The organism is Oculatella sp. LEGE 06141, from assembly GCF_015207605.1.
Lineage (GTDB): Bacteria > Cyanobacteriota > Cyanobacteriia > Elainellales > Elainellaceae > Oculatella.
The window spans coordinates 1-51,542 of the sequence record NZ_JADEWO010000048.1 but is presented as its reverse complement, the minus strand read 5'-3'; the positions used below and the strand labels follow the sequence as shown (position 1 = coordinate 51,542).

Below are 51,542 nucleotides of genomic sequence, written 5' to 3'. Positions count from 1 at the left end.
AGTCTCAGACCAAGACATGGCATCTCTCAATATTCTCAAACGAAGCATCTGTCCTCACTGGAACTACACGATCAAGCCTCGCTCTGGACTCGACTCAAAAGTGTGAACTTATTTTTTAACAAGCCCTAAGCGCACAAGGGCTTCAGCATCTAAGACCAGCATGAGATTATCCTGCTGAAGCAAATATCCCTTCAAACAAGATGCCAGATCGGGTGAAGCAGTATCTTGGGGTGGTTGAATTAAACCGGAGGAAAAATAACGGCTTCCTCTAATTTTTTGAACAACTAACCCCATTAACGTGTGACGATGCGACGTGGCCAGTGGCATTGCTTGCTGGCGAAACAACTGGTTAACTTGAATGACAATGATTTCATAATGAGCGAGGCTAGGAGCAACGGGTTGAGACATCAGTAGGTAAGCCGTATCAATCACCCACATCACTCGACTGCGACGCGATAACAGACCCAGGACACAGGCAGGCATGTTTGGCATGGGTGTAATCTGCTGTGCTGGGATAGTGATAACCTCTTGCACCTGATCCATTGAAAAAAGTGCCTGAGTCTGTTCGCCAAGTTGAAAGCATAAATAAGGGTCGCCCAAATAAGTATCGGCTGACTTGTGTAGCCGATTTGCTGGAGAAACCGTAATTGAGGTATTCATTAATTCATTAATAGATGTAATTCATTGACTAAGGCTGTATTGAACGGCACTAATAAGCTGAGCAGCAGTGAAAGGTTTGGTCACGTAAACATTGATTCCCTGCTTCATTGCCCAAAGGCGATCGATGGGCTGATCTTTGGAGGTGCAGGCAACGATCGGTGTTTTTTGCGTAATGGGATTGTCCTTAAGAATGCGACATAGTTCCAATCCACTCATTCCTGGCATCACTAAATCAGTCACGATCGCGGCCGGTTTATGTTCTACGGCCTTGTTCATTGCCTCTTTAGCACTAGTGGCAGCAATGACAGTGTAGCCACTTTGCCTCAGACATTGACTCATCAATTCAAGCTCAGAGATAGCATCGTCTACAACCAAAATCGTGAGCATTTTTTACTTCCTCAAAACCGCCTATCATTTCAGCACGCCAATCTAAAGCCGCCCACTGTTGATGGAGTTTGGTGATGCACACTCTGTAGTAGTACTGTAGTTACCTTCGTCAAAAAGCAACTTTTTTTACATTTTTTGGAGAAATTTCTGAGTCAATCTGGCTTTAGACTGATTTTTTATACAACCTTGTCAATAACTTTCCGGAGGGTTTCTTTTCCAAACCCAGAATGTTTACAGCCTGGAATGCTTCATTCATATCGGTGCCCTTTTGTCAAATACAATCAATGAGCAATAGGAAGACTTGTACAACAAGGCTTGTAGCTAAATCGCCTGCCAAAAGTGATGTCAAAAATCATCGGCACAAAACTACAGCAGTGTTTGAAAAAGCGCATAAGTGCTTAATATTAGTTCAACAATGACGATCGCAACCGTATTGAATACAGGTTCCAGTTCCAGTAAAGGGTATCGAACGGTGGTACCAGGGACAGAGGTTTTTCGTCATCCGCTTTCTGGCTGAAAAGTTCAGCAACGTTAGCGGATGTAGCCGTTTGCGATCGCGCTACATATCCGAGCAGAAAACGTCTGTAATCGCTCTCTAAATCACCAAAAGCTGGAAGATTGGGGGCAGTCTGAGCGGCAATCAGCAGTTTCCTGTCCTCTTACATCTATCGCTGTGCGCCTCAACAGTTGTCCTACGCTGCACGACGCATCAATTAAATGAAACGGAATGTCTGTGCTGACCGACCATTTTTACATCGTCATGCTCTGGATGAAGGGCGATCGCACCATTGAGCCTGTAGCTGACGTAAAACGGGAATGGCCTGATATTGTTCAGGCCGAATGGTATCCCAATTGAGTCCGGCAGGGGTTGGATAAGAACTGTACGTTTCAATGATGTCATCAGGCGTAACAATCCAGTTCAGCGCCCAATCGTGATCGTGCATCGCTAAGCGTGCCTCGTCCACAATTTGTAATGGGTGAACCGTGGTAACGATGGGTGTTTCGGGTTGGATTAAGTCGAACGATCGCAATATTGCCAATTCCAGGTCGGCAAATCCAGCTCCTTTTCCGGTGCGTCCACCGTTGCGGGTCACAGCCACACAGCCAACGGTCACCAGATCAATGGGCTGCATCTCTTCAAAAGCAACGAGGCGACCGCAAGTTAATGCATTCCGGGCAACAGCGGCATCATCAAATGTAATCTGGCGTTGGCGCAAGTCGTCCGGGTTGAGTTCAATGAAGCAACGGGCATGGGTCAGCCGGGGAACCGCCATGTAAACCCGTTTTCCATCCTGTAATGCACGCGATCGCACCGGAATGTGAGGAGAATCGGGATTACATTTAATCACCGTTGCTTGTTGCCAAACGGGCAAAGTAGCAAGCCGTGCAGCGGCTCGATCGGCTCCAACAAAGGTGGGAATATGCCCAACCGGGTCGCGGAGCGAAACCCGATGCTGCTGTAGCACTGCCCAAACTGCTGCCCTAAGCTCGTCTTTGTCGGGATAGTAGCCGCTCCAATCGGATTGCGCCGAGTTCAACATGAGTTAGCCCTGCACCATAGAATTGACCGTGAGCGGTTCTGTGAGTTTTTGATGGGTACTCGCCATCAGCGTATCCAGATACCGCCGCAAATGATTCCACTGCGTGTAGTTGGGGCGGTAGGTTTGGTTCTCTGCTTTAACAAACAGCGGAGCCGCCATTAGCGTCTGATAATCGGGGTTAAGATTCGACTCAGCCGTACATAATGCAGAGTCCGGTTCGGTGGGAATCAATCCGGGCGGTAGGTGCCCTTCAAGCAGCGCCAAGATTCGAAGCTGACAGGCGTGGGTGTTGATACCACGATGTTCTAACAGTTGCATGACATCTTTGGCCGAAACGGGCTGATCTGGAAAGGCACGCAGCAGTTCTAGCAACAAGAAATAATCGCTGTATTGCTGACGCGGCAGATTCAACACCCGTGAATGCAGTGGCAAGGTGGCTAACCCATAGGCAACTCGACTACACAGCGGCAGGCAATTCTCCTGGGGCGACGGGGCACGAATGCCCGTGTAGCTGTCTTGCACGATCGTAGCATTGGGCAATTTTTGGCGGAGCCAGCGGGCGATCGCACTCAAGGATGCCGTTCCGCCAGTGCAAACCACCTGGTTAACCCCCAGCACCGACAGCCCCGTGTGGGAAAGTAGAGCGTTGAGTTCACGGTTGAGCCGTTGAATATAGGGGAGAAAGACACGGCTGCCTAACTCAGGTCGAGTGACAACCCACTGCCGATCGCCCAATTTAAGGGTAAAGCGATCGCGTCGTTGTAACGTTAGCTTCAAATGCCTTGCCGCTTCTAGCAAACTACGACCCAGGGCTGAACTTTCTAGCCGCTGTTGTAACAGTATCCGATTCACCAGATCAGGTTCACCTGGAAGCGGCAACGTTAATTGATCCAGTCCCAAACTCTCAAGGCCAGACGATTTTGGTTCATTAACAGCAGAGCGGCTGGAGCCTTCAGCCTCCACACTATCCCGATTAGAGTTGTCATCATCAGGCGAGTCCAGGTAACTCGACCAGGCCGGATAAAACAACTGACAAACAATATCTTGATCAATGGCATTACCGCCATAGGGCAGGGTGCGAATCGTGAAGTCGCGGTAATGTAAATCGCTCAATTGTTGCGGCAAATCTACCAGAGCCAGTTCAGTAACGGCAGCACCACCGTTGATTACTAACGTACCACCCTGCCAGTCTGTATTGTGCCACTCTGGCTCCGGCACCGAGTCAAACGGCCACTGAATTTCGCGTCCATCTGCACTGCGTAACCCTGACAAGAGAGTGGCGATCGTATCTTCAACAAACCAAATTTGCTCTGGACGGGCAACCAGCTTAGCCGCCAAAATCGCTTCTCGCACGTTAAAGGTATAGGTATCCGACCAGTTCGCCGGATACCCCACGATTACGCCAGTCATTTGCCGTAAGGCGGTTTGAAAAGCTTTAGCATCCAGCCCCACTGCTGTACAGGTGAGGGATGCCGAGGGAGCCACGGCAAGCTGTTGATAGCTCAACGCCGACAGGAGCGATCGCAATGCCTGGTGTACCCAACTCAACGGCACCTGATGCTGATCAGACCATTGCAGTACGGGTTCCCAGCGCTGGGTTTGGGGCGAGTAGTGGGGAATTCCTGTCTTAAGGTACGGCTTAAGGTTCCGCAACATCAAGCCAGACGAGGTTGCAGTTGAAAGGGGAGCCACAGGGACGATCGCCAATCGTTCAGATGTTAATGGCGCGGTGGTTAAATCTGCCGTTTCGCCATCACCATCCTCGGTAGAAAGGTACACCAGCGTGGGCAGCCGCAAGAGGCCATCCAGGGCAAAGGTATCATTACCGGGAGGCGTAATTGCCCAACTAATAGGATGCAGTTGACGGCTAACTTGATTCAGCAAAACGGCTGAAATGCCGGTTGTGCCAATATCCAATCCCAAATACCAGACTGGGTCTACTGCATCTGCCGCCGGATCAAACGAGGGAGAAGCGGGGGTGGTCGGAGTATCCAGCTCTGGCGATCGCGCCTGTCCTGCGGCTCGGTTAAAGGCATCAACCGCTGCCTGCACCTTCGAAGCAAAGAACTCACCCTGCTGATCGGGTGCGATCGGTGTTTCAACACTCGCTTCAATAGGATCTACAACAGGCGTTTCAGTGCCCACTTCAACCGATGTTTCTACCACGGCCTGAGCCGATGTAGAGAACTGATCATAGGATTCGACCATAGCAAGCGGCTCAAGGTTCGCTGCAATGGAATTAGCCCTCAGATCGTCGCTGGCAGTAGCCTGTTCTGCCGACAGTTCTACCGCCGCTGACAACGCCGGATCGGGTGCGGACGGTGCCTCAGGCTCGGGGGTTATTTTTTTTTTCGAGACTCTCCGAGTCTGAAACGTCTGTGTCTGCAAAGAACGGAGTTTGGGGATTAGCGGGAGGGGTTCCTGCCCCAGCTTCCGGTTCTGCATCCGTGGCCGTAGACATGGCTGGCAGATCGTCAAACAGGTTGTCCAACCCTTCCAGGGTAAACGTACCGGACTCAGAAGTTTTGGCAGCAAAATCAGCCAGGGTTAACTCTGCATCGCTGGCATCGTTTGGAGCAGTGGTGGGAGGAACGGCTGGAAAATCTTCACCAAACAGATCCTCGGCAAACGGCTCCGATGCTGCTGGGGCATCGGTGGGCAGCGTATCTACAAAATCATCTAGCGTTAACGATCGCTCCTGCGGCTCAGGCTCAGAAAGCGGCAGCGGCGATTCTTCTAATTCGGGAATAGAAAACAGATCGTCAACCCACTCTGGCTCGGGTTCCTCTCCCATATCTCGGCCAAAGCCGCTGATCGTAATCTCTGGATCGCTACTTGGGCGATCGGTTTGGTAGGCCGGACTGGCATCAGAATCGAACCAGCCAGCCGCAACATCATCTGAAACCGCTCCTCCCTCTTGCGCCCTGCCGCTGCTCTCGATCGTTGGCTCGGTCACGGGTACGCTCGACTCAAATGCCTCTAGCAGGTCGATATCAATGAATGTTTGCGGCAGATCGGTTGTGGCGATCGCCGCTTCGGTAGCTTCACCCGCGACATCTGGATCGTCTGGGGTTACATCAAACTGATAGGCCGTGCTGATATCAGAATCAAAAAAGCCAGACAGCAGATCACCGTCTTCTGTAGCTTCCATGCCATCTGGTAACGCTGCTTCCATTGCAGATGGTTCAGACCCCGTGGCAAAATCATCGGAAAACAATCCTTCTAGCGTGGCATCATCCAGAACTGACGGCGATTCAATCTCCGTTGGTTCATCTGCTAGCAGCGCTTCCAGGGTAGAGTCGCTGATCGATGCTGGATCTTCAGCGCTGTCATCCATCAGCCCTTCTGCCGTTACTGTTGGTTCGGGGGTAGCTGCCTCCGGCAAAGAACCGAACAGGTCTTCTAATAATGTGTCTGATTGATCCGACTGATCCGATTGATCGAAGGCTACAGACCCGCTTTCGTCAGTTACCTCAACCATTGGCAAGTCTGGCTGCGGAGTTTCTAAACCATCGGGCGAAACGGGCGGCTCTGGCTCTACACTCAACTCGACACCCAACTCGCTGGCATCGTCTATGTCTTCTCCACGAAACAGAGCATCTAAATCAGATATACCCAGTTCTGCCAGCATCGGATCGGGATCGGGCAAGGCCATCTGTAGCTCGTTTGCCACGGCTGGTGCTGCGGGCGTAATAGCATCTGTTTCGGTCGCAGGCTGCGTAATAGCCTGCGAGAAAATCTGTTCTGGATCGGTTTCTGGAGGCGGTTCTGGTAGGGGTTGAGCCGTTTCTGTCCATTGATCAAGCGTCCAGCCCGTTTCCTCTACGCCGCTGGGTGATCCCACTGGATCGTCTATCTCCAACCCCTCCAGGCTAGAAAGGTCTGCGGTTAGTTGCTGTAGTGTATTCGCCGCTAAGCGGAGATCGAGCCGGGATTCTGAAGGGGGTTCTCCTGTCACCAGCAAATCTTCGTCTGGCGCTGCCGGGATATAGGTGTCGTCTACATTAGTGAGTTGCTCGCTGCTGGGTTGGGGTGCTTCCGTTTCGGGGCGGGTTTCTGTGATGTCAATCAGATCGGAGAGAGCCGCGATCGCGACATCATTGGGCGCGTCTGGATAGGCCGTTTCACCCACGCTTGTGAGTGGATCAAGCATATCGGTAGCCGTGGACGCACCCAGCGGTTCGTCCATGCGAAACAGAAAATCTTCAGCCGACTGCGGTGTCTCCATTGTGGCCAGTTGGTCGGCCAATCCCATCTCTGGCGATGTTGATGCGGGCACGTCATCAAACAGATCTTGATCCAGCGGCGACCCACCCTCGGTGGCGGTGCCTGGCAGGTCGTTAATTGGTTCATCGAACAGGTCGTCAGTCGGTTCGCCAAAGGTCGGTGTGTCTGCCTCACTCAACGAATCGTTAAAGGGAGCGGAATCGTCTGATGGGGCGTTGCGATCGCTAAACAGCCAGCTCTCTATGGCTGGATCTAACTCCACCTCCTGATCGCCATCGGAGGCAGTCTCGCTAAGCAATGGCTCATCCACAGGTGTAACTAAGCTCTCTGCATCTAGCTCCTCAGTTGAGGGGGAGTCTGCTGTTATTGTGCCCGACGAGCCAAAAATGCTCTCATACAGCCTGTCCAGGTCTTGATCGTCCGGTGGCAGTGCCAGATCCTCATCGTCATCAGGTGGGGTCGGTGTCAATCCCATCTGCCGTAGCGAACTGCCTTCCAACAATGATGGGTCTTCCTCTACATTGAGCTGATCTAGCAGGTTGAACGCGGACTCTAGCTCACCGATGCCGCTGCCAACGGCACCCAAACCTGGCGATGCCTCTGGCTGCTCGTCTATTTGCAGCATTGTGATGTCATCGTCGTCGTCATCTACCTGAAACAGAGTAACGTCATCGTCGTCGTCCACCTGAAACAGAGTGGTGTCATCGTCGTCATCCACCTGAAACAACGTGATGTCGTCGTCCAGGAACCGTTCATCCGACTGAATTGGAGTAACATCAGAACCACCGGAGCCAAATCCGCCACCGGGGGCTTCTAGATCCAGGTTTTCCAGATCTAAACCAAGCTGATCGAGGGTTCCAGACTCCAGATATGGATTTGGAGCGGCGGTATCGGGGTTATCGGGGGCGATCGCCGTCTCCGGGGTACTTTCTCCACTGGTGAGTTCATCTAATAATTGATCGATTTCCGCATCCGAAATATCTTCTAGCGCAGACGGTTGCAGCGATCGATCTTGCAGCGATGGGTCAAGAGCGCCAACGGCTGCCGGGTCTAGCGACTGCACATAAGAGGAAGCTTCTCGCCCCAACTGTTGAGCGAGTCGGCTTAACAATGCGGCAAATAGAGCTTCTCCCTGCTGCCCCAGGTTGTGCATTTTTTGCAGCTCTTGCTGAAGCGAATCTTGATAGCTGTGTACATCCCGCAGCAATGACTCAAATACCACACGCAGGGTAGAGTCCAGGTTTAGCAGCATCTCGTCGGTCTGCGTTTGCGTACTTTGCAGCCACTCTAGCTGTTGAGCCGAACTCAGGGCAGACTGATTCGCCATCGCCCCGCCCATCTCGTTGTCTCCGGGTAGCGATCGCCCCTGAACGGGTTGGCCTTCCAATCCAGGCTGGAACGACTGAGCCATCTGCCGACTCAGGTTTTCCTGCATCCGGTTAATGGCGTTTTGCAGATAGTCGGCAATGAACTGCCGATCGGCTGACTGTTGAGGCAAAGCGTATTGCTGCCGCTGGGCTTCAAGTTGCCGAATTTCCTGTGTCAACGCCGATTTTTGTTGCTGCAACTGCTCAACTTCCGATCGCAGCGGTTGCATCATGTTACGCCGCAGATAGTTCATTTCCTGCACCACCGCCTGCAACACTTGCTGGGGCGACTCGTTGGGGAAGTTAGCTTGCGTCTGGGGATAGGATTGATACTGCGAATAGCCTGGATCGGAGGCGAAGCCGCCCCGGCCATAGGGTTCGTCTGCGGGTAACGACTGCCGTTGCAGTGCCATCAAGTAAGAGCGAGTTTGCTCTAAAAGCTGACGCTGCTGGGTCATTTCGCCAGACATCACCCACGGCAATCGTGGGCTGGTTTTGTTGAGTACCCGATCAATTTGATTAATCAGTGATTGAATTTGAGGCTGTTGAGAAGTCACAGTATCATCCCTGACGAGAACGGTGCAGGTGGGTTGAGGGGGTTGGCTAGTGCTCTAGCGACCTGTGCCTAAAGGTTAGTGCATCAATACTAGTGCATTGCTCGTCCCTCAATAGTAGTACGTTAGGTTTCCCTAAGAGACTAGCGAACTGGAAGACATTTTTGAGTAGATTTGGGTGATTTTAAACTAAATCGATCGCGCCAGTAATCTGGTTACGATCCCGATTGGAGGCGGCAGAGGCTAAACCTGAATGGGTCATACTGGCTACCGTCCTTAGTCTAGATCTAGCTGCCCTAGTTTGCCTTAAAACTGAGGGAATGCTACCTCATCAACCTGTAATTTTGTCAGTGTCATTACCGACAGGTGCGAAATTAAGTTCGTAGGTTATCAAATTTATTTCGCAGTGAATCGTTTTCTGCTCGATTGACGGCATAAAAACACAAAAGTTGACACAATTTACGGTTCGCTCACGGTTCGCTTACGGTTGCTCAGTGTTGGGCTAACGATGACGTTCAACCTCTGTCTGCGGATGTCTGTGGAGGTGCGATCGCTCTATCTCGCTACAGAGCCACCCTTTGTTGCAGATTCGTTACACTATTGGTAGATAAAGTTACAAATAGAAATATTTCGTTCCATGTTACCGAATCTGCTAGAAGCAACAAAAGACTATTGGCGCAAGCTAGACGAAGTAGAAGCAGCCTATCAACGGGGTGATCTGACCGTTGCCGAGGTGGATGCCAAAGTTCAAGACCTGATGGTGGAATTGGGGCAAGAACGGCGTGCCACCCTGCATTTTGTAGCGGATGGCTGTCGTCGCCTCTGGCACGAGCAGCGAGAGGCGATCGTTGGGGTGACGTTGATCGGTGTGCTGACATACGCCTGGGTGGTCGTTAGCTAAACTCGCCAGGATTACGAACTCAAGGTTACGAACTATAGTCGTGGGTGGTACACAGGGCACAATGGCACAGGCAACGTTTGGAGCAGGCTGTTTTTGGGGAGTAGAAGCAGCGTTTCGCCAACTGGATGGTGTGCAGTCAACCTCGGTTGGCTACATGGGTGGGCACTTCGAAAACCCGTGCTACCTGGATGTTTGCGCCCGCATTACGGGACACGCCGAAGTAGTTCAGGTGCAGTACGATCCGGCTCAGGTGAGCTATGAAACGTTGTTGGATACGTTTTGGGCACTGCATGACCCAACAAGCTACAACCGTCAAGGCCCGGATCGGGGCGAACAGTACCGCTCGGTGATCTTTTACGACACACCAGAGCAGGAAACGGCGGCTGTGCGATCGAAACAACGGCTACAGCAATCGGGTCGCTATACAAAAGAAGTGGTAACGGCGATCGAACCTGCTTCAACTTACTGGTTAGCAGAAGACTACCACCAACAATACTTTGCCAAAAAGGGAAAAGGTCGGCACTAACGACAGGAGCCTCCAGGCTGTGAACGTTGTAGGAGCGTTTTGCACAACGTCTTTACAAACGCTTTTATAGTCGAAATGAAGCGATCGCTTTGGTACCGTCATGTAGTAGTGCCGTAGAGTAGCGATCGGGGTGTAAGGACATGCCAGCGTTTTTAGGACTGAGATCATGCAGCGTTTTGAGTATCTGACGGTTTATGTATCTTCGACTGGACAATACCAGGCGAGCGACGGCTCCTGGCAAAAGCTAGACGAACTGGGGCAACAGGGTTGGGAATTAGTCTCTGTGGTGAACGAGGTCAATAACCTGGTTGCATTCTTCAAACGTCCCTAGCGAATGGCTTCAATCCACTGTTTGCCCTCGAACCGCCTCCTTTTCTGGTTTGCCGCAGACGCTAAACCCTTGAGAACTGACCCAATTTTTTTAGCCTGTCCTCAAACTTTCCTGATAGTTCTGCAATGGCTAGTAGAAAGGGATGGTAGATGCACCCTGATTCATTCCCCAGCCTCGTGCTGGGGATTTTTTATGGAATAGGCAATGGGTTCAACGTCACGGAGTTGCCGAACGCCTCGATACAGCAAATACAGCGCTACCATTTGCACCACATGATACAGATCGACCGATCTAATCATGAATGGCAACGCCAAGCGGCTCCGCAACACAGCAACGGCCACACCAGACACTAGAACTCCGGCGAGTATCCACGGGGCACCAGGTGCCCGATGACGACGGGCAGCTCGCAGTTGCAGCAGCAATACGATAACGAGTGCTGAGAGATAGTCTGCAACAACGTAGGCAAAATTGCTGCGAACGGTTGCTAAACCCAAATAGCCAAATGACTTTAACCCAACGATGGGCAACATCCAGCGATGCCAGCGGTGCGGTACTGAACTGATGACGGTACCTGCCAGCAGAAGGAAACTGGTGAGGCCGAGTAAATACAAGGTTCCTTTCCATAGCAGGATTCTGGTACCCAGTTCCATGTGGGGCACAAAACCATGTAAGGTGCCTCCTAACAATGCGGCGATCGCCACTCCTGCAAAGGCTGCCGCCCAAAGCCGCACCGAGGTTTGCCGACTTTGATTGAGCATTATGGCAAAGATGGTCGCTTCCACGGCGATCGCATAATCGGTCAGCGTAGTCAATGGTTCAGCAATGATCATGGGCTGCTGTCAGTAAACACGACTTGAAAACCGCGAGGTCTTCTCCCTTAGAAACGATAACGCGTTCGTGGAAATCTACACCCCACAGATTCGGTCAGGCAACCCAGATCACCACTTCCACCTGGGAATACTACTACTATCCCTATTCTTCAATATTCTTCAATGGAGGTTCGGTAATGGATAGGTTAGATGAACCCATAACTCGTTTAAACGAGACAATTGCTCAATTAGAGCAAGCGATGCGTCAATCTCAAGCAGAAGTTAAAGCACTTAAATTGGCTCATGAGCAGGAAAGAGTTTATCGTGAACAAATAGAGAGTGATTTGAACTCGTCTCGGCAGCTCTTGCAATTGGTGATGGATACGCTGCCCGAAGCGATTTTCTGGAAGGATCGGGATTCGGTTTTCCTGGGCTGCAATCGCAATTTTGCCGACGATGCAGGGTTGGCTTCTCCCAAAGAGATTGTGGGTAAAACAGACTATGACTTGCCGTGGAAACAGGAAGAAACAGAGTTTTACCGAGAATGCGATCGCCGTGTAATGCTAACAGACAAAGCCGAACTGGGAATTGTTGAACCCCAACTCAACAATGAAGGTAGGCAAACCTGGTTAGAAACCAATAAGGTACCTTTACATGACGGCAACGGTAAAGTCATTGGCATTCTTGCCACTTATCAAGACGTGACAGCGCGTAAGCAAGCAGAAATTGCTCTGCAAGAATTAAATCAGAAACTACAACTTCAGACGTTAGAGCTATCCTCAGCATTGGAACAGTTGCAACAATCCCATTTACAACTGATACAGCGAGAAAAGATGTCGGCTCTGGGTAATCTTGTTGCGGGGGTGGCGCATGAAATCAACAATCCTGTTGGGTTCTTGTTGGGCAACTTGCAGCCTGCACAGGACTACACGAGAGACTTATTGGAGCTGATCGATTTGTATCAGAAGATATATCCTGACCCAGAGCCAGAGCTTAAGGACAAAGTCGAAGCGATCGATTTGAAGTATATACGCGACGATATGCCGAAACTACTTCGTTCCATGCATGAAGGAATCAGGCGTATTCAAAGTATTAGTATCAGTCTCAGGACATTTTCCAGGGCAGATACAGAGTTTAGAGTGCCCTTCAAAATCAATGAAGGTCTTGACAGTACGTTGCTCATTTTGAAGCATCGCTTGAAGGCAAACATGGATCGTCCGGCCATTGAGGTAATTGTGAATTATCAAGAGATGCCTCCTATTCGCTGCTTCCCAGGGCAACTCAACCAGGTTTTCATGAACTTACTGGCCAATGCGATCGATGCACTGGAAGAGGGCAATCAAGGAAAAATGTTCGCAGAAATCCAGTTGCAGCCTAACTGCATCAGTGTAGTAACTGAGCTATCGGCTTGTCAGCAGTGGGTTGTGATTCGGATTCAAGACAACGGTGTAGGTATGACTGAGGACACTCAGCGCAAGATGTTTGAAACCGCATTTACAACCAAAGAGGTGGGTAAAGGCACTGGCTTAGGATTGGCGATCGCTCACCAGATCATTGTTGATAAGCATGGTGGAACCATAGAAGTAAGTTCTACACCAGGACAGGGAACAGAATTTGTATTGAGAATTCCCATCTATGACAGCCTGACGGACGATAAACCTGACTGCACATCCGATTCCCAGCGGGACTGGACACTGGCATTACAGCCATGATGGGTTGCACTATCCTGGTTCTGTTGCAAGTCTTGTACCGAATGGCGATCGCCGCAAAGTCATAACTTGAGATCTGGCTTCATTCCGGTTCAGCTCTGCTGTTTCGTTCCGCTTTCCATTAACGTTCGAATCGTTTGCATTAATACCGCTGGCTCAATCGGTTTCGTGATGTGCTGCTGAAATCCGGCTGCTAATGCCTGTTGCTGATCCACTTCTCCGGCATAAGCCGTGAGGGCGATCGCGGGGATATTGCCACTTTGGTCAGGCGATTGCTCCCTCAGTTGGCGAACTAAGGCGTATCCATCCATGTCGGGCATGCCGATGTCACTAATCAGCAAATCAAATTTCGTTTGATCCAAATGGTTCAGGGCTTCGCTAGCCGACGCAACTTCTGTAACCATCGCTCCATGCTGCTTTAGCAAAAAAGCAATCAACTCTCGCGAATCTCTATCGTCGTCCACAAATAGTACCTGCAATCCATTCAGGCTAAAGTCCAAACAGTGAGGAGACAAAGTATCCAGTTGATTCAGTCTGGAAGCCGCCACAATTGGTAGCCTGACGGTAAAGGTTGCGCCTTGTGCTTCTCCGGGACTATCAACCTCAACGGTGCCTCCATGCAGTTCCACTAAATGACGCACGATCGCTAGCCCCAGCCCCAGCCCGCCAAATCGTCGTGTTGTGGTGCTGTCAGCCTGACGGAAGTAGTCAAAAACGTGGGGCAGGAAGTCCGCAGAGATGCCCTTGCCCGTGTCGCTGACGGTAATCTGAGCGTACGCAATGGAGCCATAGGGTAACGGTGGCGTAGCCTGCTGAGATGAATCAACTTGCTCCAATCGCACCTGAACGTTGCCGCCCTGGGGCGTAAATTTGATGGCGTTAGACAACAAATTCCAGACGACCTGTTGCATCCGGCTTGGGTCACCCAACACTTGCCCAACGTTCGATTCAAATAGGGTCTGAATTTGAATGGATTTAGCTTCAGCCGCAAGCCGCACCGTCTCTAGAGCCGCTTTGACTGTAAATACGAGGCTAATTTGACTGGGATGCAAACTCAGCTTGCCTTGAAGAATTCGAGACACATCGAGCAAATCTTCAATGAGTTGCGCTTGTAATTTGGCGTTACGCTCAATCGTTTCGAGCGCATATTGGGTTTTGGCTTCGTCTTGCCGGGTGGTTTGCAGAAGCTTTGCCCAACCCAGAATGGGATTGAGGGGCGATCGCAACTCATGCGACAACACGGCCAGAAACTCGTCTTTGATCCGGTTGGCTTGCTGGGCTTGTTCGGTTTGTTCTTGCAACGAGAGCATCAACCGATTGAGGCGATCGTTTTGATCGTGCAGTAGAGCTTCTGCTTGCTTACGGGCAGTGATGTCTGTCAGGATACAAACAGCCCCCGTAAACGTTCTCTGCTTATCCAACACTGGGTCAATGGTTTTGGCAAACCACCGTCCATGTGCCTGGAGTTCTAAAACCTGGCGCTGGTGAGTTTCTTTAGCACAACGGAACCAGTTGGCATTGCCTACTCCCAATTCCGCAGCCATTAACTCATAGTGGCGACACCCTAAGATCTCGTGCGAGGGTCTGTTAAACAGCCGCAACGCAGCCTGATTGCAGCGTAAAATTTTACCGTCTCGATCGACCAAACAAACGCTGTCATTGATCGAGTCAAAGGTTGTTTGCCACTCCTGCGCTAACGATAGAGCGGACTCCTCCGCGCGTCGAATTCGTAGCAGCGATCGCACAGTAGCGAGCAGTTCAAGCGGCTCAACGGGTTGCGCCAAATAAGCATCGGCACCGCTGTCCAAGCCTTCAGCTTTATCCTGGCTTTTGACAAAACTAGCCGAGAGGTGCAGCACCGGAATAAACGCAGTTTCAGGATTAGCCTTGATTTGACGACAAACTTCAAAGCCGCTTAAGTCAGGCAGTTTCACATCCAGAATCACCAGCGCTGGCTGGTGTTCAGCAAGCACTTCTAATCCTGCAACTCCGGTTGCCGCTTCCACAACGGTAAACCCTGCGTTTTGCAGAATCCGGGTTACCACATAACGATTGGCTTCGTTGTCATCGACATGCAAGATTGTACTGCGTGACTCTAGCATGGCATTGGCCTCAAGCATCGAGAACAAGTCCGGCTTTGACAAACGCCTCTCGAAGTTGAGAGGTTGCCACTGCTTGAGAGATCGTTTCTTTAGAAAGAATGGCGATGCTCTGTTCCGCTAAACGGCTCTGCAATTCTACATCCAGTTGGGTTGAGGAGTAGATAATGACCGGAATAGACCGAGTGACATCATTGTGGCTAAGCCGATCAAGAACATCCAACCCAGAGATAGTTGGCATCTCCAGGTCAAGCAAAATGGCGGTTGGCTGTTCGCTATGGGCGAACGCTAATCCCTCCTGACCGTTCGCCGCTTCTAAAATTTGCAACGGAGTATCTACCAGCAACTGCTTCACTACATACCGATAGGCGGGATCGTCGTCAATCAGCAGAAGTGTTTGAATTTTACCTTGATTAATTAGTGTATTCAGTTTATGGAGCAGGGGCAATCTCTCTACAGGCTTGATCAAGAACCCATTGGCTCCCAGCACCAATGCCTGTTTTTCGTTATCAATAACAGTAATAACTAATACGGGAATGTCGCGGGTCGCTTCATCTCCTTTAAGTTCTTGCAGCAATGTCCAGCCGTTTTGCCCTTCCAGCAGAATATCCAGAATGATTGCCGCTGGTCGAAATTGTTGTAAGGCTTGTCTGGCCTGAGCCAGAGTGCGGGTTGCAATCAGTTGATACCTGGTCTGCTGTAGGTGTTTCTCGTAGATAAACAGGGTTTCTGTATGGTCTTCAACCACCAGAATAGGCAGGTGAATCGCTTTAAGTGAGGCGATCGGTTGCGGTAGGGTCGGCAGTTCGTCGGCGTGGGGGTAGACGATCGGAATCGCTGCCGAAAAGGTAGAGCCTTGACCCAGTTGGCTCCGAACCGAAACCCTGCCGCCCAACAGCTCCGTTAGCCTCCGGGTCAACGGCAAGCCTAACCCAGTTCCTTTGACCTGCTTTTGTAGATGAGACTCAATTTGCACAAAATCCTCAAAAATGCGCTCCTGGTCTTCAGGAGCAATGCCAATGCCTGTATCGGATACGGAGAAGGTGACGGTAGACCCCATTTGCACAGCCGTTACTCGCACCTCTCCTCGTTCAGTAAATTTGAGCGCATTTGAAACGAAATTCCTGAGAATTTGAGCGACTTTGCCCTCATCGCTATACAGCGGAGGCATTTGTTTCGGTTCCTCAAAGATAAGCGCGACAGCAGAGCCTTGCACCAGTAGCGGGCGCAACATTCCCCGTAATGTTCCAAACAATTCGCTGACTTCGAAGGAACTGGGACGCACCTCAATTTTTCCAGCCTCTACCTTGGCTAGATCTAACAAATCGTTGACCAGTTCTGATAATCCGTCTGCTGCCCTTTGGATGAAAGTCACCTGCTTTTCTTGCTCTACCGTCAAGTCGCCATCCATGCGAGCCAGCAGCATCCGAGAGAGCGACAAAACAGAGTTGAGCGGTGTGCGAAATTCGTGGCTCATGTTCGAGAGAAAGCGGGTCTTCAGCTCGTTTGCCTGTTGCAAGGAACTGGCCTTCTCATCCAGTTCTGCATAGAGAGCCACTACGCCACGGTTCGTTTCTTCTAACTCCTGATTGAGTCGAATCAGTTCTTCCTCACGCTTGCGTAGCTCTGCCATTGCCCGCAGCAATTCCTGGTTTTGGCGCTGGATTTCTTCATAAGGGTTCTGGGGCGATCGCCCCAGAACGGTTTCCTGAATCTGCTGCAACTGTGACTCGGTAAGGGTGGGTGCCCGCTTGGGAAACGTTTTGCCCATCACAACCGTTGTTCCTTGTTCCGGCAGCGATTCCACCTCAAACAAATCCATTAACCGGCGAGTGCCAAGGATACCGAGTCCCATTCCCGTTTGGGAGACATAGCGCCCCTGCAACACATTGGCTAAATCAGAAATGCCCTGCCCCTGATCTTGAACCCGAATCAGAAACATCTGAGGATTTTCTGCTACGTAAAACTCAACCGTTCCGCCACTGGCATATTGAAACGCATTGCGAACAATTTCTGAAACGGCTGTGGCTAATCGTGTCTGGTCTTGGGCATCAAACCCTAACTGCTCGGCAAGTTCACGGGTTCGTTGCCGAGCCTGCACCACATCCTGTTCGTAGTGAATTTCCAGTGTGAAGAGGGTGGTCATGCTATTAACCTCTTGGCCACCAATACTGTGACATCATCCCGCCCTCGGTTGAAGTCTCGATACAGCACGCCTGCAACCAGACTGGGATGTTTTTGGCTTAAGCCGGGGTAGCGATCGAGCCGCCACTGAGTTCCTAAACCATCAGAATGCATAATCAAAAGCCCGTTCACATACCAGGGATAGGTCAACTCTTGAATTTTGCGAACCTCATGTCCAACCGTGCCGTTGTAAGACATTAAGTTGTGGTTTTCTGTAAAGGAAAAGATACTGGCTGCAATGTTGCCAACGCCAGCAAAGCGAACAGACTGCTGCTCGAAATCGATTTCGGCGATCGCCAATGCTGCGCCTCGTGTGCTTCGTAACGCGGCATGAGTCGCTTCGATAATGGCATGGGGAGACTGATGGTAACAAGCTTGAAACGTCCTCACTGCTTCTAAAGACGCGCTGGCCGCAACAGGGCCATGCCCTAGCCCATCCGCAACCAGCAACAGGCTGCGGTGTGCCTCAATGTGACTGGTCCAGGCATCTCCTGAAACGTCCTCCCCCGGTTTGGGCAAACACACCACTCCAAGTTCCAAGGCCATCTCAACGGGATGGAAGGTTGAGTTTGACCAGAGGTGAGCGAGGAGCGCCGTTCCTTTGCCAGAGATGGAGTAAACTTCGAAAAAGTTAGAGAGGCGACGAATGGCACCCAGCCCATTACCTGATGTGCCGCCAGTGGAAAAACCATCTTGCAGGCATTCAGCCACGTCAACCATCCCTGGCCCTTTATCTAACGACAAGACTTCAATGCCAAGGATAGGCTGTTGCTCAATCACCCGCAGCAGAACCACTCCGCCACTGGCGTGCTGGATGAGATTGTTGGCAACCTCTGTAACGACAATTCCAACCTTGCCTTGCTCTGTTGCCGGAAAGCCGAGGCGATTTGCCAATGCCAGAGCCGCCCGTCTGGCTTCCCCCGTTTGGCTTTGCTCCGTCACTGCTATGGCAATTGTGTCCTTCATGCTATTTCCATCGTACAATCATCACCCGCGTTCCTTCTCCGACAACAGATTCGATCGCAAATTCGTTAACGAGCCGTTTTGCACCGCCCAACCCCATACCTAACCCGCCGCCCGTGGTAAACCCATCCTTCATCGCCAGTTCAATATCAGGAATGCCTGCCCCTTGATCTTCAAAGGTGAGCTTCAGTCCTCGTTGTCCCCCAACTTGAAGGGATTCTAGCTTCACGATACCGCCTTCCCCATAATCCAGGGTGTTGCGAGCCAATTCGCTGGCGGCGGTCACAATTTTGGTCTGGTCTACTAAGCTAAAGCCAATTTCTATCGCAAATTGACGCACGGCCTGCCGAACCAGGACTACGTCCGCAGAGGATTGGATGCTCAGTGTCTCAGTCTTTTGCACCGTCATCTGCACTCCATTCAGCGGCAGCAATTTGAGACCGGGTGATGTGAGACTGTGTAATTTGAGACCGGGTGATGTGAGATCGTGTAATTTGAGACCGGGTATAGTCATCTAGCGACGATCGCAACAGCAACATTCCCTTTTCCACGTTTAATGCTGTGCGAATGCCCGTCAGCGACAGCCCTAATTCCACCAGGGTAATTGCCACAGCAGGCTGCATACCAACAACAACCGTTTCAGCATCCAGCACCCGCGACATTTTGGCAACGTTGCCTAAAATTCTACCAATAAAGGAATCAACGATTTCTAATGCGGAAATATCAATCAGGACACCGTGGGCATGAGTTTGAGTAATGCGATTGGTCAGGTCATCTTGTAGCGTCATGGCCAGTCGATCGTGCATATCTACCTGAATAGTGACAAGCAGGAATTCGCCCATTTGCAGTATGGGAATACGTTCCATCCGTTCCTCCTGTACCTACTTAGGTTGATAGCGGGTGATGCTGGCTCCCACTCGCTTCAATGCCATCAATAAAGCATCTGCCAGTGTTGCCTTTGTAATGACATCAGTTAAGTCAATGCCAAGGTACACAATCGTTTGGGCAATTTGAGGACGAATACCACTGATAATACAATCCGCTCCCATCAGGCGGGCGGCGGTCACGGTCTTGAGCAGATGTTGAGCTGTGAGAGTATCAACAGTGGGAACCCCGGTAATGTCGATGATGGCGACTTCTGAGCCAGTTTCGACAATCTTCTGCAACAACGACTCCATTACAATTTGCGTGCGGGCACTATCGAGGGTACCAATAATGGGCAAGGCCAGAATTCCCTCCCAAAGTTTGACCACAGGAGTGGACAACTCCATCAACTCTTCTTGCTGCCGCAGAATCACTTCCTCCCGCGCCTTTTGATACACTTCTATCGTTAGCAATCCCAGGTGATCGAACAGGGTGGTGGTTTGCCAAATCTCTTCGACTAGTTCAATGGGATCGTGCAACTGTTGCCGCAGGCGGTTAAAAAGGGGTTGCTTGAACGAAAAGACAAATGCAGCCGTTTCGGAGGGTGTGAAGCCCTTCTGCGATCGCGATCGCGAAACGCTAGCTAACAGTTCCCGCACATCCCGCCACTCTGCTGATTGAATATTGGTTAAGTTACTTTGCTGCACAGCGATGCGAAGCAATTTGAGGAATTCACGGCACTCTGCCTGTAGCTCGGCTTCTTTGATCAAATTTTTTCGAGTGTTGTTGGCTGCTAATTCCTGAGTCCACTCCGCCAGCAAATCTGCTTCATAGGTTTCAAGTATGTCTGGTAGCTTACTCTCGCTCAACATTCCCATCGCGACTCCGCCTCATCAAACCAGACTCAGTGTATGCCTATTTCAATCTAACGGGAAGGTCTAACTTTGTTGGTCTGGCTTTGAGTAACAGAGTTACTTCAATCCGCTGGATATTGCAACCGTTGCTCACCGCTCTAGTGAAGAAGTACAACGGAAATGGACGAAATGTAAAGGAAAGTAACAGATTTGATATAAACGCAGACAAGCCGAAATACGGGTAGGATGCAAGTATAGAGAGGCGCTGTCCCGAAAGGGCTCGTCGTCCATCAGGTTTATTGATGAGCGACGAACCATCGCTCCCATCTCCCAGGGGTGGCGATCGCCACCCTTTACCGCAAAGTAGCTACCTTAAACCAGTACCGTCGTTCATTGAACTGTTCCCCGTAACGCCTCGGCATCAATGGGTTTAAGCAGGTAGAGCCGCAGAAGATGACCAACGATCGCAAGCTGGCACGGTAATTTCCGTAAGGTTTTCAACCACTTGGGCTGAGAGGTGCGATCGATCGCAGACAGGTTTAAATTGAGATCGGAACAGTGATGCAACCGCCGGAAAAACTCTGGATGCTCCGTGTTGAGAATGGATGGAAACGCACGGGCTGCCGTTTCATTCGTTTTGCGAATCACTTCAGCATCAAACTCGGTTGGGTCAAGTCCCAGGGAGTGATAAAACCCTGTGCGTTCATGTACCGTTAGCGTATGGGTAGCAAAGACCGACAGCAGGAAAAATCGGCTCCACAAGCGAGACTTCCAGGTTTGCCAGAGTTGAGGTTGAGAACGCAACAGAGCCTTGAAAATATCTCCGTGACGGTTTTCATCCTGGCACCAGCTTTCAAAGTAGCGGAACAGGGGATAGAACTGATTTTCAGGATGCTTTTCCAGATGCCGATAAATGATGATGTAGCGCCAGTAGCCAATCTTCTCTGACAAATAAACGGTATAAAGCACCCACTCAATGGGAAAGAAGGTATAAACCCGATTCTTCGTCAAATGTCCTAAATCCATCGTGCAGCCAAAATCGCCCATTGCCTTGTTGAGAAACCCAGCGTGACGCGCTTCATCTCGTGCCATTAAGTTAAACATTTCTGCTAAAAGGGGACTGCGTCCCTTCAGCTTGCGCGAGAGTTCCTTAAACAACAAAAAGCCAGAGAACTCGGAAATGCACGATCGCTCCAGGTAATCCATAAATGCCTGTCGAGCTTCTCCGGTAATGTGATCCCACGATTGATTGAAGGATTCATCGCGGACAAAATGATAGCGGTTGTAATCTGCCCGCATTTCTGCCAACATGGCCTGCAACTCAGCATCCTGGCTGGATAAATCTAGCGTTGCCGCCGTTTCAAAATCTGTAGTATAAAACCGGGGAGTGAGGATAGTTTCTCGCAGTGCTTTTGTTTTGGCTGCTGGCTCCAGGGTGGGGTTTGACACAGAGTTGACCATAACATTCAATGACCAATTACAATTTAATAACTTTCGGGTTATATTACACTTCTATAGCAACCTTAGACCAGAATAGCGCCGTAACGATAGATGAAGTTCTTTAGGCAAAACTTTATAAGAGAGATGAGCATGGGTGTTCAACCCCATGCTTCAAGTCTACAGTTGCCACTGCCTGTCCGCTACTTACAACCATTTTCATTTGCATGCACCACACACCAAACCCTACACCCCACACTCATCTTGGCGAGACTGTGGCTGACTCGATTGAGAACTGCTGAACTGTATGTCCTGGCAATCAATTCACAAAAAAATTGACATTAATAACTAAATAGCTATAAAGTTTTGAAAGTTGGCACGATTCTCCTCCAGAAATGCTGCGCGATATCATTTCACTGCTTCTTTTTTCCGTTTCGCTACAGTGTGCTGCGATCGATATTGCTAACTGCCGCTATTTTTAGTCAATGAGGGATTTAACATGACTCATGATTTAGCCCAACGCCTTCGAGAAGGGACGCAGCAGTCTCACACTGCCGCAGAAAACACCGCGTTTATGAAGTGTTTCCTGAAAGGAATTGTTGAAAAAGAGCCGTTCCGTAAACTGCTGGCAAATTTGTATTTTGTCTACAGCGCCCTGGAGTCCGAACTGCGGCGTCACCAGGATGATCCGGTGATCGGGCGGATGTATTTTCCCGAACTGAACCGCACCGCCAGTCTGGAACGCGATCTGGCCTTCTACTATGGCAACGATTGGCGAGATCAGATTGCTCCATTGTCCGCTGGTGAGGTTTACGTCAAACGCATTCATGACGTAGCCAACACGGAGACTGCACTCCTGATTGCCCATGCCTACACGCGCTATATGGGCGATCTTTCTGGTGGTCAGGCATTAAAACAAATTGTTCGTTCTGCCCTAAAATTACCCCCCAATCAAGGAACCGCTTTACATGAGTTTGAGCAACTGCCAACCGTGGAGGCAAAACGGGCATTCAAACAGAACTATCGTGACGCACTCAATGCCCTGCCCGTTGATGATGCAACGATTCAACGCATTGTAGACGAAGCAAACTATGCCTTTGCGCTCAACCGAGATGTGGTTCATGAGCTAGAAGCGGATGTGAGGGCCGCCATTGGCGAGCATGTCTTTGACTTGCTGACCCGTCAGACCATTCCGGGTGCAACGGAGCAGACGGTTCCTGCTTCTGCCAAGGAAACCGCAATTGAATACAGCATTTAAAAAGACGGGAATGGGGAGATGAGTTTGAGGTTGGGGCTGGCTTCTCACCTCTGTTCACTCTCCGTTTCTCCCAATCACTGATGAGAGGAGCATCCATTTACATGAAATATTTGTTACCCACGGTACAATTCGACACGGAACTGCTGAAGAAGTATGATCAACCCTTGCCACGATACACAAGTTACCCCCCTGCCACTGAACTGAAGCCAGACTTTGGCATCTTTGATTATAAACAGGCGATCGCAGCCTTAAATCAACGCTCGTCGCCTTTGTCGCTTTATGTGCATATTCCGTTTTGTCAGAGTGCCTGCTATTTCTGTGGATGTAATGTCATTGTTTCTAACAATAAAAACATTGCGTTGTCGTACCTGGAGTATTTGACCAAAGAAATTGAGCAAACAGCCGCACGATTGGATTCCAGTAAGCCTGTGGTGCAAATGCATTGGGGCGGCGGCACACCCAACTATTTAACCATTGAACAGGTGGAACGGGTCTGGAAGACGATCAATCAAAACTTTGATTTGGCAACTGATGCGGAAATTTCAATTGAGATCAATCCACGCTATGTCGATCAGGCGTATATTCAAGCTTTGCGCGACATTGGCTTTAACCGGGTTAGTTTTGGTATTCAGGATTTTAATCCGCAAGTACAGGCCGCTGTAAACCGCGTTCAGCCCGAAGAACTGTTGTTTAACGTCATGGACTGGGTGCGGCAGGCGCAGTTTGACAGCGTCAATGTTGATTTGATTTATGGATTGCCCTATCAAACCTTGCAGACGTTTGAAGAAACTATTCAAAACACTATTGATTTGAATTCTGATCGGCTTGCTATCTTCAACTTTGCCTATGTGCCGTGGCTCAAGCCCGTCCAAAAGAACATTTCAGAAGCTACACTGCCATCGCCGCAGGAGAAACTAGAGATTGTGCAGATGGCGATCGCCGCGCTGTCTCGCAATGGCTATGTCTACATTGGCATGGATCACTTTGCTAAACCGGACGATGAACTGGCTGTAGCTCAACGCAACGGCACGCTAAAACGGAACTTTCAGGGGTATACGACTCAACCCGACGCAGAGTTAATTGGCTTTGGGCTGTCTTCCATTAGTATGCTGCATGATGCCTATTTCCAGAATCACAAGCGATTGCAGGATTACTATCAAGCCGTTGATTGCAATCAACCTCCTGTGGAAAAAGGGATCAGTCTGCATCGAGATGATATCATTCGTCGGGAAATCATTATGCAGCTCATGTGCCATTTTGGGCTGTCTAAACCAGAAATTGAGGCAAAACATCATTTAGAGTTTGATGCCTATTTTGCATCAGAATTAGTTGCTCTCAAGGCTTTAGAAGCAGATGGTTTGGTGAGGCTCTTCTCTAACAGCATCGACGTGTCGCCTACTGGACGGTTGCTCATTCGCAACATTGCCTCAGTCTTTGATTCTTATCTGCGCGATCGCGTCACGTCTCCAGAGAATCGCATTGTTGCCAATTTTTCCAGAGCTATTTAAGCGCCGATGGTTTACTCAATTCAGGAGTATTGTTCGTACGTATCCTGATGATTCAGAGGCCATGAGCACTCGAATTAACGTGCGGGTGAGGTTGCGATCGCAAGAGGGCATTGAAGTTGTCAGTGAAGCCACTAATGCCGAAACGGGTTTGGTGCTGCTGGAATCCATTGATGTGCATTGATGTGGATGTTGCTGTTGTCGATGTCGATGTCACACTGCCCGATATGGATATCACTAGCATTCGCAGGGCACGAAAAGTCCAGGTAATGTCTTATGTTACCGCATCTAGAATTCTGGTTCTGGCGACTGGCCGATGCGATGCAAACAACCTATCGATTAGTAGCTATCACGATCCGGCGATCGTGCATCCTGAACGCATTGCAACGGCTGGGTCGTGAAAGGGAATGGGGGAGAATTTTGAGCTGCTTCTTTCACTCTCTTACTCTCGTACCTTCCCTCTTTTTAAGAGGATGTTTTTAAAGGACTCATATAACTCGACAGTTCTTAAATCTCCCAACCTTGGGGAACTATCTCAGGTTGGAGTCCAGACTTGGGGGATTTAGAGAACGCACATAGGACATTTGCTCCTTTTCAAACAATCCTCCAATAGTGTGTGGTTTAAGGATGTATTAATGACAGTGAATAATGTATCAACAGCCTCTGAAGAGCACCTGAGGCTAAACTGGTTAGCTGTGGTCTTTTTCGCCAGTGTTCATGCTGTAGCCTTGATGGCTCCCTGGTTTTTCTCCTGGTCGGCTCTAGGATTGACTCTATTTCTACACTGGCTGTTTGGCAGTATTGGCATCTGTTTGGGCTACCATCGGCTTTTGAGCCATCGCAGTTTTCAGGTGCCTAAATGGTTGGAGTATGCGATCGCCTTAATTGGGGCATCGGCTCTACAAGGAGGGCCGATCTTCTGGGTGGCTGGACACCGTTTACATCATGCCTACACCGAAGATGAACAGAAAGATCCCTACTCTGCCCGTAAGGGATTTTGGTGGAGCCACATGCTGTGGATCTTTTATCCCCGCTCGAAATTCTTTAACTATGAGCAATACAAACGGTTTGCGCCTGACTTGGCACGCGATCCGGTTTATCGCTGGCTGAATCGCTACTTTGTCCTCTTACAAATTCCCATTGCTCTACTGCTGTATGCACTGGGGGGATGGTCGTTTGTCGTATATGGCGTGTTTGTTCGAATCGTCTTGCTCTGGCATACCACCTGGATGATTAATTCTGTAACCCATATGTGGGGCTATCGTACCTTTGAGGTAGAAGATAATTCTCGCAATCTCTGGTGGGCTGCAATTTTTACCTATGGGGAAGGCTGGCACAACAACCATCATGCTCATCCGACTGTAGCAAAGGCGGGCTGGCGCTGGTGGGAACTGGATGTCACCTGGTGGGTTATCTGGCTATTCAAGCGGGTCGGGTTAGCTCGCAAAGTTGTCATGCCGCCCCAGGAAGCAATGGTTGGCAAGGGATACCATTAATTGCCATCCTCACAAGTTCCCCAAAATCTTCTCCTATAACTGATGCAAGGTACAAAACATCGACTCAGTCGGCTTTTGTCCAATGCGCTGTTTGCTCATCAGAGCTACCTTCGTCAGAAGAGTTCTCATGAGCCGAATGCTACGCCCTCGCACGTTTGATACGTTCTAAGCAACCTCTAAGCTCGACTGTATCCAAATTCTAGAACCTATTGTCATTGCTAGTTCTGGCACTTCAGAATCCGCTCCTGACGTTTTTCAATGTCGGTGGTATCTGATGTTTGAAACGGTCTAGAACCTGAGCTTGATCCAGACTGAATTACAGCCATTTTCATTTGCATTCACCACGCCTTAAACCCTACACCCCACACCCATCTTGGCGAGACTGTGGCTGACTCGATTGAGAACTGCTGTAAGAATGGCCTCAATTTCAAATGGATAAAGTCGAGCTAAGAGCGATCGAGTTACTTTTGTACCAAATTTATAAACTTTTGTAAGGAAAAACAGTTCTTTATCCTTCATTGCTCGTCTCGCCAGGAATGATTAAGGCATTAGGAGGTTAAAGTATGGATTTGGGAAAGGATGCCACTGAATCTATTAAATCCCTCTTAGAAGCTGGTCTGTTGCTTGCTGATCGGCAATACAGCCTCTGGAAGCCTGAGTTTGTGGGGCTACATGTTCTTTCAGATGCCTTGATTGCCCTTGCCTCCTGCTCCATTCCACTAACGCTGTACATTGTTCGTCGGCAGCAAGACCTGCCGTTCAACTGGGTCTTGCTGCTGTTTAGCGCCTTTCTCACGGCCAATGGAGCCACTCACCTGATGTCGATCTGGACGATCTGGCATCCAGACTATTGGCTGGCTGGAGCAATCCAATTGATGACGGCTACGGTTTCCATCTCGACAGCAGTGCTGCTAGTGCCAACTGTGCCCAAAATACTGGCACTTTCCACCGCTTTAGTTGTGGACGATTGGCTCCTAAAAGACATTGCAGAACGCCAGCGCATTGAAGCAGAACTCATTCGTACCAGAGATTTACGAGAGGCTATTTTTAATGAATCTGCGGATGCTCTATTTCTGGTCGATCCGCAAACCTTACTCACCCTTGATTGCAATCGACAGGCGGTAGACCTCTTTCAAGCGGTTGATAAAACTAGTTTAATTGGCATTGAAGGACATACACTGCAACGTTATCCCTTTTCTCAGGATGAGTTGAATGACATTACGGCAGACATACAGTCGCAGGGGTTTTGGAGCCGAGAAATTGAGTATGTGACCTGCCAGGGCCATGTCTTCTGGGGGAATATCGCAGCCAAGTCCATTACGGTGGCTGAACGGATGATGCACCTGGTGCGGGTAACGGATATCAGCGATCGCAAACGAGCAGAACAGTCATTGCAAGAGCAAGAAGCCTTTTTGCGGGCGATCGGAGACAACATTCCCAACGGCTACCTGTACCAACTGATGCGCGAACAGAATGGTTGCTATCGCTTTACCTACGTCAGTGCTGGCATTGAGCGAGCAAGTGGGCTAAAGCCAGAAGCCGTCATAGCAGACTCTAGACTCATGTTTAATCTCCTGGTGGAAGATGACCTTCCCTATGTAATTCAAAAAGGAGAGGAATCGGCTCGGAATCTGTCCTTATTTGATATTCAGGTGCGAGAGCGGTCAGCCAGTGGAGAGATCCGCTGGTTGCGGTTGTGTTCCACTCCTCGCCGCTTGGACGATGGTCGGGTGATCTGGAATGGCATTCGGCTAGATATCAATGACCTCAAACAGACAGAGGAAACTCTACGCCAGAGCGAAGAACGGTGGCAGCTAGCGATCTCTGGCAGCAACGATGGCATCTGGGATCACAACCTGCAAACGAACGAACACTATCTATCTCCTCGCTGTCTGGAGTTAACAGGATACGGTTATAATGAAAGTAATACATTTGACAAATGGCTTACGTATATTCACATAAAAGACGTAAGCAGGGTACACACTACGTTTCAGGCACACCTGGAGCACCGATCGTCAAACTACACCTGTGAGTACCGCATGAGATGCAAAGACGGCAGCTACAAATGGCTACTGGCAAAGGGTCAGGCGCTCTGGGACGAACAGGGCAACCCGTTGCGGGCGGTCGGCTCTCTCACAGATATTAGCGATCGCAAACGGGCTGAAGAAGCCCTCCAACGATACGAGCGAATTGTATCAGCAACAACAGACGCTATTTTGTTACTCGATCGCAGCTATGTTTGCCAGGTGGTTAATCAAGCCTATCTAAACTTGCACAACAAACGGCAAGACGACATTATAGGGCGCTCCATCAACGACATCATGCCACAGGCAATATTGAACACAATCCAGCCTCTGCTCGACCAATGTTTAGCAGGACAGGCCGTTCAGTATGAACTATGGGCAGACTTTGCAGCATCCGGATCACACTTTTTAAGCATTACCTGCGATCCATATTTTGATGTCAGCCAGACTATTTCTGGAGTGGTAATCAGCCTGAGGAACATCACCAGACTAAAACAGGCGGAGATGAAGCTAGAGCTTCAGAGTATTATTGTCAGCAATATGGCTGAAGGCGTTTGTATGGCCAGGGTTGCTGATGGCATAATTGTTTATGCCAACCCCAAGTTTGAGCAAATGTTTGGCTACCATGCAGGGGAACTCAACGATCAGCATGTATCAATTGTGAACTATGGCGATGGAACCCTCAGTGCAGTCGCGGTCAATCAGAAGATTACTGAGGCGGTCACTCAGGATGGTGAGGTCACCTATGAGATTCATAATGTCAAGAAAGATGGCACACCCTTTTGGTGCAGAGCAACCACTTCGATCTTCCAGCATCCTCAGCATGGAACTGTAATGGTCGCTGTGCAGCAAGACATTACTGAACAAAAGCGGGCAGAGGAGCAGATTAAAGCATCGCTTCAGGAGAAAGAAGTATTGCTCAAGGAAATTCACCATCGGGTCAAAAACAATCTGGGGATTGTGGATGGGTTGCTGCAAATGCAGGTGCGGCGATCGCTCGATCCACAGGTTGTACAAACGTTAAAAGAGAGCCAGAATCGAATTGCCTCGATCGCCTTAGTTCACGAAAAGCTATACTGCTCCGACGACCTGGCAAACATCGACTTTTCGCAATATATCCTCGATCTCACTGCCCATTTGTTTGATTCCTACAACATTCACTCCAAGCAAATCAAACTAATCACTCAAGTCGATGATGTTTTACTGGATATTGATCGAGCTATTCCCTGCGGTTTGATTATCAATGAACTGGTATCCAATTCGCTAAAGCACGCCTTTTCGACGACTCAAATGGGTGAAATTCAAGTTTCACTGCATCAAAACCAAAACCAGACCCTGACGCTGAGCGTACGAGATAACGGAGTGGGTTGCCCTTCAGGCTTTGACTTTAACCAACCCAAAACGCTGGGCATCTCTCTGATTCAAGGACTGGTCAAGCAGCTTCAGGGAACCCTGGCTATGGATGCTGAACAGGGGACAACGTTTAGAATTACGTTTATAAAACAAAAGAAATGAAGGTGAGCAACCCAACTCAATCCCACATTGGTTCTTCCCAAATGGTTCGCATTTTGATTGTTGAAGATGAATACATCATTGCAGCAACGTTGCAGGAGAACCTGGAAGCATTGGGCTATAGCGTTTTAGACATTGCCTGTGTGGCCGAAGAGGCGATCGCAAAAGCAAGGGCGCTTCAACCCGATTTAGTACTGATGGATATTCGGCTTCAGGGGCAAATGGATGGCATCCATGCGGCTGAACATATCTGGAACCAACTGCAAATTCCAGTTATTTACGTCACCGGGCATTCTGATAGGAGTACCCTGGAGCGAGCCAAAGAAACGTTTCCCTTTGGCTACATTCTCAAACCGGTCAAGGAGAAAGAACTGTATGTGGCAATTGAAACAGCCTTGAACCGTCACGAACGAGAGCAGTTCCTGAACGTTGCGCTACGACAAATAAACGATGGAGTAATTGTGGTAGATACCCAATGCCGGGTGAACTACCTGAACCGGACGGCTGAAATTCTCACAGGTTGGCCGCAAAACGAAGCGCACGGTCAAGCATTAATGACTGTGTTTAACCTCATTGACGAGGAAACGCAGGTACAAATCGAGAATTTGGCAACGGTAACGATTCAACAGGGCAGCCTTTTTTGTCTGGATGAGCAGGTTCTACTCGTTGCCAGGGATGGCACAATGCGTCCCGTAACCAACAGTATGGCCTCATTGATGGAGCATAGGGGAAAGCTAACAGGCGTGATCATTGTATTTCAAGACGATACCCAACGACGAGTAGCAGAGCGAAATCTGTTCCTGCATCGCGCTCAACTGTTGCAGCAGCAAATGAAAGCACTTCAGCGGTTGAATCGGCTGAAGGATTGAGTCCATCCCCAGACACCTCACAAGTTCCTCAAACTCTTCTTCTATAACTAATAGTGTGAAGCACCAGAAAGCCCGAAAGAACGGCCATCAGCCTTCTTGATGCTTCATCTGAAACTCAAGGGTTGGAGAGACTGAGCGGATTAAATCTAGATTGGGGGATTGTGTAAAACCAATCGTCTATTTTGCTCAACCTCCCAGGCTTATTTTGAGACGTGTAAAACAGACGGGAGAAGAACCATGTTTCACCACATTTTGGTGGCACTCGACGATTCTGATTTTAGTGAGCAGGTCTTTCACAATGCTTTAGACCTGGCAAAAGCAATGCGTAGCAGGCTGTTGTTGTTGCATGTGCTAAATCCAGTCGATAGAGATTATCCTCATGCGCCAATCTACCCTGCTGTTGAGGCGTATTACTCGGCGCTTTACAATGAAGCTCTTCAGCGCTGGCAAGAAGAACTCGCAGACTATGAAAAACGCAGACTGGCAATATTGCGATCGCTCACATCGGAAGCAGAGGCCGTTGGAGTTGCAACCGAATTTACCCAAAACATTGGTGAGCCAGGACGAATAATTTGTGCGATCGCTCGTACCTGGGGAGCCGATCTAATTATTCTGGGTCGTCGAGGGCGCTCAGGGGTAAGCGAGTTGGTTTTGGGCAGTGTCAGTAATTATGTGATGCATCATGCTCCTTGCTCGGTGCTAATAGCACAACATCCAGCCACCGCAACCGCTAACGCATTACAGAACCGTGAGATGGCAACCACAGAAAGTTAGGGATTGCATGGTGTCATTGGGCATCAATGAGAATCCACCCCTATCCGCTACTTATCCAAATTGACTTGAATAGAGCGGCATTGCCCTCTAAACTACCCCATCAAAATGACGCGATCGAGAACGTGAATTACCCCATTGTCTGCTTCGATATCGGCAGCCAGTACCGTTGCGTTCTTAACCTCAAACCCATCCGAAGTATCAATTCGAATGGGCGACCCTTCAAACGAAATGACTGAATCTACCTGTTCTAGATCCGCTTTCATCCACTTGCCAGGAACCACGTGAAACGTCAGAATTCGAGCCAGTTGAGGCGCGTTTTGCACCAGTGTTTGTATGGTGCCGGGGGGGAGTTTGGCAAAGGCATCATCATTGGGAGCAAACACTGTAAAGGGGCCTGGACTTTTTAGAGTCTCAACTAAGTTAGCAACATGAACTGCCGTCACTAACGTTTTGAAACCGTCTGCATTCACAGCAATATCAACAATATCAGCCATTCCATTGACCTCGTAGCTTAGGGTGTTAAAGCAGTTACCATTGGTTGTTGGCTCATAACGAATGGCCAACAGCCTAACGATAGTCTTGTTTCTGAATGTCTCGTAGCCGAGCTTCTGGACGGGTGAAGCGATCGATCTGTGCTTCAAAAAACTGGCGATTGGCGATCAGATGCCTGGGGTTGGGGTCATCCAGAGGATAAAGCAATGCAGTGCGTAATGCCTGAATAACCGCAGAGGTGACGTTGTACATCGATCGCTGAAAGCTCACTCCTAATTGAATCAGCATGTCATCTTCGCCCCGGCAGTATTGGTTGTAGTAATCCAGCAAGTAAGGCGGCAAGAAATGCAGCATGTCCTGCATCAATAGTGTAGGCGGAATACCTGCGGAACCAACGGGAAACACATCAGCATAGAGAATACCGTAGTGAAAATCCTTTTGATCCGTGGGAACTTGTCTGGCCTGTGCGTTGTAAGACTTGGTACCCCGGAAGGGAGAGGTGCGGTAGAACACTGCTTCCACATACGGAAGAGCCGCTTCGTACAGCCACATAAAACCCTTTGATTTGGGGATAATTTCGTAGCATTCTCCCCGAATGTAAACGTGATGATAAATGGGACGACCCGCGATCGCAAAAATGCCGTTCACCAGAAAATTCATAGCCTCTGGGACGGTCGTCAGCTTTCCTTCATCATACAGGTCAGACATCTCAAAAAAGACAGGTGCCATCACTTCCCAGAACAATCCTAAATTGGCATAGTAGGACAATTCTCGCACCTGCTCCAAAAACATTTCCGGGAACAGGTTATACAGTCCCAGCATCAGCGGGTTGCCCTGGAAGTAGGCTCGAATGGCGCGATCGGCATTGGCTTTGTACTCATCACTATCCAGATACGGGTCAAACTGTCCACCCATACCCCGATGCCAGAACATGGCTCGCATACAGGCTTCGGCAAATTCCATATTGATGCGATCGTGCCACAAATGATGCAACAGCTTGGGTAATTTCTGCTTCAGTTCTCCTTTTTCAATGAATTCCAGCAGTTCTGGATGGGCAGTCGCCTCCCCTCGCCAAATGCGTAAGTCGGCATCATCACCAGCGTAGTGATTGTGCAGGTCTAGATACTCTTGGGGCAGGACGTATTTAAGCGCAGGTAATGGATTGAGAAACACATGCTCGGCAATGTAAAGCAAGTCCCGCCAGTAAAAATCCATTGGTACCGCATACGCCTTGTAAATTCCAATGATTTGCATCAGGTTTTCTGGCGTGTCGGGCAGCATAGAGCCACCCGCTTCTAAACGGTGAATGACATCAGCAAATTCGTGGGTAGACGGTGGAATAAGCGGTTTGGAAAGGGTTTCAGTTGTCATCGTGTTGTCACTCCTTGAGAAACTGGGTTTGAACTAGCCTCAGGTGCCTCTGAAGCCTGAGCGATCGTTGGTTGAGCCAGGATAGGAACAGCGGCCACCATTGAGAGGGTGGTGGATTCACTCCAGCGCACCAACCAGGTGGGTTGAATTCCTAAAAAGACGATGGTGATAGCCAGAATCAAGGCCGGAACGCGTTCTCGCCACTCGACTTTGGGGAAGTAGGCGATCGCATTGTCCAATTTGCCAAAGCAGGTGCGGTTCAACAAAATCACGAAATACACAGCGGTCAACCCCGTACCAACAACGCAGAGCAGCGTTTGCACTGGAAACACCGAGTAGCTGCCCTGGAACACCAAAAATTCGGATACAAAGCCAACTAACCCAGGAATTCCAGCACTGGCCATTCCGCCCAAAACCAACAGAGCGCTTACCAGGGGCAATCCGCGTACCGGATTCATCAAACCGTTGAGAACATCCAGATCGCGTGTTCCGACTTTTGTTTCTACCACACCGACCAGATGGAACAAAATTGCCAGAATTAACCCATGTGCCACCATCTGAGCCACGGCTCCCACCAGGCTTAAAGCCGTTAATGCCGCACCCCCCAGCAGGATGTACCCCATGTGACCGATCGAGCTGTAGGCCACCATGCGCTTGATGTCTTTTTGGGCGATCGCAATAGTTGCACCATACAGCACGCTCACCGTTGCCCAGGTGGCTAATCCCGGAGCCAGGGTTGCCCAGGCTTCTGGAAATAGCCCCAAACCAAAGCGGAAAATACCGTAGGCTCCCAACTTTGCCAGCACTCCACCCAAAAGAATAGCAACCGGAGCGGATGCAGCCACATAGGTATCGGGCAACCAGGTGTGCAGCGGCACCAGGGGAATTTTGATGCCAAACCCAACCAGCACCAGACTCAAGAAAACAATCTGTAGCCACAGGGGTAACGATTGTCCCATCAGCGCTTCGTAGGCAAAGCTGTTTGCTCCTTGCAGCCAGACTACCCCCAAAAACGCCACTAAAATTAAAGCGCCAGAGACAGCCGTGTAAAGCAGAAATTTAATGGCAGCATAATTTCGCTTTTCGCCACCCCAAATCGAAATTAGTAAATAGAACGGAACTAACTCCACTTCGTAGAACAGGAAAAACAGCAGCAAATTCTGCGCCAGAAATGCCCCGGCCACCGCACCGCTCACCAGGAGAATTAAGCTGTAAAATAACCGGGGACGTTTAATGTCTTCCTGGCTACTGTAAAGGACAATCCAGGTTAATAAACTATTGAGCAACAGCAGCGGCAGGGAAAGCCCATCCACGCCTAACTGATAGTTCAAACCGAGTGGTTCTAGCCAGGGCAAATATTCCCGAAACTGAAGCAGTGGATTGGTAAAGTCGAACTGGTTGGCAATCCAAAGCGTCCACAACAGAACCAGGCCACTGATAATGAGTGCAGCCAGTTTCAAGTGGCGCGGGGGAAGAAGGGCGATCGCGATCGCACCGAGAACCGGAAACCAGATCAATGTACTTAGCATTATCTTCGAGTGAGTAATGAGTAGGGAATAGGACGGAGGAAGAAGGACGTTCGGTGGTTTACATCAGTGCAAGACAAATGACCAACCAAGACTCAGGGCGATCGCTGCCAGCCCAATGGTGATCGTGAGGATGTAAAACTGACCCTGTCCAGAGTTGCCGTACTTGAGCGCTTCCCCACTAAAGAGCGAAACGAACCCAACCAGATTCACAGCTCCGTCAATAACCTGGCGATCGAACCAGTCGGTGATGCGAGATGCCCAATCCACAAAAAACACAATGCTGGAGCGGTAAAGCTGAGGCGTGTACAGGTCGTAGGCAAAAAGGGTTTGAAGCCGTTTCCAGGGCAGTTGAATGGGTTTAGGAATGCTTTGCCCAACGTAAACAACGGCTCCAATTCCACCGCCTGTCAGGCTCGACCAGACCAGGAGCAAGGCCATGTCTTTGTTGAGCATAGCCCAACTGGGTAGCAGCGAAAGGCTCTGCAACAGCAACGGCAAATGCAGCGTTACGCCCAAAAGCACCATCATTGGTAGGGTAATGAGCCAGAAGTTTTCGGGCGATCGCTCGGTCATTGGTCGGGGTGAACCCGCAAAAATTAGCCCAAACTCGCGCACCATGCTAAATGCGGTCAGCCCATTCACCAGCAACAGCACTGCGACCAACCAGGGGTGAGTTGACCACAGTCCATCTGCCAGTTTCAGCAGTGCCCAAAAGCCGCCCAGGGGAGGTAAGCCAATCAACCCCGCTACACCACCCAAACAGCACAACGCTGAAATGGGGCGACGGCTCCACAAACCGCCTAACTGGGTAAGATCCTGAGTGATGCTGTTGAGCACAATTGACCCGGTACTCATTACCAGCAGCCCCTGAGCCAGCGCATGGCTGAGGATGAGCAACAAAGCCGCGTCTGTTTGTCCAGTGCCGACTGCAATGAAAACTAACCCCATGTAGGCACTGACCGAATAGGATAGGGAGCGTTTAATATCGATTTGGGCGATCGCAATTAGCGTGCCACCCACCGCCGTTAAGGCTCCGATCGTAATCATTGCCGTCAGCACAACTGGAGACAGTGCCAGCACGGGTTGCAGCTTAATCAATACCCAGGCACCCGTTGCCACCACCACCGAGTTTCGCAAAATGGTACTGGGAACCGGGCCTTCCATAGCTTCATCCAGCCACAGATGCAGCGGAAACTGAGCGCACTTTCCCATTGGGCCGGCCAACAGTGCCAAGCCAACTAAAGTGGTGGTTCCCGGAGCGATCGCAGCGCGCAGTGCTGGGTTGGCGGTCACGGTTTCTGCCCACTGCGCCAGTTCATTGAAGTCCCAGGTACCCGCCAGGGGGTAAATTGCCAGCACTCCCATCAGCAGGAACAGATCGCCTACCCGTTTGGTCAAAAAGGCATCACGGGCACCGCTCACCACCAGGGATTGGTTAAACCAGGTGCCTACCATCAAGTAGGTTCCCAGGGTTAAAATTTCCAGAATGATATAACTGAAAAAGAGGGAATTGCAGAACACGAGGCCACACATTCCCGCTTCAAATAGTGCCAGAAGTGCGAAAAACCGTGACCAGCCCCAGTCCATTTCCATATAGCCGATCGCATAGACCTGCGCCAGCAAATTTAAGCCAGTAACCACTAAACTGGCACCCACAGTCACCGCAGAAATTTCCAGGGGGAGGGTTAAATCTAACCCTGCCACCTGTAACCACGATATAGAGAGGTGTTGAGCCGGGTGCTGCCATACCATTGGGAAGACAGCCAGACTATGAACAAAGGCCAGAAGGGTCATGCCCAGGTTGATATAACCCGCAGGACGAGGCCCAGTGCGACGAATGACCGCCGGTGACCAGAGGGCAGACGCAATAGCACCTGCGATCGCATAGCAAGGAATCAGCCAAACGGTGTGTAGCAGAGATTGGGTCATGCAGTTTACCTGTAGGACTTTAAGAGAACCGATGTGTAATACGCAAACTTAGCTCGCTAACAAAACTTTTAGGGTCAACATAAGCCTGATCAACCATTCAAAATGATTGACTGAGCGGTTTTAGCCATTGACAATGACTAAAATTTGATTCATCGCACCCCAAAGAGCGATCGAGCTAGATAGCCTGCTCAAGTATTAGTTAAATTCTATGTGCTATCTATCTTTGATAGATAAAAATCTATCATAAAACTACTTTAGCGATGCCGATCTAAAAGATCAAATAGAGAGTTCTATGTTGAAGGTAAAGATTTACTTATCGTTTCTGGATCAAGCGAAAATGGCGCAACAGCAGCAAAAGGACGGTTGCTTGCAGCATCGGCAAGCCCATGCCAAACCCCGAACCCCTAATAAGATGGACTATTAACCATCAGGGATTGCAACGCAAACACTGAGCCGGATCGGCTGACGTTTGACCATCGGGAAAGTAAGTGACGCGGCTGAAGTTGCACTTTTTGCAACGGTGGGTCACCGTTAGAGGCAGGCCAGTTGCAAACCCGCACAGGGCACAGGGCAATCCAGCGTTGTGTTCCACTGGAGCAAATCCCGGCCAGCTACACTGCGGGCAGAACTGGCTCAACCGCTGAATTAGATCGTGAGTGGCTTGGGCAATGACATCCATTCGCGTGGGGTTGTGCATGGCTCGCATGTCCGTTTCCAAATGAGCCTGTCCAAACTTTTGCAGTAACTCGGTCACTGTTTCTCGCAGTTGAATCTCATTGGTAATGCCTTTGAAGACCTGAGAGGACTGCATCGGTTGTGCATCGGACATCGCGACCAAACCATGCGTTGGGAAGCCCACCTTCTGAGCAAATGCGATCGCGTCCTCAAGACAGGTGACTTGCTGATGGCAATAATTTGTTTCTGTCGAAAGAGCTTCGCCCACTATTTCTAAGTCATGGTGGCGATCGCTCAAGAGCACAATTTCGCGATCGCAGGCCAGCCAGGGAACAGCCGGGTGAGGGCCAAAACTCCCTTCACTGGCGATCGCGAGTGTTGTCCCTGTTAATGTCATTGCTTTTTCAGCTTTGAGTCTGGCCGTATGGAGTTGATCACCAGGACGGTTGATCTCGCGGGTGAAGGTGCCAAACTCATCGGTATTTAACCCTTGGGGCATCATGAGTTGTACCCCAAGCTTGGCTTCTAGGATGGGAGCAATGACTCGTTCCTTCTGGTGCATTGTTGCCAATACAGCCGTTCGGTTATGAAACCAATTTTGGAATGGCGAATTATTCGTCATCGTGGGCAAAGCGATGGTAGAGGAAGTCTAGAGCCTGGTTCCGCAACGTGTAATAGTGTGGATCTTCCATGATCAAAGCGCGATCGCGCGGACGTGGGAAGGGAATTTCCATGACTTCGCCAATGGTTGCCGCCGGGCCATTGGTCATCATAACTAATCGGTCGGATAAAAACAGGGCTTCATCAATATCATGGGTAATCATCAAGACGGTACAGCGATGCTCGTTCCAAATTTTTAGCAACTCTTCCTGCAACTCTTCTTTGGTGATGGCATCCAGGGCACCAAAGGGTTCGTCTAAAATCAATACTTGAGGCCGAATGGCTAACGCCCGTGCGATCGAAACCCGCTGACGCATTCCACCAGAGAGTTGGGGTGGCTTTTTGTCGGCGGCCTCTGATAATCCTACCATTGCCAGGTGGTCTCGTACGATCGCTCTTTTTTCAGCCTGAGACTTATGAGGATGGACTGCGTTAACCGCCAGGTAAACATTTTCAAACGCCGTTCGCCAGGGCAGCAGAGCATAGTTTTGGAACACCACCATTCGATCAGGCCCTGGCTTGGTAATGCGCTGGCCTTGCAATAACACATCCCCACTGCTGGGATTGGCAAAACCCGACACCATATTCAGCAGGGTAGATTTACCACAACCAGAGTGACCAATCACACAAATAAACTCGCCTTGATCTACGGTCAGGTTAACGTCTTGAAGTACAGTGTACGGCCCCTTACGGGTTGGATAAACCTTGGAAACTCCTTCAATAGTCAGGAAAGAACTGCGTTTGGTGGCGGTCTTTAAGGACGGTAGGGCAGGTTGGGTAGCAGCAAAATTGAGAGGACGGTTGAGCATTGGTTTTGTTTCAGTATGAGTGTAGGACAAGATCATTGGAAACTAGAGGAGAATGAGGGAAATGAGGAAGAAACGAGTTGACCCTCCCTATCTCCCCGATCCTCTACTAAGCAGCGATCGCCAAACGAGGAGCATCAAGAACAACCTCTGCAATGCTAAAATCGCGTTTAATGTTCAAACGGTTGAGGTAGCTAATTGGGTCATCGGCAGTAAATACGGTGCCATCAAACATTTGAATTGAACCGCTGGTATATTTCACGTCCAGCACACCCAATTCACGTGCAGCCGTGCTAAACACACTGACGCGACAGACTCGCTCCATGATTTCGACCCAATTTCTGGGAAAGGGTGTATGCCCCCAACGGGCTAATTGCGTCATGTGCCACAGATGTTCTGTGCGGCTGGGACGGTTCACACCATCCCCAAAGAACAGGTGATGGGCAAACTCACGCATGGGTTGGTCGAGGCTACAAATAGGTTCGCTAGAGCTTCCCAGATGGATATAGGCCATATCTGTGCTCAGGTACTCCCGCTGAGCAATGATTTGACGCACCTCTTGTTCATTGGCCGGATCGGCACAATATTGCCCCGCTTCGAGTAACGCTTTCACCAGGGCAATGTGGGTGTTGGGATAAGCATTTGCCCAATCTTCGCGCACTCCTAACACTTTTCCAGGATGTCCCGGCCAAAGTTCCAGATCGGTTGCAACCGTAAAGCCAACGCCTTCCATTGCAGCCCGTGTATTCCAGGGTTCCCCCACACAGAAGCCATCAATGGTTCCTTTTTGTAAATCGACAATCATCTGCGCGGGAGGGATACTTTGCAGAGACAGATCATGATCGGGGTCAATGCCTCCAGCCGCTAACCAATACCGCAGGAGCAGATTATGCATGGAAGACGGATGCACTAGCCCCATGCGATGCTGACGGTTTGGGGAACCAAGCAACATCCTCTTAAAATCGTCCAAGGTATGGATTCCCTGGTCATAGAAGCGCTTATCTAAAGTAATTGCATTACCGTTGCGAGTCATGGTCATCGCACTGACCACAGGCAAGAATTTGTTTTGATGGCCTCCCAACGTTAGCCAGAGGGGCATCCCCGACGGCATTTGTGCCGCATCTAGATAACCGCCAGCAATCCCATCCACAATGCCGCGCCAACTGGTTTCGCGCACGAGGTTCACTTCATCCAAACCGTGTTTTTGGAATAACCCTTTTTCTTTGGCAACGGCGAGGGGCGCACAAGCCGTCAGGGGAACAAAGCCAAGCTCCAGGTTAACCTTTTCTAACCCGTGACGAGCAATCACGGCGGTCTTCTTTGCCCGCAGTTTCTTAATTCGCTTCTGCTGGTTGAGGAAGTAAATTATCTCACTTCGCAAGCTGTAGTAGCTGGGATGTTCCACCACTTCCATGCGTTTGCGAGGACGGGGAATATCTACTTCCAAAATCTGACCGATTTGAGAACCTGGCCCATTGGTGAGCATGACAATGCGATCGGACAGCAGCACAGCCTCATCTACATCATGGGTCACCATGATTGCCGTCACGTTGTTTTCCTCGCAAATTTTCATCAACTGCTCTTGCAGATTCCCCCTGGTCAACGCATCAAGTGCTCCAAAGGGTTCGTCCAGCAGCAATAATTTGGGACGAATAGCTAACGCCCGGGCGATCGCCACCCGCTGTTTTTGTCCACCCGATAACATGGCGGGAGGTTTATCTGCATGGGGGCGCAATCCGACCAAATCGATATGATAATCAACAATTGATTTGCGCTCTGCTTTGGGTAAATCCTTCATCACAGAATTCACGGCCAGGGCAATGTTTTCCCGAACGGTTCGCCAGGGCAGGAGGGAGTAATTTTGAAAAACGACCATCCGGTCTGGCCCCGGTTGCTTAATGCGTTGCCCTTCGAGAGTGACAATGCCTCCGCTGGGTACGGATAAACCAGCAATCATGTTGAGCAATGTGGATTTACCGCAGCCAGAGTGACCGATAAACGAGACAAACTCTCCTTTCTTGATCTTGAGGTCAATTCCTTTGAGGGCAACATATTCACCCCCACCCGTTAGCGGGAAGATTTTATCCACTTGGTCAACGGCAACAAAAATACTCATCGGTTTCTAGTCCTCCTTAATTGGTCATTGATCGTAAGTTTGTTAAGACAGTAATCAGCCACTTCACCGCTGGCTACTTCTGTTCCGTTGGAGCAATGACCTTCTGCAAATACGCCATTGCCCGATCGAGTAACAAGCCTACGGCACCGATGTAGGCAACCGCTAAGATAATTTCGCTAACATAGTTTTGCTGATACGCATCCCAGATAAAAAAGCCGATTCCCACAATTCCCGACATCACAATTTCTGCGGCAATAATCGCTAACCAGGCCAGTCCGATCGCAATCCTCAAGCCTGTAAAGATGTAGGGCAGTGCGGCAGGAAGCAGAATGTTGAGGTAATACTCTTTGCGCGACAGTTGCAGAACCTTGGCAACGTTGTTGTAATCATCTGGGATTTGTCTCACACCTTCTGCGGTGTTGATCAGGATAGGCCAGACCGACGTGACAAAAATCACGAAAATGGCAGCCGGTTGGTTTTGTTGTAAAGCGACCAGTGCGATCGGCACCCACGCCAGGGGCGCAACCATTCGCAGAAATTGAAACAGCGGATCTAACGCCTTGTTGACCAATGGCTGTGTGCCAACCAGAATCCCCACGCTAATGCCCACTAATGCGGCCAGAGAATAACCCTGGGCAACCCGCCCTAAACTGGCCAAGGTTTGCCAAAACAAGCCTTTGTCTAAACCTCCCAGGTCGTAAAACGGATACATCAGCAGTGTCCGCGTCCGTTCATCTGTGACGACACTTAAAGGGCCAGGTAGTCTGGTTAATCCAGAACTGGAACAGATTTGCCATATCGTCAGAAATCCTAAAACTCCTAGAACAGGAGGAATGATATTAGGCGCTTGCTTTCTCCAGAAATTGCTGAGCAGTCCTAGTGGATTTGCTCCTGCATTGCGGACAGTGTTGACAGTCATGTTTTCTCCCTATGGTGTGAATTGGATACGTTAAGTGAAAGTTGGCTTGTTCGACTTCACAGGTTCGTAATACGTCTACCTGTTACTGTTGTGGAGGCAAACACTTCTATAGGAGCGAGTTTTGAATCTGCGGGATTGCAAAGCCTCTGTGCCAAACCCGCCCCTATCTCGACTAAACGGTTTTAATCTCAAGGCTGTTGATATAAGCGTCTGGATTTTCTGGATCAAACGTTTTGCCGTCAAAAAACGTCTCGACCCCGCGAGAGGTACTTTCGGGAATGTCGGCATCAAATCCGGCTTCCTTCGCGGCTTCTCGCCACAAATCCTCACGGTTAACCGCATCAATGATCTTTCTGGCTACGTCAAAATCAGTGAGGCGATCGCGGTGGAATCCCCAGCGCATCGATTCGGTCAAGAACCACAGATCATGACTCTTGTAGGGATAGGAGACGCTACCGATATCATCTTTCCAATACAGAGGCCCTGCTTTAATGTCATTGACCGCTTGATTACCATCCCCCATCTCGTACTTACCTTCGTAGGGTGGGGTTAGAACGTCTGTAGGGATATTGAAGTAGTTGCGTCCGGCACAAATCTGCACCAACTCTGCCCGGTTTTCGGGGCGATCGCACCACTGCTGTGCTTCCATGAGTCCCTTTAAGAGCGCTTTCGTCGCCTTGGGATTTTGGTCTACCCAATCAGCACGGATGGCTAAATATTCTTCGGGATGGAATTTCCACATCTGGTGCGTGAGTGCCGCCATGTGACCAATCCCATCGGTAACGATGCGGTAGGGCCAGGGATCACCTGTGCTAAAAGCATCCATGCTGCCGTTACGCATTCCTTGCACGGTTTCTGCGGGTGGTACGGCTAGCAAGTCGATATCGGTATCGGGGTTAACACCGCCTGCTGCAAACCAATAGCGAATCCAGAAATCTTGATTTACATTGGGAAACGTATGTGCGGCCTTAAACTTACGTCCCTGGCTGCTCTGAAACCCTTTGATGTAATCAGCGGCATTGGAAATATCTAACTGGAGTCCTTTTCCTTTGTGAGTACCGGCGATCGCAATCCCATTTCCCTGCGTATTTAACTGCGCCAAGACATACATGGGAATTTTCTGTCCGTTCGTGATAATTCCCTCAGTGAGAAGATGCGGCATCGGCATCTGCCATTGCCCCCCATCAATGCCACCCCCTTGAGAACCAATGGTGACGTTATCTCGCGCAGATGCCCAGTTAGCTTGCTTTGAAACCTCAACATTGGTCATGCCGTACTTGGCAAAGAAGCCTTTTTCTTTCGCAATTACCAAAGGTGCCGACTCCACAATCGGGATATACCCTAACTTGGCGGTTGGCGTTTCTGGCATTTGTTCTGGGCTAATATCAACGGCAGCAGCATTAGCCACCTCTGCCGTTGAGGTTGTGGTCATGCTGGGTGGGTTGCCCAAGCAGCCTTTGAGAAATATAGACCCGGCAGCAGATGCACCAGCAGTGAGAAGAAATCTCCGGCGAGAAACGTTAGAAAAAGTAGACATGAAACCTCCTAACAATCCTAATGAGGGCTGCAATTAGAGCACGAACGTGCAGTATTAAGTTGATGAAGATAAGAGCGTCTGGCGGCTTGAGAGTAGAAGTCCTCGCTTATGAAACAGAACTAGCAAGCGCCGTTCAGGGGAATACAAACGAACAAGACGTTAACGCTCCATCCTTAGAAAAAGCAAACGAGATTTGCAACCAATCAAACCATCGACAAAAGTCTATCAATAAGCAATTATCAATAGACAAAAATCTATCATAAAAGCACTTTAGCGGTACACCCCTGAAAAATCAATCAGTTTGGCTATAGGAGTTACTGTGCTGGAGGTAAAATTTTACTTATCGTTTCTTGTGAAAGCGATCGCCCCCAGCAAGAGAGCAACCGCTTTTTTGCAGTTCACACACTCTTCCCAGGATCGATGAATCTGGTGGCTGGAGAATTGATAGGATGAGCTGAAACGACATCTCGATCGCCACAACGTAACCATGATGTGACTCAAACAACTGAGTGGCACGTCTTCTGCTAACTATCAACCATGATCTGTAACCACCATGATCTGTAACCACCATGATCTGTGATCACCATGATCTGTGATCACCATGATCTGTGATATCAGCCTCACTAAACTGGCACGACTCCAGGGCGCGAATTCATAGCATGACTCAGCAACGTTCAGAAGGGCGTTCCTGAACGGAGGATTCCATCCCACCCAATAGCCGTTGAATTGCTGAGTATTGATGGATGTTCAACTTGGAGAGAAGTACTGTGCTTAATCTCTTTCTGTAGAGGCGATCGCACGGCGCTGCAAAAAATACGCTGCAAAAAACGTGGATGTTGGGTTTCGTACCTTAACCGAACTTACAGCGAGCGATCGCCCCAATTCTCTCTCTCAACTCGATTCAATCTATCTGGCGAGAATAAACTTCATATCCTGCAACCAATAAGGCCGCGATGCCAAGTGGTAATAGATAATATACGACTCGATAGGCAATCAAGGAGCCAAACAGGGCACTGCTTGGAGTCACAGAACGAAGCAACAGCAGCATTACCGTTTCAAACACCCCCAATCCACCTGGAATGTTGCTTACCACACCCGCAAACTGCGCCAGCAGGTAAATTCCAAAGTAGGCTGCGTAAGGAACAGATGCATGGGTGGGCAACAGCACATAGAGTACGGTGGCTGCCAGCGTCCAGTCCAGTGAAGAGACGGCAATTTGACCGATACACAGATTCATAGGCACCTGCGGAATCATCATTCTTCCCTGTTGCAACCTTGTCTGGCTGAATACATTCCACAGCACATAGCTAACAACTACACTCAGAAAGATAACGCCAAGGGGCTGTGTCGATTGAACGGGTAGATGTAGGCTGGTCGGAATTTCAATGGGCTGAATGAGAAACAAAAACCCACCCACACTAAACAACCCCAGCCAAAAGCTGAGATTGCAAAAGGCAATGATTTGAGCGATTTTGACGGGAGCCACTTCCCAGGCTGCATAAAATCGATAGCGAATGGCACTGCCACTGAACAGCGCTAGTCCTACACTATTGCTGACAGGAATACTAGTTGCTGCGGCTAGAGCCGTTTGAGCGTAGGGTAAGGGATGACGGACATAGCGCGCAGCCAGGGTATCATATCCAGTGAAGACGAGGATACTGAGCAGGGTAAGGGCGATCGCCCAACCCACACTCGATCGGGGAATCGCCGCCAGGTGTCGCCAAATGTCGTCCCTCTCATATTGCTGAAGTTCTTGACGAATTACCCAGATGGACGCGATTAGCAGAATCACGCTGATCAAGGAAGGCAAAAGGCGGAAAAATCGTTTTAGCATGGTTTCTAGCCGCCAGTGGGTTTTAAGTAGTCCAGAAGGCGATCGCCCGAATCGGCTCTGACCATCGCTACCACTACATCGGGAAGGGCAAACCAGCCCGGATAAATTAGATAGCGAGGCTCCCAGCGAGGGTGAAACTTCTCTTTGTAGGCGTGCAACCCCTGAAAATTGTAGAACTGGTTGAGGTGAGTGTAGAGATAGCGCACCGCTTTTTCTAGCCGGGGCGATTGCTTAGCTATACCGATTCCAGATAATGCCGATAGTCCCAGGTTAAACCCGTCATAGCCTTGATCTTTGAAGTGTTGAAACAAGGAAACAAATAAAAAATCCATCGTGCCGTGTTCCACATCCTGCCGACGGCGCATTAGATCGATCGTAATTTCATTGAGATGATACTCAGGGATAACATTGGCAAAAGCCGTCACTTTCCCATCCGCATTTCGTACTACAGCAATCTCACAGTCCCGCAGATAGGCATCATTAAACCAGCCGAGAGAAAACTTTTTCTCAGACCCTTGCATCATTTCAAGCCATTCGTCACTGACCGATCGCAATTCCTTTAACAGGTTGTTTTCAATGGGTGGGGGATAAAACTCAATCTTGTGACCTGCCTTGACCATCTTATTAATTGAAGTTCGCAGATTTTTTCCTGGCTTGCCCTCCAGGGTAAATGTATGCAGATCCACGATCGCCTCTTCCCCAATTTGTAAGGCGTGTAGCCCCAGCGATTCATACAAGTCTAAGTCATCGGGCAAGGTTTGATAAAACGCTGGATACCAGTCATTGCGAGCACAAAATTGCTGAAAGCCTGCGATCGCATCCTGCCGATCCCCACGGGGGCCGATCGGGTCTCCCAGAGCGATCGCTCCCCGACCTTTGGGTACATAGGCAATGACGCTTTGCCCTGAGGGACTGAAATAATAGTCTTTATCGTCAAACAGCGTGAACCGTGCCAGGGAGGAATGTCCATACTGCTCAACAATGGTTTGGGCACGTTGGCGATCGCGCTTTGTTGCATCCGAATGCAGCAGTACAGGACGTAGCAGCATCCATGCCCCATAGCTCAATGTCACCGCACCAATGATGTAAATCGAATCGGCAAAAAACCTGCCAAATCGATCCGTGGGCTGCAACCCGGCATTATCATCGGTGAAGAACATCGCCAGCGTTTGTAGAAGAGCTGCACCCAAATCAAAGTTCACTGAATAATGGCGATCGAGTAGATAAAACCCGACCGTACCGTATGCCAGCGTAAACACCAGTGCGGCTATTAAACCTCGAACCCCCTGAGTAACGGAAGGGCGATCGGACTGGGCTGTAAACTGCTGGCGCATCAACAAAAGTTGCACCAGCAACACTCCTGCCAGAATACTTTCTTCGTAGTCCCAGCCTTTGATTAAATGACTGATGATCGAAAGCGTCAGCAGGGCAACCGTGAGCAACCAGGCAACCCGTTTTCGCCTGAGCAAATTTGCAGACAGCACCAATAGCAAAAAACCAATCACAGCAGCAAATACATGCGCCCCCGCCCGCACCGGAAATGGAAAAAAATCTTCTAACCATCTGACCCGATCGTGCAGACTGGGAGTCACCGCCGAAACCAGGTTGACCATCCCCATCCCCGCCGTCAACAGGGTGGCACTCCAAAGCCAAAACCGAGGATGAGGCGGTTTCAAAGCACTACCGAACGATCGCATCATGTCACCCCCGCTTGCTCAAATTACATACCTATATAGCTTAGAGAATCTACAAAATGTTTATGAAAATAGGGCAGTGCATCAAATTGTTGTTGAAGTGGCGAAATCATGCCAGTTCCAAGGATGGTCAGTCAGCCCTGCTCGTTGAGCGGCAGTTGACTTACAGCTATTTTCATTTGCATTCACCACACTCCAAACCCTACCCCACACCCAACTTGGCGAGACTGTGACTGACTCGATTGAGAACTGCTGTATGTGCTAGCGGTTTCGGTGAAAGAGCCTTTATGGGTTGGCGATAAGCAGTATCGAGCCGATGCGGTGGCGGCTGATCTAGCGGCTAGTGATTGGGTGAGACTCAGTTGTGGCGATGGGAGCAAAGGTTCCAGAATGTATGATTGGGCATGGGTCAGGTTTAATTGCCTAATGGCACCTCAGTGGCATCGGTGGTTACTGGTACGACGCAGCGTGAGCAATCCCACAGAACTTGCCTACTCTGTTGTCTTTGGTTCTGCTTCCACCAAGTTGGAAGAAATGCTCAGTGTCGCAATGAGCTTGGACTCCGAGCGTGGAGTATATCTTGAACTGGTCTACGTGGCGACGAATTCACCAAGCCGTTGCCAAATTTCATCACTACAACCGTCGGCTTCGTTCAACGTCAAATCTACAACTGTAGTACTAGCAAAGGGAACTGACAGCATTTCAGCCTCAAAGATGATCCAATAATCAATCATCTTCAAGGCTGAAACGTTTGTAACAGAATACCCTCAAAGTCTGCTACCTGCTAATTTTCTCAAGAATCGTATCCTTTTATCAGGGAGTTGCTGTTGTTCAGTCAGCCGAATCTACAACGTTGGGCATTCTTGCTGTAACTATCGACGAGCGGTAGAAATTGCGGGTTCATATGCCAAGTCTTCACTACGCTTCCGGGCAATATAACTGAGGATTGCGCCATAGATTACTTTTGAGGAAATGTCTGCCGTCGTGTATATAATCTGTCGAATGACTGCGCCCCATGCCGTTGGTAATAACACTGGTATCAAGTAGGCAATAGGATAAAGTGTCCAGGTTAGCAGAATGTACCAGAATACGTTCCTCATCGCTTTGGGAAGGTTGTCTGGCTGATTGGGTAATGCGTCTGCTGAAGTGTTAATCATTTGTCCAATCACAAACAAGACGTAGATGTAAAACACAGTGCTAATAGCACCCCAAATCCAAAACTGAGTGAGGTTTGTCACTTCATAGAACTGACCAATATATCCAGTCCAAATCATTAGCAGTCCACCAATGATAAACTGGGTACCGTAGGAGACAGCGCGTCTTCGCGTTAATCCCAGTACGACGACGAGTTGCAACAATAGCATTGGTACATCGATCGACCAATTCATGTAGCGAAAACCATTCGAGAAGGCTTCTGTACCAAGTTGCCACACTCCGTCTGTAAAAACAAACGCATCGTTCCAATTTTGCGAAAGTTGAAAGAGTTCAAGGAATGCTGATGACATCACGACAGCAGACAGAACAGAAGACAGTCGGTAGCGGGGCGCGATGTTACTGAGCGTTGCCAAAAAATAGACCAATCCTGCGGCTTGTGCTGCATAGCCTAGGGTCAAAACATGGGAAATAATGTCATGCTGCAATGGGGAGTAAGCTAAGATATTTTCAAAGTTCAGCCCATCTGGATATTCGCTTGCGCTCAGCAATGGTGCGGTCTGTGCACGGCCAATTGTCGAAAACAGCAACGAAAAGAATGGGACTGCCGCGATCGGAAGTAGTTTTCTGAACAATCTCATGGATGATCCTCAAAAGGTTTAGTACAAACGCGTTGACCCTAAATTTGAAGCAAAAGATTTAGATGGAGATGAGGCAAATCTCCGAACTGAGCTTCCTTGAAAGTTGCTTACTGAATCGGCGTGCTAACTTTACGTAGTTTTGAATGTAGAGTTTAAAGTTCGCGTTCAAAACTGTGCGAAAGCCGTGAGCAAATCAGTAATACCCGTTTGATGGAAATATTTGCTCTACTGTTCTTACATTTCTTTTCTTACCCAGCCAATTGATAACACTGCCAAGTGGATTTACATGTTGGTGATGACGAAGAAAAGGGACAATCTCCTCTTCCGAAACTACCCCTATACCTCTTTTTACTAGCGGTAATTCACCAGATTGAGGCTTACACACTGAATTGGATTGACTGTTGATGAGAAGACAACAGCTTAAACCATGCTTATGCACTAGGAGCTATGTATTACGGGTTGATTTTTCCTTCTAAAATTTACAGTTTTAGATAGGGGTTCATCTCTATCTTTTGAAGGAAGGTAAACCTCACTCCTGTGACTGAAAGAAATTTCACTCTAATTTCACTTTTCTATAGAACCCCTCTGACATCTCATCCTGAAACCACAAGCCTTGTGCCTAGCTGGTTTCCTTCATTTTCTAGTAGACAACAGCTTTGTTAACCAGGCTCTACCCTTGATCACAAAGTAACGGCTGCCTTTAAAGCCAGGTATTACGGGAAAAGATCTCAAATGGGTTCTATGCTCAGATAGGGAAATCAACCGGGCTGGAAGGCTGGCTCAGATTCGTGTACAGTTAGCTTGCTCATACACAGGCACATCTCGATCGCTGTAGCGAGACATTTACTCGAACAGGGCACGATATGGGAGCGGTTAACCAGGTACACACCGTCGCCTCAATCAGGGGGCGCTGTTCCTAACATGCCAATTACACCCAACAGCATACTCAGGCGTTCTAGACCGATCAAGCTTTCGTAGGCGCGTTGGCTACGTTGTTGTTGATATGCAATCAACCCCATCCCCAGGCACACCATCATGCTCAACGAAAAGAGAGCAAATAGAAGAGGAGAGGTCATGGGTAGCAGCAGGAGCGCAATGGGGATTGATCCGATCAGGATGTCAATTAAACCCCAGGCAAAGAGAAACGCAACTCGATCGCCCAACTGATTGGCAATGGTGGCGATTCCTTGTTGGCGATCGCCCTCAGCATCATGTATATCCCAAACAATTTCTTTAGCCAGGGTGTAAAAGAATAAGAACGCGGTTGGATACAGCATGGCAAAGGGGCGATCGACCACCACACTGCCCAAAAAGATGAGAGTCGCCACAATGGCGGCCACGATACCATTTCCCAAGATGCCGTTGTAAACTAACAAATGCGAGTAGTGCCACAGTAAGACCGTGCTCACTGCAACCAGAAGTAAGGCATAGGTTCCCAGAGGCACAGCAGCAATCAGCGCTGCAATAAAGAGCGTCACTGCCGCCCAATACGCCTGTTGCGGCGAAAGCCGTTGTGATGGCAGTGGACGCTCAGGATGATCGATGCGGTCTTTGTCTAAATCCCAATAGTCATTGATGGCACAAGCGGCTGCATACATGCAGGCTAAAACGGTGGCGGTTAAAACAGATTGATAAGGCGGTGCTGTGGGGTTAAGGGCATAAACGGTTGCAAACCCTGCCAGCGCTGCCAGAATGGCAACGGGCAGGCGGAAAAGCTGAGCAAAGGCGTTAACCAGATCCTTCCCGCCACCCGAATCATGAGGAGAGGATGGAGTGATCATAGTGGATATCAAGGCTGAGGAGTAAAGACTAACTTTCGTTAGTACGCTGTTGTTGCAAACACATCGTTTGGCATCGCAGAATCGTGGTATGAATTTGCCCCTACTGCTCAAGGCTAAGCGAACGTTCGAGAACCTTCACAGTTCCCCAGAATTGGAGGATGTACGGGACGATCAGAGCATCGCCGCTCAACCCTGCATCCAGCCATTCAGCAACGCCTTTATTTCTATGATATCCAGAGCAAACGTTAAGCTTGTAGTTTTGTGCCGATCCTTTACGGATGGCGGACGTTTGGAAAGTAGCAAAGCAGATCCATAGAGAGAAAAGCTTCTGGAGCTTGGGCTGAACCTATCCACGCTGAACAACCCTCCAAGAAGCAAGGAACCTTCCAAGAGCTAACCGTTAAGCTGTACGTAACATCAGAGTTTAAGGTCAGTTACTGTGAGACCCCGTTCGAGTTTCCCTGATAACACAGAGACGACGGTTGGCAACGTTCTGTTGATTGGTGTCACTGGCGGAACGGGTGCCAATGCCGTCCAGGTTTTTTTTGAACAGAACGCAATTGACCTGCGTGCCAAATATGATACAGTTCCCGTTCCAGGGGGGCGATCGCTCCAGGTGACTCTCCAACGGGTTTGATCTGCCCGAAGGGGATAGCCAGCGCAAGCTGAACAATGCACGTAATTAAAGCTTAACTACGAAATTTAGCTGAATCAGGCAGTTCGTGTAGCAATTCAAATATCTGTGTTGAAGCGTAACAATTTGTAGAATATCGCTGCCCGGCGGGAATAGTGAAGCAATAACACTCCACTCCCTCTCTCATGCATAACCCTGCCGTCTCCTTAGCTGCTGAGAGTTGTGATTTTCTTCGATATGAGGTTTTAGCGCTGCGGGAACGAGTCGAGCAACTAGAACATACCGAAGAATCTTTACAACAGTCATTAAAAGACCTTGCAGATATAAAATTTGCCCTTGATCAATCCTCTATTGTAGCCATTACAGATCGCAAAGGTGTGATTACGTTCGTCAATGATAGGTTCTGCGAGATTTCACAATACTCACGCACCGAGCTTTTAGGACAAACCCATCGCATCGTTAATGCAAAACACCACCCTCAGACGTTCTTCATTGAAATGTGGGAGACGATCTCCAGTGGAAACGTTTGGATAGGGGAAGTAAAAAATAGGGCAAAAGACGGCACATACTATTGGGTGGATACCACCATCGTTCCTTTCCTCGATCGCTGCGGCAAGCCATATCAATATGTCGCCATTCGTAATGATATTACCGCCTTTAAACAAACCAAGGACGAGCTACAGCAGCTCAATGAACAATTAGAAGCCAGGGTTGAGGAACGAACAGCAGATTTAGCCAAAGCGTTGCACGATTTGCAGCAGGCTCAACTGCACTTAGTTCAGAGTGAAAAAATGGTAATCGTTCACGGGGTGGGGGTATCAGTAGGCAGCAAGGATGGAACAGGTTCTCCCTGGCGAGCAGCCCGACATGCCTCAACCAAGTAATCTAACACTGGGCGATTTTGAGATCGCAAGGTTGTCA

At 49.5% G+C, this 51,542-nt stretch carries 41 protein-coding genes; 14 read left to right on the top strand and 27 right to left on the bottom strand.

Annotated elements, in window-relative coordinates:
- Positions 1-108: 108 nt before the first annotated feature.
- The 5 genes from IQ268_RS24455 to IQ268_RS24435 all read right to left on the bottom strand — a co-directional run bounded on the left by IQ268_RS24455 (position 109) and on the right by IQ268_RS24435 (position 8,739).
- Positions 109-660, bottom strand: coding sequence for a chemotaxis protein CheW (locus tag IQ268_RS24455; protein ID WP_193884688.1), 552 nt, complete (start codon positions 658-660; stop codon positions 109-111).
- Positions 661-681: 21 nt separating this feature from the next.
- Positions 682-1,047, bottom strand: a complete 366-nt coding sequence (locus tag IQ268_RS24450; protein WP_193884686.1) for a PleD family two-component system response regulator — start codon at positions 1,045-1,047, stop codon at positions 682-684.
- A gap of 758 nt (positions 1,048-1,805) precedes the next feature.
- The gene (locus tag IQ268_RS24445; RefSeq protein WP_193884684.1) at positions 1,806-2,588 is read right to left on the bottom strand and encodes a 5-formyltetrahydrofolate cyclo-ligase; all 783 of its coding nucleotides are present in this window, start codon (positions 2,586-2,588) and stop codon (positions 1,806-1,808) included.
- A gap of 3 nt (positions 2,589-2,591) precedes the next feature.
- A complete protein-coding gene (locus tag IQ268_RS24440; protein WP_193884682.1) occupies positions 2,592-4,796 on the bottom strand; it encodes a hypothetical protein in 2,205 nt (734 codons plus the stop codon).
- A 118-nt stretch (positions 4,797-4,914) separates the two neighbouring features.
- Positions 4,915-8,739 carry a hypothetical protein gene (locus IQ268_RS24435; protein ID WP_193884680.1) on the bottom strand — a complete coding sequence of 1,275 codons (3,825 nt, stop codon included), beginning with the start codon at positions 8,737-8,739 and terminating at the stop codon, positions 4,915-4,917.
- A 634-nt stretch (positions 8,740-9,373) separates the two neighbouring features.
- Between IQ268_RS24435 and IQ268_RS24430 the strand changes: the two genes are divergently transcribed.
- The 3 genes from IQ268_RS24430 to IQ268_RS24420 all read left to right on the top strand — a co-directional run bounded on the left by IQ268_RS24430 (position 9,374) and on the right by IQ268_RS24420 (position 10,494).
- Positions 9,374-9,637, top strand: coding sequence for a hypothetical protein (locus IQ268_RS24430; RefSeq protein WP_193884678.1), 264 nt, complete (start codon positions 9,374-9,376; stop codon positions 9,635-9,637).
- A gap of 61 nt (positions 9,638-9,698) precedes the next feature.
- Entirely contained in the window at positions 9,699-10,163 is a 465-nt protein-coding gene (gene msrA, locus IQ268_RS24425) for a peptide-methionine (S)-S-oxide reductase MsrA (protein WP_193884694.1), read from the top strand.
- Between the two features lie 166 nt (positions 10,164-10,329).
- Positions 10,330-10,494 (top strand): DUF4177 domain-containing protein, encoded by a 165-nt coding sequence (locus tag IQ268_RS24420; RefSeq protein ID WP_193884675.1) that lies wholly within the window; start codon positions 10,330-10,332, stop codon positions 10,492-10,494.
- 161 nt (positions 10,495-10,655) lie between these two features.
- Here the strand turns inward: IQ268_RS24420 and IQ268_RS24415 are convergent, their stop codons facing one another.
- Positions 10,656-11,324 (bottom strand): hypothetical protein, encoded by a 669-nt coding sequence (locus tag IQ268_RS24415; RefSeq protein WP_193884673.1) that lies wholly within the window; start codon positions 11,322-11,324, stop codon positions 10,656-10,658.
- 176 nt (positions 11,325-11,500) lie between these two features.
- On the opposite strand from IQ268_RS24415, the gene IQ268_RS24410 reads away from it, so the two are divergent.
- Positions 11,501-13,015, top strand: coding sequence for a sensor histidine kinase (locus IQ268_RS24410; RefSeq protein ID WP_193884671.1), 1,515 nt, complete (start codon positions 11,501-11,503; stop codon positions 13,013-13,015).
- An 89-nt stretch (positions 13,016-13,104) separates the two neighbouring features.
- Here the strand turns inward: IQ268_RS24410 and IQ268_RS24405 are convergent, their stop codons facing one another.
- From IQ268_RS24405 to acsF, 7 genes are all read right to left on the bottom strand, one after another.
- Entirely contained in the window at positions 13,105-15,132 is a 2,028-nt protein-coding gene (locus tag IQ268_RS24405; protein ID WP_228035681.1) for a response regulator, read from the bottom strand.
- A complete protein-coding gene (locus tag IQ268_RS24400; RefSeq protein ID WP_193884655.1) occupies positions 15,125-17,257 on the bottom strand; it encodes an ATP-binding protein in 2,133 nt (710 codons plus the stop codon). The genes IQ268_RS24405 and IQ268_RS24400 overlap by 8 nt, the downstream gene beginning before the upstream one ends.
- Complete coding sequence (locus IQ268_RS24395) at positions 17,254-18,261, bottom strand: SpoIIE family protein phosphatase (RefSeq protein WP_193884653.1); 1,008 nt, start codon at positions 18,259-18,261, stop codon at positions 17,254-17,256. Before IQ268_RS24395 ends, IQ268_RS24400 begins: the two co-directional genes overlap by 4 nt.
- Before the next feature lies 1 nt (position 18,262).
- Entirely contained in the window at positions 18,263-18,667 is a 405-nt protein-coding gene (locus IQ268_RS24390; RefSeq protein ID WP_193884651.1) for an anti-sigma regulatory factor, read from the bottom strand.
- Complete coding sequence (locus IQ268_RS24385) at positions 18,648-19,124, bottom strand: STAS domain-containing protein (protein WP_193884649.1); 477 nt, start codon at positions 19,122-19,124, stop codon at positions 18,648-18,650. Before IQ268_RS24385 ends, IQ268_RS24390 begins: the two co-directional genes overlap by 20 nt.
- 15 nt (positions 19,125-19,139) lie before the next feature.
- Positions 19,140-20,000 (bottom strand): STAS domain-containing protein, encoded by an 861-nt coding sequence (locus tag IQ268_RS24380; RefSeq protein WP_193884647.1) that lies wholly within the window; start codon positions 19,998-20,000, stop codon positions 19,140-19,142.
- Between the two features lie 366 nt (positions 20,001-20,366).
- Positions 20,367-21,437 carry a magnesium-protoporphyrin IX monomethyl ester (oxidative) cyclase gene (gene acsF / locus IQ268_RS24375; protein WP_193884645.1) on the bottom strand — a complete coding sequence of 357 codons (1,071 nt, stop codon included), beginning with the start codon at positions 21,435-21,437 and terminating at the stop codon, positions 20,367-20,369.
- 475 nt (positions 21,438-21,912) lie between these two features.
- Here acsF and IQ268_RS24370 point away from each other — a divergent pair, with 475 nt between their 5' ends.
- The 7 genes from IQ268_RS24370 to IQ268_RS24340 all read left to right on the top strand — a co-directional run bounded on the left by IQ268_RS24370 (position 21,913) and on the right by IQ268_RS24340 (position 30,851).
- Positions 21,913-22,671 carry a heme oxygenase (biliverdin-producing) gene (locus IQ268_RS24370; protein ID WP_193884643.1) on the top strand — a complete coding sequence of 253 codons (759 nt, stop codon included), beginning with the start codon at positions 21,913-21,915 and terminating at the stop codon, positions 22,669-22,671.
- Positions 22,672-22,772: 101 nt separating this feature from the next.
- The gene (gene hemN, locus IQ268_RS24365; protein ID WP_193884641.1) at positions 22,773-24,179 is read left to right on the top strand and encodes an oxygen-independent coproporphyrinogen III oxidase; all 1,407 of its coding nucleotides are present in this window, start codon (positions 22,773-22,775) and stop codon (positions 24,177-24,179) included.
- A gap of 182 nt (positions 24,180-24,361) precedes the next feature.
- A complete protein-coding gene (locus IQ268_RS24360) occupies positions 24,362-24,577 on the top strand; it encodes a hypothetical protein (RefSeq protein ID WP_193884639.1) in 216 nt (71 codons plus the stop codon).
- 234 nt (positions 24,578-24,811) lie between these two features.
- Positions 24,812-25,672: a fatty acid desaturase gene (locus IQ268_RS24355; protein ID WP_193884637.1), complete on the top strand. Its 861-nt coding sequence runs from the start codon at positions 24,812-24,814 to the stop codon at positions 25,670-25,672.
- Between the two features lie 563 nt (positions 25,673-26,235).
- Positions 26,236-29,211 carry a PAS domain S-box protein gene (locus IQ268_RS24350; RefSeq protein ID WP_193884635.1) on the top strand — a complete coding sequence of 992 codons (2,976 nt, stop codon included), beginning with the start codon at positions 26,236-26,238 and terminating at the stop codon, positions 29,209-29,211.
- A 2-nt stretch (positions 29,212-29,213) separates the two neighbouring features.
- On the top strand, positions 29,214-30,077 hold the full coding sequence (locus IQ268_RS24345) for a response regulator (RefSeq protein ID WP_193884633.1): 864 nt from the start codon (positions 29,214-29,216) through the stop codon (positions 30,075-30,077).
- 237 nt (positions 30,078-30,314) lie between these two features.
- Positions 30,315-30,851, top strand: coding sequence for a universal stress protein (locus IQ268_RS24340; protein ID WP_193884631.1), 537 nt, complete (start codon positions 30,315-30,317; stop codon positions 30,849-30,851).
- A gap of 92 nt (positions 30,852-30,943) precedes the next feature.
- Here the strand turns inward: IQ268_RS24340 and IQ268_RS24335 are convergent, their stop codons facing one another.
- The 4 genes from IQ268_RS24335 to IQ268_RS24320 form a co-directional block, all read right to left on the bottom strand.
- Complete coding sequence (locus IQ268_RS24335) at positions 30,944-31,345, bottom strand: fasciclin domain-containing protein (protein WP_193884629.1); 402 nt, start codon at positions 31,343-31,345, stop codon at positions 30,944-30,946.
- A 73-nt stretch (positions 31,346-31,418) separates the two neighbouring features.
- On the bottom strand, positions 31,419-32,714 hold the full coding sequence (locus IQ268_RS24330; RefSeq protein WP_193884627.1) for a CO2 hydration protein: 1,296 nt from the start codon (positions 32,712-32,714) through the stop codon (positions 31,419-31,421).
- Complete coding sequence (locus tag IQ268_RS24325) at positions 32,711-34,243, bottom strand: NADH-quinone oxidoreductase subunit M (RefSeq protein WP_193884625.1); 1,533 nt, start codon at positions 34,241-34,243, stop codon at positions 32,711-32,713. Before IQ268_RS24325 ends, IQ268_RS24330 begins: the two co-directional genes overlap by 4 nt.
- A 63-nt stretch (positions 34,244-34,306) precedes the next feature.
- A complete protein-coding gene (locus tag IQ268_RS24320) occupies positions 34,307-36,172 on the bottom strand; it encodes an NAD(P)H-quinone oxidoreductase subunit F (protein ID WP_193884622.1) in 1,866 nt (621 codons plus the stop codon).
- Between the two features lie 292 nt (positions 36,173-36,464).
- On the opposite strand from IQ268_RS24320, the gene IQ268_RS33090 reads away from it, so the two are divergent.
- Positions 36,465-36,596: a hypothetical protein gene (locus tag IQ268_RS33090; protein ID WP_255527262.1), complete on the top strand. Its 132-nt coding sequence runs from the start codon at positions 36,465-36,467 to the stop codon at positions 36,594-36,596.
- A gap of 3 nt (positions 36,597-36,599) precedes the next feature.
- Here the strand turns inward: IQ268_RS33090 and IQ268_RS24315 are convergent, their stop codons facing one another.
- The 10 genes from IQ268_RS24315 to IQ268_RS24270 all read right to left on the bottom strand — a co-directional run bounded on the left by IQ268_RS24315 (position 36,600) and on the right by IQ268_RS24270 (position 49,987).
- On the bottom strand, positions 36,600-37,469 hold the full coding sequence (locus IQ268_RS24315) for a DUF6671 family protein (RefSeq protein WP_193884620.1): 870 nt from the start codon (positions 37,467-37,469) through the stop codon (positions 36,600-36,602).
- On the bottom strand, positions 37,459-38,316 hold the full coding sequence (locus tag IQ268_RS24310) for a nitrate ABC transporter ATP-binding protein (RefSeq protein ID WP_193884618.1): 858 nt from the start codon (positions 38,314-38,316) through the stop codon (positions 37,459-37,461). The genes IQ268_RS24315 and IQ268_RS24310 overlap by 11 nt, the downstream gene beginning before the upstream one ends.
- A gap of 106 nt (positions 38,317-38,422) precedes the next feature.
- Positions 38,423-40,429, bottom strand: a complete 2,007-nt coding sequence (locus IQ268_RS24305; RefSeq protein ID WP_193884616.1) for a nitrate ABC transporter ATP-binding protein — start codon at positions 40,427-40,429, stop codon at positions 38,423-38,425.
- A gap of 73 nt (positions 40,430-40,502) precedes the next feature.
- Positions 40,503-41,348, bottom strand: a complete 846-nt coding sequence (ntrB, locus tag IQ268_RS24300) for a nitrate ABC transporter permease (RefSeq protein ID WP_193884613.1) — start codon at positions 41,346-41,348, stop codon at positions 40,503-40,505.
- 172 nt (positions 41,349-41,520) lie between these two features.
- Positions 41,521-42,885, bottom strand: a complete 1,365-nt coding sequence (locus IQ268_RS24295; RefSeq protein WP_193884611.1) for a CmpA/NrtA family ABC transporter substrate-binding protein — start codon at positions 42,883-42,885, stop codon at positions 41,521-41,523.
- 901 nt (positions 42,886-43,786) lie between these two features.
- Entirely contained in the window at positions 43,787-44,719 is a 933-nt protein-coding gene (locus tag IQ268_RS24290) for a lysylphosphatidylglycerol synthase domain-containing protein (protein WP_193884609.1), read from the bottom strand.
- Positions 44,720-44,724: 5 nt separating this feature from the next.
- Positions 44,725-46,419 (bottom strand): phosphatidylglycerol lysyltransferase domain-containing protein, encoded by a 1,695-nt coding sequence (locus IQ268_RS24285; protein ID WP_228035680.1) that lies wholly within the window; start codon positions 46,417-46,419, stop codon positions 44,725-44,727.
- Between the two features lie 584 nt (positions 46,420-47,003).
- The gene (locus tag IQ268_RS24280; RefSeq protein ID WP_193884607.1) at positions 47,004-47,147 is read right to left on the bottom strand and encodes a hypothetical protein; all 144 of its coding nucleotides are present in this window, start codon (positions 47,145-47,147) and stop codon (positions 47,004-47,006) included.
- A 138-nt stretch (positions 47,148-47,285) separates the two neighbouring features.
- Positions 47,286-48,206 carry a bacteriorhodopsin gene (locus IQ268_RS24275; protein WP_193884605.1) on the bottom strand — a complete coding sequence of 307 codons (921 nt, stop codon included), beginning with the start codon at positions 48,204-48,206 and terminating at the stop codon, positions 47,286-47,288.
- 896 nt (positions 48,207-49,102) lie between these two features.
- Positions 49,103-49,987, bottom strand: coding sequence for a geranylgeranylglycerol-phosphate geranylgeranyltransferase (locus IQ268_RS24270; RefSeq protein WP_193884603.1), 885 nt, complete (start codon positions 49,985-49,987; stop codon positions 49,103-49,105).
- A 439-nt stretch (positions 49,988-50,426) separates the two neighbouring features.
- Between IQ268_RS24270 and IQ268_RS24265 the strand changes: the two genes are divergently transcribed.
- Both IQ268_RS24265 and IQ268_RS24260 read left to right on the top strand, forming a co-directional pair.
- The gene (locus IQ268_RS24265) at positions 50,427-50,624 is read left to right on the top strand and encodes a hypothetical protein (protein ID WP_193884601.1); all 198 of its coding nucleotides are present in this window, start codon (positions 50,427-50,429) and stop codon (positions 50,622-50,624) included.
- A 182-nt stretch (positions 50,625-50,806) separates the two neighbouring features.
- Positions 50,807-51,505 carry a PAS domain S-box protein gene (locus IQ268_RS24260; protein ID WP_193884599.1) on the top strand — a complete coding sequence of 233 codons (699 nt, stop codon included), beginning with the start codon at positions 50,807-50,809 and terminating at the stop codon, positions 51,503-51,505.
- Positions 51,506-51,542 lie beyond the last annotated feature (37 nt).

Bases quoted from the DNA above. Each gene is read 5' to 3' on its own strand.
- IQ268_RS24455 (WP_193884688.1), bottom strand. From the start codon at position 660: ATGAATACCTCAATTACGGTTTCTCCAGCAAATCGGCTACACAAGTCA.
- IQ268_RS24450 (WP_193884686.1), bottom strand. From the start codon at position 1,047: ATGCTCACGATTTTGGTTGTAGACGATGCTATCTCTGAGCTTGAATTG.
- IQ268_RS24445 (WP_193884684.1), bottom strand. From the start codon at position 2,588: ATGTTGAACTCGGCGCAATCCGATTGGAGCGGCTACTATCCCGACAAA.
- IQ268_RS24440 (WP_193884682.1), bottom strand. From the start codon at position 4,796: ATGGTCGAATCCTATGATCAGTTCTCTACATCGGCTCAGGCCGTGGTA.
- IQ268_RS24430 (WP_193884678.1), top strand. From the start codon at position 9,374: ATGTTACCGAATCTGCTAGAAGCAACAAAAGACTATTGGCGCAAGCTA.
- msrA (WP_193884694.1), top strand. From the start codon at position 9,699: ATGGCACAGGCAACGTTTGGAGCAGGCTGTTTTTGGGGAGTAGAAGCA.
- IQ268_RS24420 (WP_193884675.1), top strand. From the start codon at position 10,330: ATGCAGCGTTTTGAGTATCTGACGGTTTATGTATCTTCGACTGGACAA.
- IQ268_RS24415 (WP_193884673.1), bottom strand. From the start codon at position 11,324: ATGATCATTGCTGAACCATTGACTACGCTGACCGATTATGCGATCGCC.
- IQ268_RS24410 (WP_193884671.1), top strand. From the start codon at position 11,501: ATGGATAGGTTAGATGAACCCATAACTCGTTTAAACGAGACAATTGCT.
- IQ268_RS24405 (WP_228035681.1), bottom strand. From the start codon at position 15,132: ATGCTTGAGGCCAATGCCATGCTAGAGTCACGCAGTACAATCTTGCAT.
- IQ268_RS24400 (WP_193884655.1), bottom strand. From the start codon at position 17,257: ATGACCACCCTCTTCACACTGGAAATTCACTACGAACAGGATGTGGTG.
- IQ268_RS24395 (WP_193884653.1), bottom strand. From the start codon at position 18,261: ATGAAGGACACAATTGCCATAGCAGTGACGGAGCAAAGCCAAACGGGG.
- IQ268_RS24390 (WP_193884651.1), bottom strand. From the start codon at position 18,667: ATGACGGTGCAAAAGACTGAGACACTGAGCATCCAATCCTCTGCGGAC.
- IQ268_RS24385 (WP_193884649.1), bottom strand. From the start codon at position 19,124: ATGGAACGTATTCCCATACTGCAAATGGGCGAATTCCTGCTTGTCACT.
- IQ268_RS24380 (WP_193884647.1), bottom strand. From the start codon at position 20,000: ATGGGAATGTTGAGCGAGAGTAAGCTACCAGACATACTTGAAACCTAT.
- acsF (WP_193884645.1), bottom strand. From the start codon at position 21,437: ATGGTCAACTCTGTGTCAAACCCCACCCTGGAGCCAGCAGCCAAAACA.
- IQ268_RS24370 (WP_193884643.1), top strand. From the start codon at position 21,913: ATGACTCATGATTTAGCCCAACGCCTTCGAGAAGGGACGCAGCAGTCT.
- hemN (WP_193884641.1), top strand. From the start codon at position 22,773: ATGAAATATTTGTTACCCACGGTACAATTCGACACGGAACTGCTGAAG.
- IQ268_RS24355 (WP_193884637.1), top strand. From the start codon at position 24,812: ATGACAGTGAATAATGTATCAACAGCCTCTGAAGAGCACCTGAGGCTA.
- IQ268_RS24350 (WP_193884635.1), top strand. From the start codon at position 26,236: ATGGATTTGGGAAAGGATGCCACTGAATCTATTAAATCCCTCTTAGAA.
- IQ268_RS24340 (WP_193884631.1), top strand. From the start codon at position 30,315: ATGTTTCACCACATTTTGGTGGCACTCGACGATTCTGATTTTAGTGAG.
- IQ268_RS24335 (WP_193884629.1), bottom strand. From the start codon at position 31,345: ATGGCTGATATTGTTGATATTGCTGTGAATGCAGACGGTTTCAAAACG.
- IQ268_RS24330 (WP_193884627.1), bottom strand. From the start codon at position 32,714: ATGACAACTGAAACCCTTTCCAAACCGCTTATTCCACCGTCTACCCAC.
- IQ268_RS24325 (WP_193884625.1), bottom strand. From the start codon at position 34,243: ATGCTAAGTACATTGATCTGGTTTCCGGTTCTCGGTGCGATCGCGATC.
- IQ268_RS24320 (WP_193884622.1), bottom strand. From the start codon at position 36,172: ATGACCCAATCTCTGCTACACACCGTTTGGCTGATTCCTTGCTATGCG.
- IQ268_RS33090 (WP_255527262.1), top strand. From the start codon at position 36,465: ATGTTGAAGGTAAAGATTTACTTATCGTTTCTGGATCAAGCGAAAATG.
- IQ268_RS24315 (WP_193884620.1), bottom strand. From the start codon at position 37,469: ATGACGAATAATTCGCCATTCCAAAATTGGTTTCATAACCGAACGGCT.
- IQ268_RS24310 (WP_193884618.1), bottom strand. From the start codon at position 38,316: ATGCTCAACCGTCCTCTCAATTTTGCTGCTACCCAACCTGCCCTACCG.
- IQ268_RS24305 (WP_193884616.1), bottom strand. From the start codon at position 40,429: ATGAGTATTTTTGTTGCCGTTGACCAAGTGGATAAAATCTTCCCGCTA.
- ntrB (WP_193884613.1), bottom strand. From the start codon at position 41,348: ATGACTGTCAACACTGTCCGCAATGCAGGAGCAAATCCACTAGGACTG.
- IQ268_RS24295 (WP_193884611.1), bottom strand. From the start codon at position 42,885: ATGTCTACTTTTTCTAACGTTTCTCGCCGGAGATTTCTTCTCACTGCT.
- IQ268_RS24290 (WP_193884609.1), bottom strand. From the start codon at position 44,719: ATGCTAAAACGATTTTTCCGCCTTTTGCCTTCCTTGATCAGCGTGATT.
- IQ268_RS24285 (WP_228035680.1), bottom strand. From the start codon at position 46,419: ATGATGCGATCGTTCGGTAGTGCTTTGAAACCGCCTCATCCTCGGTTT.
- IQ268_RS24280 (WP_193884607.1), bottom strand. From the start codon at position 47,147: ATGATTGATTATTGGATCATCTTTGAGGCTGAAATGCTGTCAGTTCCC.
- IQ268_RS24275 (WP_193884605.1), bottom strand. From the start codon at position 48,206: ATGAGATTGTTCAGAAAACTACTTCCGATCGCGGCAGTCCCATTCTTT.
- IQ268_RS24270 (WP_193884603.1), bottom strand. From the start codon at position 49,987: ATGATCACTCCATCCTCTCCTCATGATTCGGGTGGCGGGAAGGATCTG.
- IQ268_RS24260 (WP_193884599.1), top strand. From the start codon at position 50,807: ATGCATAACCCTGCCGTCTCCTTAGCTGCTGAGAGTTGTGATTTTCTT.